The 46,911-nt window shown below is 54.9% G+C and carries 46 protein-coding genes and 5 pseudogenes; 17 read left to right on the top strand and 34 right to left on the bottom strand.

Annotated elements, in window-relative coordinates; all coding sequences use genetic code 11:
* Positions 1-351: 351 nt before the first annotated feature.
* From AC3WJN_RS19125 to AC3WJN_RS19140, 4 genes and pseudogenes are all read right to left on the bottom strand, one after another.
* Positions 352-1,791 carry an MDR family MFS transporter gene (locus tag AC3WJN_RS19125; RefSeq protein ID WP_007783806.1) on the bottom strand — a complete coding sequence of 480 codons (1,440 nt, stop codon included), beginning with the start codon at positions 1,789-1,791 and terminating at the stop codon, positions 352-354.
* Positions 1,792-1,988: 197 nt separating this feature from the next.
* A complete protein-coding gene (locus AC3WJN_RS19130; RefSeq protein ID WP_007783803.1) occupies positions 1,989-2,612 on the bottom strand; it encodes an NUDIX hydrolase in 624 nt (207 codons plus the stop codon).
* Positions 2,613-2,959: 347 nt separating this feature from the next.
* A pseudogene (locus AC3WJN_RS19135) lies at positions 2,960-3,493 on the bottom strand (ABC transporter substrate-binding protein); the annotation flags it as partial.
* Positions 3,494-3,557: 64 nt separating this feature from the next.
* Positions 3,558-4,414, bottom strand: a pseudogene (locus AC3WJN_RS19140) (ABC transporter substrate-binding protein); the annotation flags it as partial.
* Between the two features lie 158 nt (positions 4,415-4,572).
* Here AC3WJN_RS19140 and AC3WJN_RS19145 point away from each other — a divergent pair.
* Positions 4,573-4,818: a hypothetical protein gene (locus AC3WJN_RS19145; protein ID WP_007783788.1), complete on the top strand. Its 246-nt coding sequence runs from the start codon at positions 4,573-4,575 to the stop codon at positions 4,816-4,818.
* Between the two features lie 69 nt (positions 4,819-4,887).
* Here the strand turns inward: AC3WJN_RS19145 and AC3WJN_RS19150 are convergent, their stop codons facing one another.
* Positions 4,888-6,489 carry a glutathione ABC transporter substrate-binding protein gene (locus AC3WJN_RS19150; protein ID WP_007783785.1) on the bottom strand — a complete coding sequence of 534 codons (1,602 nt, stop codon included), beginning with the start codon at positions 6,487-6,489 and terminating at the stop codon, positions 4,888-4,890.
* 288 nt (positions 6,490-6,777) lie between these two features.
* Between AC3WJN_RS19150 and AC3WJN_RS19155 the strand changes: the two genes are divergently transcribed.
* Complete coding sequence (locus AC3WJN_RS19155; protein WP_007783780.1) at positions 6,778-7,296, top strand: DUF3231 family protein; 519 nt, start codon at positions 6,778-6,780, stop codon at positions 7,294-7,296.
* Between the two features lie 244 nt (positions 7,297-7,540).
* Here AC3WJN_RS19155 and AC3WJN_RS19160 read toward each other — a convergent pair whose 3' ends face one another.
* A complete protein-coding gene (locus AC3WJN_RS19160; protein WP_007783777.1) occupies positions 7,541-8,293 on the bottom strand; it encodes a hypothetical protein in 753 nt (250 codons plus the stop codon).
* Positions 8,294-8,552: 259 nt separating this feature from the next.
* On the opposite strand from AC3WJN_RS19160, the gene AC3WJN_RS19165 reads away from it, so the two are divergent.
* A complete protein-coding gene (locus AC3WJN_RS19165; protein ID WP_007783774.1) occupies positions 8,553-8,699 on the top strand; it encodes a hypothetical protein in 147 nt (48 codons plus the stop codon).
* A 185-nt stretch (positions 8,700-8,884) separates the two neighbouring features.
* Here the strand turns inward: AC3WJN_RS19165 and AC3WJN_RS19170 are convergent, their stop codons facing one another.
* The 3 genes from AC3WJN_RS19170 to AC3WJN_RS19180 all read right to left on the bottom strand — a co-directional run bounded on the left by AC3WJN_RS19170 (position 8,885) and on the right by AC3WJN_RS19180 (position 10,741).
* Entirely contained in the window at positions 8,885-9,343 is a 459-nt protein-coding gene (locus AC3WJN_RS19170) for a B3/B4 domain-containing protein (protein ID WP_026557742.1), read from the bottom strand.
* Between the two features lie 70 nt (positions 9,344-9,413).
* Positions 9,414-10,043 carry a LysE family translocator gene (locus tag AC3WJN_RS19175; protein WP_007783767.1) on the bottom strand — a complete coding sequence of 210 codons (630 nt, stop codon included), beginning with the start codon at positions 10,041-10,043 and terminating at the stop codon, positions 9,414-9,416.
* A gap of 68 nt (positions 10,044-10,111) precedes the next feature.
* Positions 10,112-10,741, bottom strand: coding sequence for an FMN-binding negative transcriptional regulator (locus tag AC3WJN_RS19180; protein ID WP_007783764.1), 630 nt, complete (start codon positions 10,739-10,741; stop codon positions 10,112-10,114).
* A 106-nt stretch (positions 10,742-10,847) separates the two neighbouring features.
* On the opposite strand from AC3WJN_RS19180, the pseudogene pdxR reads away from it, so the two are divergent.
* Positions 10,848-11,786: pseudogene (gene pdxR / locus AC3WJN_RS19185) on the top strand (MocR-like pyridoxine biosynthesis transcription factor PdxR); the annotation flags it as partial.
* Positions 11,787-12,072: 286 nt separating this feature from the next.
* Here the strand turns inward: pdxR and AC3WJN_RS19190 are convergent.
* Positions 12,073-13,146, bottom strand: coding sequence for a branched-chain amino acid aminotransferase (locus AC3WJN_RS19190; RefSeq protein ID WP_005828278.1), 1,074 nt, complete (start codon positions 13,144-13,146; stop codon positions 12,073-12,075).
* 136 nt (positions 13,147-13,282) lie between these two features.
* Positions 13,283-13,987, bottom strand: a complete 705-nt coding sequence (locus AC3WJN_RS19195; protein ID WP_007783751.1) for a pyridoxal phosphate-dependent aminotransferase — start codon at positions 13,985-13,987, stop codon at positions 13,283-13,285.
* 214 nt (positions 13,988-14,201) lie between these two features.
* Here AC3WJN_RS19195 and AC3WJN_RS19200 point away from each other — a divergent pair, with 214 nt between their 5' ends.
* From AC3WJN_RS19200 to AC3WJN_RS19210, 3 genes are all read left to right on the top strand, one after another.
* On the top strand, positions 14,202-15,149 hold the full coding sequence (locus AC3WJN_RS19200; protein ID WP_005828273.1) for an aminotransferase-like domain-containing protein: 948 nt from the start codon (positions 14,202-14,204) through the stop codon (positions 15,147-15,149).
* Positions 15,150-15,275: 126 nt separating this feature from the next.
* Positions 15,276-15,479 (top strand): hypothetical protein, encoded by a 204-nt coding sequence (locus AC3WJN_RS19205; protein WP_005828271.1) that lies wholly within the window; start codon positions 15,276-15,278, stop codon positions 15,477-15,479.
* A gap of 51 nt (positions 15,480-15,530) precedes the next feature.
* The gene (locus AC3WJN_RS19210) at positions 15,531-16,319 is read left to right on the top strand and encodes an SDR family oxidoreductase (RefSeq protein ID WP_005828269.1); all 789 of its coding nucleotides are present in this window, start codon (positions 15,531-15,533) and stop codon (positions 16,317-16,319) included.
* Positions 16,320-16,418: 99 nt separating this feature from the next.
* On the opposite strand, the gene AC3WJN_RS19215 is transcribed toward AC3WJN_RS19210, so the two are convergent.
* The gene (locus tag AC3WJN_RS19215) at positions 16,419-17,210 is read right to left on the bottom strand and encodes an amidohydrolase family protein (RefSeq protein ID WP_007783744.1); all 792 of its coding nucleotides are present in this window, start codon (positions 17,208-17,210) and stop codon (positions 16,419-16,421) included.
* 104 nt (positions 17,211-17,314) lie between these two features.
* Between AC3WJN_RS19215 and AC3WJN_RS19220 the strand changes: the two genes are divergently transcribed.
* Positions 17,315-17,740 (top strand): EamA family transporter, encoded by a 426-nt coding sequence (locus AC3WJN_RS19220; RefSeq protein ID WP_005832330.1) that lies wholly within the window; start codon positions 17,315-17,317, stop codon positions 17,738-17,740.
* Between the two features lie 133 nt (positions 17,741-17,873).
* Positions 17,874-18,320 carry a hypothetical protein gene (locus AC3WJN_RS19225; RefSeq protein ID WP_005832329.1) on the top strand — a complete coding sequence of 149 codons (447 nt, stop codon included), beginning with the start codon at positions 17,874-17,876 and terminating at the stop codon, positions 18,318-18,320.
* A gap of 139 nt (positions 18,321-18,459) precedes the next feature.
* Here the strand turns inward: AC3WJN_RS19225 and AC3WJN_RS19230 are convergent, their stop codons facing one another.
* From AC3WJN_RS19230 to AC3WJN_RS19240, 3 genes are read right to left on the bottom strand one after another with little or no spacing between them, the layout of a single operon-like run.
* Positions 18,460-19,776 (bottom strand): serine hydrolase domain-containing protein, encoded by a 1,317-nt coding sequence (locus AC3WJN_RS19230; RefSeq protein ID WP_007783740.1) that lies wholly within the window; start codon positions 19,774-19,776, stop codon positions 18,460-18,462.
* Between the two features lie 60 nt (positions 19,777-19,836).
* The gene (locus AC3WJN_RS19235) at positions 19,837-20,910 is read right to left on the bottom strand and encodes a DmpA family aminopeptidase (protein WP_007783736.1); all 1,074 of its coding nucleotides are present in this window, start codon (positions 20,908-20,910) and stop codon (positions 19,837-19,839) included.
* 30 nt (positions 20,911-20,940) lie between these two features.
* Positions 20,941-21,876, bottom strand: coding sequence for a dipeptidase (locus AC3WJN_RS19240; protein ID WP_007783733.1), 936 nt, complete (start codon positions 21,874-21,876; stop codon positions 20,941-20,943).
* A gap of 142 nt (positions 21,877-22,018) precedes the next feature.
* On the opposite strand from AC3WJN_RS19240, the gene AC3WJN_RS19245 reads away from it, so the two are divergent.
* Positions 22,019-22,909, top strand: coding sequence for a LysR family transcriptional regulator (locus AC3WJN_RS19245; RefSeq protein WP_005832321.1), 891 nt, complete (start codon positions 22,019-22,021; stop codon positions 22,907-22,909).
* A gap of 24 nt (positions 22,910-22,933) precedes the next feature.
* Here AC3WJN_RS19245 and AC3WJN_RS19250 read toward each other — a convergent pair whose 3' ends face one another.
* Entirely contained in the window at positions 22,934-24,121 is a 1,188-nt protein-coding gene (locus AC3WJN_RS19250) for an MFS transporter (protein WP_007783728.1), read from the bottom strand.
* 116 nt (positions 24,122-24,237) lie between these two features.
* Here AC3WJN_RS19250 and AC3WJN_RS19255 point away from each other — a divergent pair, with 116 nt between their 5' ends.
* Both AC3WJN_RS19255 and AC3WJN_RS19260 read left to right on the top strand, forming a co-directional pair.
* Positions 24,238-24,741 (top strand): LysR family transcriptional regulator, encoded by a 504-nt coding sequence (locus tag AC3WJN_RS19255; RefSeq protein ID WP_007783725.1) that lies wholly within the window; start codon positions 24,238-24,240, stop codon positions 24,739-24,741.
* The gene (locus AC3WJN_RS19260) at positions 24,690-25,478 is read left to right on the top strand and encodes a DHHA1 domain-containing protein (RefSeq protein WP_007783722.1); all 789 of its coding nucleotides are present in this window, start codon (positions 24,690-24,692) and stop codon (positions 25,476-25,478) included. Before AC3WJN_RS19255 ends, AC3WJN_RS19260 begins: the two co-directional genes overlap by 52 nt.
* A gap of 114 nt (positions 25,479-25,592) precedes the next feature.
* Here AC3WJN_RS19260 and AC3WJN_RS19265 read toward each other — a convergent pair whose 3' ends face one another.
* On the bottom strand, positions 25,593-26,549 hold the full coding sequence (locus AC3WJN_RS19265) for a Gfo/Idh/MocA family protein (protein ID WP_007783718.1): 957 nt from the start codon (positions 26,547-26,549) through the stop codon (positions 25,593-25,595).
* A 458-nt stretch (positions 26,550-27,007) separates the two neighbouring features.
* Between AC3WJN_RS19265 and AC3WJN_RS19270 the strand changes: the two genes are divergently transcribed.
* From AC3WJN_RS19270 to AC3WJN_RS19280, 3 genes are all read left to right on the top strand, one after another.
* Positions 27,008-27,421 carry an SRPBCC family protein gene (locus AC3WJN_RS19270; RefSeq protein ID WP_007783715.1) on the top strand — a complete coding sequence of 138 codons (414 nt, stop codon included), beginning with the start codon at positions 27,008-27,010 and terminating at the stop codon, positions 27,419-27,421.
* Complete coding sequence (locus AC3WJN_RS19275) at positions 27,422-27,802, top strand: ArsR/SmtB family transcription factor (protein ID WP_005832308.1); 381 nt, start codon at positions 27,422-27,424, stop codon at positions 27,800-27,802.
* A 181-nt stretch (positions 27,803-27,983) separates the two neighbouring features.
* Positions 27,984-28,115: a hypothetical protein gene (locus AC3WJN_RS19280; RefSeq protein ID WP_255320481.1), complete on the top strand. Its 132-nt coding sequence runs from the start codon at positions 27,984-27,986 to the stop codon at positions 28,113-28,115.
* On the opposite strand, the gene AC3WJN_RS19285 is transcribed toward AC3WJN_RS19280, so the two are convergent.
* From AC3WJN_RS19285 to AC3WJN_RS19340, 12 genes and pseudogenes are all read right to left on the bottom strand, one after another.
* Positions 28,112-28,678: an SLOG family protein gene (locus tag AC3WJN_RS19285; protein WP_007783711.1), complete on the bottom strand. Its 567-nt coding sequence runs from the start codon at positions 28,676-28,678 to the stop codon at positions 28,112-28,114. The two genes, AC3WJN_RS19280 and AC3WJN_RS19285, sit on opposite strands and share 4 nt — an antisense overlap.
* A 221-nt stretch (positions 28,679-28,899) precedes the next feature.
* On the bottom strand, positions 28,900-30,105 hold the full coding sequence (locus AC3WJN_RS19290; protein WP_007783707.1) for an MFS transporter: 1,206 nt from the start codon (positions 30,103-30,105) through the stop codon (positions 28,900-28,902).
* 34 nt (positions 30,106-30,139) lie between these two features.
* Positions 30,140-30,703, bottom strand: a complete 564-nt coding sequence (locus tag AC3WJN_RS19295) for a thioredoxin family protein (RefSeq protein WP_005832303.1) — start codon at positions 30,701-30,703, stop codon at positions 30,140-30,142.
* Between the two features lie 31 nt (positions 30,704-30,734).
* Positions 30,735-31,127, bottom strand: a complete 393-nt coding sequence (locus tag AC3WJN_RS19300; protein ID WP_007783704.1) for an IDEAL domain-containing protein — start codon at positions 31,125-31,127, stop codon at positions 30,735-30,737.
* A gap of 64 nt (positions 31,128-31,191) precedes the next feature.
* Positions 31,192-31,638, bottom strand: a complete 447-nt coding sequence (locus tag AC3WJN_RS19305) for an Rrf2 family transcriptional regulator (RefSeq protein ID WP_025844006.1) — start codon at positions 31,636-31,638, stop codon at positions 31,192-31,194.
* A 299-nt stretch (positions 31,639-31,937) separates the two neighbouring features.
* Complete coding sequence (locus AC3WJN_RS19310) at positions 31,938-32,414, bottom strand: GNAT family N-acetyltransferase (protein WP_025844005.1); 477 nt, start codon at positions 32,412-32,414, stop codon at positions 31,938-31,940.
* 87 nt (positions 32,415-32,501) lie between these two features.
* On the bottom strand, positions 32,502-33,482 hold the full coding sequence (locus AC3WJN_RS19315) for a quinone oxidoreductase family protein (protein ID WP_431809288.1): 981 nt from the start codon (positions 33,480-33,482) through the stop codon (positions 32,502-32,504).
* Between the two features lie 330 nt (positions 33,483-33,812).
* The gene (locus tag AC3WJN_RS19320; protein WP_025844003.1) at positions 33,813-34,400 is read right to left on the bottom strand and encodes a DUF1802 family protein; all 588 of its coding nucleotides are present in this window, start codon (positions 34,398-34,400) and stop codon (positions 33,813-33,815) included.
* Between the two features lie 76 nt (positions 34,401-34,476).
* Positions 34,477-35,280 carry an AAA family ATPase gene (locus AC3WJN_RS19325; protein WP_307723512.1) on the bottom strand — a complete coding sequence of 268 codons (804 nt, stop codon included), beginning with the start codon at positions 35,278-35,280 and terminating at the stop codon, positions 34,477-34,479.
* Positions 35,275-35,970 (bottom strand): annotated as a pseudogene (locus AC3WJN_RS19330) (TIGR02452 family protein); the annotation flags it as partial. The pseudogene AC3WJN_RS19330 and the gene AC3WJN_RS19325, both read right to left, overlap by 6 nt.
* Before the next feature lie 22 nt (positions 35,971-35,992).
* Positions 35,993-36,901, bottom strand: coding sequence for an NUDIX hydrolase (locus AC3WJN_RS19335; protein ID WP_007783691.1), 909 nt, complete (start codon positions 36,899-36,901; stop codon positions 35,993-35,995).
* A 249-nt stretch (positions 36,902-37,150) separates the two neighbouring features.
* Entirely contained in the window at positions 37,151-38,425 is a 1,275-nt protein-coding gene (locus AC3WJN_RS19340) for a cation:dicarboxylate symporter family transporter (RefSeq protein WP_007783688.1), read from the bottom strand.
* 262 nt (positions 38,426-38,687) lie between these two features.
* On the opposite strand from AC3WJN_RS19340, the gene ytvI reads away from it, so the two are divergent.
* Together ytvI and AC3WJN_RS19350 are read left to right on the top strand one after the other, a co-directional pair.
* On the top strand, positions 38,688-39,719 hold the full coding sequence (gene ytvI, locus AC3WJN_RS19345; RefSeq protein ID WP_005835207.1) for a sporulation integral membrane protein YtvI: 1,032 nt from the start codon (positions 38,688-38,690) through the stop codon (positions 39,717-39,719).
* A gap of 210 nt (positions 39,720-39,929) precedes the next feature.
* Positions 39,930-40,154, top strand: a pseudogene (locus AC3WJN_RS19350) (purine catabolism protein); the annotation flags it as partial.
* 78 nt (positions 40,155-40,232) lie between these two features.
* Here AC3WJN_RS19350 and AC3WJN_RS19355 read toward each other — a convergent pair.
* From AC3WJN_RS19355 to AC3WJN_RS19375, 5 genes are all read right to left on the bottom strand, one after another.
* Entirely contained in the window at positions 40,233-41,552 is a 1,320-nt protein-coding gene (locus AC3WJN_RS19355) for an MFS transporter (RefSeq protein WP_005835204.1), read from the bottom strand.
* 326 nt (positions 41,553-41,878) lie between these two features.
* The gene (locus AC3WJN_RS19360) at positions 41,879-42,883 is read right to left on the bottom strand and encodes a TAXI family TRAP transporter solute-binding subunit (RefSeq protein ID WP_007783677.1); all 1,005 of its coding nucleotides are present in this window, start codon (positions 42,881-42,883) and stop codon (positions 41,879-41,881) included.
* Positions 42,880-44,247, bottom strand: a complete 1,368-nt coding sequence (locus tag AC3WJN_RS19365) for a sigma-54-dependent transcriptional regulator (RefSeq protein ID WP_007783674.1) — start codon at positions 44,245-44,247, stop codon at positions 42,880-42,882. Before AC3WJN_RS19365 ends, AC3WJN_RS19360 begins: the two co-directional genes overlap by 4 nt.
* Positions 44,228-46,168 (bottom strand): transporter substrate-binding domain-containing protein, encoded by a 1,941-nt coding sequence (locus AC3WJN_RS19370; RefSeq protein WP_237716641.1) that lies wholly within the window; start codon positions 46,166-46,168, stop codon positions 44,228-44,230. The genes AC3WJN_RS19365 and AC3WJN_RS19370 overlap by 20 nt, the downstream gene beginning before the upstream one ends.
* Before the next feature lie 191 nt (positions 46,169-46,359).
* On the bottom strand, positions 46,360-46,737 hold the full coding sequence (locus tag AC3WJN_RS19375; RefSeq protein ID WP_007783671.1) for a VOC family protein: 378 nt from the start codon (positions 46,735-46,737) through the stop codon (positions 46,360-46,362).
* Positions 46,738-46,911 lie beyond the last annotated feature (174 nt).

The raw sequence follows: 46,911 nt of genomic DNA on the forward strand, positions 1-46,911 counted from the left end.
TCCAGGTCGGGGTGAAGTCCTTTTTTTATGCTCAGAAAACCTTGTTGCTCAAGGGTTTAGATTTATGCAAAAGGCTCAATTATATTCGTACTTCTTAGCATAACGGAGTAAAGACCATATCTATTCGAAGAACATGGAGAAATGGGAAAACCTCCGCGCAGGATTAATCCAGCGTGCGATTGTTTGCCCCTCTATTCAATCCCGTAGTGAGTATCACTTTGATCGGAAAAGTCTTGCCCCATTAAAATCACTCCTGCCGTTAAACATAAAGCCGGTTACACCATAAGGTTTGGTGAAAACCGGCTTTATTTGATGCCAGGAGCTCATTAGCTGCTGGTATCCCTTATACGGCTATTGGCTCTGTGCTTGCTGCTTTTGGCTTCTGGCGATCAAAAGCGACAGCAGGAAGCAGCCTACGGCAATCACAAGGGCGCCTGTGAAGACGACGTGAACGCCGGAGGCAAGCACGTCGCGGATCGCTGCCAGCTCTCCGGCAGGGAGGGAGCCTGTTTCAAAGGAAGCTCCCAGGTTCGCATGCCCCCCTGCTACCGTCATCAGGTTGAACAGCATGCCGAAAACGGCCGCCCCGAACGTTTGGCTGAAGGTCCCTGTGAACGTGTTGAGCGCGACGGCTGTGCCGCGTTTGTCCACGGGGACCGACGCCTGGATTTTGACCATCACGATCGGGCTAATCAGCCCCATGCCGAGGCCGATCAAGCCTACGGCCACGTAAATCAAATAGCCGGCCGAGTGCGAGGACAGGATGGTCAGCAGCGTGGCGGCAACGGTCAAAATGGCGGTCCCGCCCGTAATCAACTGCTCGGCGCGCAGCTTGCCCAGCAAGTTGCCGGAAAGCACCGAGCCAATCGTCCAGCAGACCGGCATCGGCGTCAGGACGAAGCCCGCCATCGTCGCGCTTTCGCCCAGCACGCCCTGGCTCCAGATCGGCAAGTAGACGACCATGCTGATGACGATGCCGTTGGTGAGGAAGGTGAGCATGTTAATCATCGTGACATTGCGGTTCGTCAACAGCGAGAGCGGAATCAGCGGCTCCGGCGATTTCTTTTCCACCGAAACGAACACCAGATAGGTCACTGCCGCAAAGACGATCAAGGAAATCGTCACCGGACTGGTCCAGGACTGATGCTGGCTGCCCGTCAACAGCGCGTACAAAAGCGCGATCGTGCCCACGGTGAAGATCAGCGCCCCCGGGTAGTCGATATGGCGCTTCGCTTTGGCCAGCAGCTTCTCGCGGTAAAACCAGACCAGCATGAAAAAGGACACGAGTCCGAATGGCAAATTCAGAAAAAAGATATAACGCCAGGAAAGCGTATCAACCAAAAAGCCACCGACCAGCGGCCCTGCGACGCCTGACAGCCCCCAGACAGCGCTGATCCAGCCCTGAGCCTTCGCTCTCGCCGTCTGTTCCGTGTACAAGTCGCCGATGATCGTCATCGTAATCGGCATTACGGCGCCAGCACCCAAGCCCTGGATCGCCCGGAAGACGATCAGTTGGCCCATCGTCATCGCCACGCCGCATAGCGTGGAGCCGAGCAAAAAGATGCCGATCCCGATCAACAGCACATTTTTGCGCCCAAACAAGTCAGCGAGCTTTCCGTAAATAGGCGCAGACACGGCTGTCGCCAGCATGTAGATGGCGTACACCCAGCTCACTAGCTCGAATCCTGACAAATCGCTGGTAATGCGCGGCACGGCTGTACTCACAATCGTCCCTTCCATGGCGGCCAGGAAGGTCGAGAGCATCAGCGCGACCATAATCTTTACTCTCATCTCGATCTCCTCTCTCTATCTACACACGAGCTCGATTCGCCGAAAAGCGTTGTCATAGTATAACACAAAACATTGCTTACCTACGAAACAAAAAAGGCGTTCAAACACTTTGCAAAAAGCGGCCAGCAACCGTCTCCATCGCCAGACAGGAAGCCGGAAAAGGGCGCGGCGCTTTGCGGGCGGCGCCGTTCCTTTTGCTACTCGTTCCAACTTTTGATGGCGCGAAACACCGCTTCGTAATAATGCGTTTCATGGGGAACAAAAGCGCTCTCGTCCACTTGTACATTTGCTTTGCAGCGGCGCCCTGCCTCGTCGGTCAAAAACCCTTGCGCCTCGACATGCGGCAGTTGGCCCGCAAACAGTTGCTCCAACTCGTGAAGCTTCACCCAGAAAAGCCCGGTGACCTCATCGGCCTGCAAGCGATACTCGTGCAGCGGCTGGTCGCAGGCGATGGCGAACACGTGGCACAGCTCCTTGTCGATAATCCCTGGCGAAGTCATCACATCGGAAATCACGCCGATCTCGCGCAACTGCTCAAATGGCACGGCCAGCCCAAGCTCCTCCTGCAATTCGCGCACCCCGTCACAGGACTGCTCTGCGGCGAGCAAATGACCTGCCGAAGTAATGTCGAGCAGATCGGGACACGTATCTTTTTGCGGATGTCTTTTCTGGAACAGAAGTTCTACCTGTCCAGCATGAATCCGGTAAATCCAGCAGTGAAACGTTTGATGCCAGTAGCCGAGACGGTGTACGTCGCTGCGCGCCTCCACCCCGATGTGGTTGCCCGCACCGTCCAAAATATCCAGAAGCTCTTCCTTCACTCTCTCCACCTCATTCGTGCGTCGGTTTCGTTGTCTCTACCACCTTACCAGTTGGAAGGGACGCTGGCTACTGGGTTGTTGGCGAATCTCTCCATTCGACAGGGGACTTGCGCGAGGCGAACGGGGCTCCCGGACTGTGCAGCCCATACTTTCCTCCCGGTGACGAAGAAAGGGACAGCGCTGTTGCGCCATCCCTTTTGCTCTGTCGTAATTTGCCATTCGTTATTGAATCGTCACTTCGTCCAGCATCGGGTACCCGACCGGGCTCAGCCAGAAGCTTTGACGTCCTTGGCCGTGACCGACACGTGGTCGATGGTGCGGATCGGAATGACCGGAACTTCCTTCAGCTCGATCTCGGTAACGGGCAGCGGCTCCGCGACATGGGCTTCGCCCGTCTCGACCATGGCGATCCGCGTCGTGTCTTCCGGGACTACCTTGAAGATGGCCTTTGCGTATTTTACCTTTTCGCCCTAGTAGTTGTCATTGCGCACGAGTACGATTTCCTGTCCGGGCGTCCACGATTCGAACACGAACGGCCCCGTGCCGACCGGATGCTTGCTCAACTCTTTTCCGTACTGCTCGATCGCTTTCGGGCTGATGATGCTGCCTTCGTGGTTGGCGAGGATGGACAGCAGTGGCGAGTACGGATAAGCGAGCTTGATTTGCACCGTATGCTCGTCGACTGCCTTCACTTCCTGAATCATTTGAAACTGGGTGGCGCGCGGCGAGCCTACCTGCGGGTCGAGGACGCGGGCAAACGTCGCTTTCACGGCTTCTGCGTCAAACGGTGTCCCGTCGTGAAAAACGACTCCCTGGCGCAGCTTGAACTCCCACGTCACATCGTCGAGCTGCTTCCATTCGGTGGCGAGCATCGGTTTGAAGGGCTTGGCTATGCTGCGACTCGTCTCTTTTTTCGCTTGCGGTAAATCGGTGTGGTGTGTGTGGTTACGGCAGCGTGATGTCGTCAACTTCAATGTGGCCGGCCGGGCTGATCCAGACGCCCTCCACGCCTTTTTCGATTGCTGCCAGGTTTTCGGCGAAACGGTAAGGGATCACCGCGACCTCATCCATTTCGAGCTGCTGTGCTTTTTCGTAAATTTGTTTGCGTTTTTCTTCGTCTTTCTCTTTGCGGCCGTCTTCGATCAGCTTGTCGACTTCCGGATTGCTGTAGAAGGAGTGGTTGCCCGGAGCCCGTGAGAGTTTGTGTGGAACAGGTTGTACTGGTTGTAGTCAGCGTCGCCTGTTGCGTTGCCCCAGCCGCTGATAAACAAGTCTGTCTCGCCTTTGCTCGCCGCGTCGATGTAGGCGCCGAACTCCAGCACTTTGACATCCAGGTCGATGTTGATTTGCTTGAGCTGTTGCTGCAGCACTTCGGCCACGTTGATTCGCGCCTTGTTGTCATTGAGATACACCGTTGCCTTGAAGCCGTTGGCATAGCCTGCGTCCGCGAGAAGCTGCTTCGCTTTTTCCAGATCGTAGCCGAGGTCTTTCACGTTCGGGCTGTAGCCGACCATGGCAGGCGAGATGGAGGAATGGGCGACGGTTCCGACGTCGTTGTACACACCTTGGATGATCGTTGGCTTGTCGACGGCGAGTGCGATTGCCTGGCGGACGCGCACATCATCAAACGGCTTTTTCTTCGTGTTGATGCCGATGTGCTCGCTGGAAAACGCGGCGTAGCGACCGAGCGTCATGTTTTGCGAGTTTTGCACGCGGTCTACTTCGGTGACAGGCAACTGTTCCGCGACCTGCGCTTCGCCTGTCTCGACCATCGCGAGGCGCGTGGTGTCTTCCGGGACGGTCGTTGAATTTTTAGATCATTCGCGCATGTTTCATTTTACCTACTATTCAGGCTTTATTTTTTCACTCTGTTTACTTGTATTTTCACTATCTTTACTCTTTTTCAGTTTTTCCATATAGTAGAACTGGAAAATAGATACAGAAACGAGGGGTGAAGCTCATGCAAGACCTCCCTACCTGGATGAAAGTCTTAGAGTGGGCGATTACTATCTTCCTTATCTTGTCGCTGATTAGCTCTACGGCATTTTTCCCTATTCTGGCGCTGACAAGCATGCTCGTTTACAGCGGGTCTGTAAGCTTTTTAGCCTGGAACCAAAATCGGAGAAAAGCCTATGCGCTTTTCGGATTAACTGCCATAATCGCGATCGTGTTTGTCCGCTCGATTTTGCTGCTCGTCTCTCCCTGACAAAAATTCGCCTGAGCCTGACATAGAAAAAGCTCTCTCCTGTCTCGCGGGAGAGAGCTTGCGCTACATCTATTGGATCGTCACATCGTTTACCTCGATATAGCCGGACGGGCTGATGTAGACGCCCTGCACGTTTTTCGCGATGGCGGCGAGGTTTTCGCTGCTGCGGTATGGCAGAAGCGGCACCTCGTCCATCTCGATCTGTTGCGCCTCGGCGTATATTTGCTTGCGTTTTTCCGGATCTTTTTCCTTGCGCGCCGCTTCGATCAGCGCATCGACTTTCGGATTGCTGTAAAAGGAATGGTTGCCCGGAACGCCTGCGGACGTGCTGTGGAACAGGTTGTACTGGTTGTAGTCGCCGTCGCCTGTCGCGTTGCCCCAGCCGCTGATGAACATTTGCGCTTCGCCTTTTGCCGCCAGCTCCAGGTACGCGCCGAACTCCATCACCTGAATTTGCAGGTCGATCCCGATGCCTTTCAACTGGGATTGCAGCACCTCCGCGACATTGATCCGCGCCTTGTTGTCATTGAGATAGATCGTCGCCTTGAAGCCGTTGCCGTACCCTGCTTCGGTGAGTAGTTGCTTGGCCTTGTTCAGGTCGTATTCCGGCGCCTTGATGTCCGGGCTGTATCCGATCACTTTCGGGCCGAGCGAAGAATTGGCGGCTTTGCCTACGTTGTTGTACACGCCTTGAATGATCGCTTCCTTGTCGATCGCATGGGCAATCGCCTGACGCACGCGGACGTCGTCAAACGGCTTTTTCTTGACGTTCATCCCGATGTGATCCACGGCGAACGACTCGAAGCGGCCGAGCGACATGTTCGGCGAGTTTTGGACCCGCTCCAGCTCGGTGACCGGAAGCTGCTCGGCGACATGGGCTTCGCCTGTCTCGACCATGGCGACGCGGGTAGTATCCTCTGGTATGGTTTTGAACACGACTTTGTCGACTTTCGGCTTCGTTCCCCAGTAGTTTTCGTTTTTGACAATCACGATTTCCTGGCCGGGCGTCCACGATTCGAACACGAACGGCCCTGTGCCAACCGGGTGCTTGGACAAGTCTTTGCCGTACTGCTCGATCGCTTTCGGGCTGATGATGCCGCCCTCGGCGCTGGCGAGTACGGAGAGCAGACCCGCGAACGGATAATGCAAAATGATTTCCACTTTTTTCGGGTCGACGACTTTGACTTCCTTAATCATGCCGAACATGTTCGCCTTCGGGGTCGGCTCGTTTTTGTCCAAAATGCGCTCGATCGTCTTTTTCACCGCTTCCGCATCAAACGGCGTACCGTCGTGGAAGGTCACGCCATCCCGCAGGGTAAACTCCCATGTGACGTCGTCTTTCTGGTTCCATTCGGTGGCCAAAAGCGGCTTGTACTCGCTGTTGCGATCCATCATCACGAGTCCCTCGTACATTTTGTGCTGAACCACTGCCATGGAGTTGATCTGTGTGCTGAAATGCGGATCGAGGTTGTTCGCATCAGACAAGCGTGCGATGACCAGCGTGCCGCCACCTGCTGCCGATGTGGCTGGTGCGGTGCTGCTGGCAGCTTGGCCGGAATTGGCGTTACCCGTAGCTGTTTGCGACTGCGGACTGCCCGAACACCCTGCCAAAGCGGTTGCAAGCAAAACGGACAGAACAAAAATGGAACCTAGCATACGCTTTTTCTTCACAGAAAATGCCCCCTTTGTCTCGATGGTAAAAGGAAAGATGGTGACGCAACAAAATATTACTAATTTTCGAACTATTAATCTTTGCACGATCTTTACTATCTTTTTCACTATCTTTACCAGTTCTTTTTTGACTGTTCAAAATATCTCTACTAAAAAATGTGGCGGAGGCCGCTGTGTCTAAAATTGCCATGAAGAATTTTTGGTCCGTGGAGCATCTTATCAGGAGGCGGGAAAAAGCAGGCGGCCACGCCAGATGACCGCGATCATAGGATCATAAGGAGGACGCGCATGGGAATTTTTGGTGGGAATCCAAAGAATGAGCCGATGCATTATGGCGAAGTATTTGGCGTCTGGGTTTATTTAGCGACAACTAAAGCGCTGCTGGCTGGTTATCAAACCGCAATGAACCATGCTGGCGATACGGATTTGAAAGACTTCCTCGAAGACCTCATGCAAACGATGAAAAAAGAAATAGAGCGCCTGGAGGATTTGCTCAAATTGGCTGGCGTCGGCTTGCCGCCCACTCCTCCCGATCGGCCTGTCGCCGATGCGAACAGCATTCCCGTTGGCGCACGGCTGAACGATTCAGAGATTGCGCTTGGCATCTCCCGGGATATCGCAGGCGGCTTGCTGACGTGCAGCCAGATCATGAGCCAGTCCATCCGCGAAGATATCGGCATGATGTTCGGGGAGTTCCACATGACGAAAGCGCAGTCTGGCTATCGACTGTTGCGCATTCTCAAGGAAAAAGGGTGGCTGATCTCTCCGCCCCTTCATGCACAAGCTCCTGAGCTTGCTCATGTTTAGATTTTAGCCAGTCTGCTAACGCGATGCTTTCGCCCCCAGTCCCGCCGCCATACACTGGGGGCGATATGTTTGAGGCGGCGCCATTTGACCGACCAGCATCGTTCGCTTTGCAACAGTTATTCGTGCAAAAAAAAGAGGCAAGGCCACGTCGCCGCCGCGAGTGAGCCGTGCCTCTTTCTGTTTGATTGTGCAGCGCCCAACCATTGATAGCCCTGCCCTTCACTCCGTACCTGATCAGTCTGTCTTATAAATCGGTTAATATTAATTCAATAGTTCCCGTGTTGAGCTTTGCCTGAGAATTAAGATTTCTGTAATAATTAATATAGTGATTATGTTTAAAAACGATTGCTGCATCGTTATTGGTAACACGAACACCTGGTTCATATACAAAATTATTTTTTGCTGTCCTCGTTCCTAACGCAAAGTCGACAACCCACTTCGTGTAATTATCAGACAGGCTAGATTCATCAGTTATGCTTGATGATTTCGTGTTAAATGTCCAACTTACCGATGGAACTAAACCTGATAACCCAACAGAAGCAGTAGAATCAGTATCTGTTGTAAATGGACCGTATGAGCGAATTGTCTGTTCGTTAGCATCACTGCCAGTATGTCTATATCTCATTGCTAGTTCGCGGGTTTGGTAATTATTTCTGGGATCGGTTTGATTGAAAAACTTTACATCCCAAACAGAGACTTTCTTGCCTTTTAACGTTGAGATTCCACGCCTTGTATAATCAACGTTGCTAGTATACACACCCGCAAGTTCATTTCTATTTTCATCTCTTACTCTATATGTGTAAGAATCAGAATAAGTATCATCCTCATAACTTGCTGAAGCTTTTAAAGATATAGCATTACTGAACCTCTTACGTTCGGCCAGTTCCACTTTTTCTTGGATTTCTTCTCGAATCTCATCTAGAGGAACTTCGTCTAGTTGGTCAAATATATAATCAACATGTCTGGCACCACCTTGTTCATAGACTCCTACCCCCATCAGTTTTGGCGCAGTTCCTTCATCTTCTGATGAGCGATTTATCTTGAGTTCAGCCTTAGTATAGTCCTTGATCTCTTTGGGATTTATTTCCTCACCTCGCTATTGCATTCTCACTCCCCACTTGAGTTAATATTAATGTAGTTGCTAGTCCGACACAAAGAGCGGATGCTAAAAACTTCATAACATTACCTCCATTTACATTTGTTGTTACAGTGTTATTATATATAAAAGATAACAAAAAAAGGAAGAGAATTGAAATATGTCCAAATTATTAGAAACATTCATCGTAATCGGCTTGGGCTTTTTCACCGGATTATTTTTTGGCGGAGGCAGCAATATACTACTAGCCGGTATATTTTGGGCTTTAGTGTTTATCTTGCTAAAACTGCCTGACAAAGAAAAATAAATGAATGCTCGCTCGCCTTGCCAACCGTTTTCGCGGTAAAAAGAAGCACGCCCCATCGTCGCCGCGAGTGAGTCGTGCTTCTGTTCGGTTCTGTTTGTTCTGTGACCACAAGGCCGCGACTATTTTTTCGCATCGCGCTGTGCTATCGGTAGCAGTGTTTGTTGCTATCGTGAGGCTATTTGTCCTTACCCCAAAATCGTCATCACTTTATGCTGACTGTCCAGTACTTCCACCTTCACCGCGCCGCCCAGGTTGCGCGACACGGATTCAGCCAGTTCGTTCAGCGCCAGATGAAACGCGTCACTTCTTGTTTCATAAATGGAATTGTAAATGTCAACAAGCGGGTTGATCGTTCCGATGGAATGACCGTTTTTCACTCGTTTCAATAAAGCTTCAATGGAACAGCGCGCCCCTTTTTTCGTCTTGAATTTCTGAAAAGCTTCGCGCCAGACGAGGATGACCGGATTGCTGCTGAACTCTTCCCAATCGAGAAATGTATGGGCTTCTTGCTCCGCCTCCCGCAACAGCTTCTCGTAAAATGCAACGTCCCTTACGGCATTGTCGATTCCCTGGCAAATCACCGTGCCAATTTTGGCCTGCGGGAATAACGACCAAAAATCATCTTCCACGATAAATTTCGGCATCATTGATCTCTCCGTTTCCTTGCACTGATTGTTTCAAACCGAATCACTTTTTGTCGTGTCACAAACGATCCTACGTTTTCGCCGGGCTAGCAAAGGCGGAAAATACGCCGAGTACAATATAGACATAGCCCGTCACCCGATTCTGCAGCTTCGCACTCGCGTTCATCCGCTTGCGAATGCTCGCCGCAAGCAAGGCGTACAGGCCGTCGCTAACAAAGGCAAGCGTAATAAAGATCGCGCCCAAAAGCAAAAACTGTCCGCTGACCGATCCGGCAGAAGGCGCGATGAACTGCGGAAAAAATGCCAAAAAGAACAGGGCTGTCTTCGGATTCATAACTTCTACGAGCGCGGATTCGCATAATATCTTGAGCCATTTTTTCTGCGGGGCTTGCGCTATTTCCGAAGCCTTGTTGTCTGATGCGGAAAACAAAGTCTTGCACCCAAGGTAGATCAAATAAGCCGCACCCAAATACTTCACGACCGTAAATGCTGTCGCGGATGTCATCAAAATCGCAGAAATGCCAACCGCGCCTGCCAAGACGTGAACAGCGCCGCCAAGCGATACGCCAAGCACGGATACCAGCCCCGCCTGCCTCCCTTGCTCGATGCTTCTGGCCATAATGTACAACACGGCAGGTCCAGGTATTATAAGCAAGGCAGCAGCAGCAACGACAAACAGCCAAATTGTTGAAAATTCCATAAACGGCAACTCCTTCTTAGTTACATCGGTTTTGCCCTGGCCGCAAGCGGTCATCATGCTGCAGATGCTTAAAACAGCTCTTTCCGCTGCTCACGCAACCACTTGGCGACCTGAATATCTCTTTGTTCCTCTGATTTTTCAAGCTCAGTCACAATGGATTGATAGTCGACGTTATCGCGATTTTGGCTCATTTTCGCCGCCCCTTCGAGCGAGGTGATTTCCACCTCAAAACCGACGATTCCTTTCATTTCTCGCTCCAACAGCTCTGGAGCAAACGTCTCCCAAAGCCGGCCGTTTTCCCGGTGCGCTTCATAATGTCTGAGCATACCAGCCAAAGCCGTTTTCAGCTCATCCCCCGCGAGAATACGGGCGGTTCCGTACGCGTGTACAGCGAGATAGTCCCAGGTGGGAACCGATTCGCTTTTATACCAGCTCGACGAAATGTAAGCGTGCGGCCCTTGAAAAACAAGCAGCACATCGCGATTGTCCGCCAGCGTTTTCTTTTGCATGTTTCCGTAGGCGATATGCCCAGTCGCAAAAATTTTCCCGTCCTCTTCGCGAATTTCCACCGGAATGTGCGTTGCCAACGGGCGTTGTCCATCGACGGTAACCAACAAGGCAAACGGGTTCGACTTCATCATTTGCACCGCCTCCGCACGCTCCATGCGGTATAGCTTCGGAATGTACACACTTATCATCCTTTCTCCTGGAAAAATACTTGTCCGTTACAGAAAACAATAGGATACAAACTGACATGAAAAAAGATACAATAATGAACAAATGTACATGTCAGAGGGAATGCAAATGAAAAACACGATTTTTACCTTCAAAGGCAACTCTCCGAAATACAAACAAATCTACGAGAAATTCAAATCGTTCATTGAGCAGGGCGACATAAAGGCCGATGAGCAGTTGCCTTCCATTCGCCAGCTTGCTGACTCCTTGCATGTAAGCCGCAATACGACATTGATGGCCTATGAACAGCTTGTGGCGGAAGGTTATATTCGCGGAGAGGGGCGAAAAGGCTATTTTGTCAATGAAGTAGAGCCTGTTTTGTTTCAAGCGGCTCCCCCTTCCGCTTATCGCGGGCAATCCGAGCAGGTACCGCCTGTTCGCATTGATTTTCGCTCAGACGTCGTCGATCAAACTCACTTCCCTTTAAAAACATGGAGGAGGATCGCCAATCAAGTATTGACGGCGAAGGAAAGCTTTCGGTACGGAGAGCCGTTTGGCGAACGTTGCCTGCGCGAGCAAATCGCCGCCTACATCCTCCAGTCTCGCGGGGTGAGAACAGATCCGGACGCGATCATTGTCGGGAGCAGCACCCAGCAAATGCTGGTGTATCTCGGTCACGTCCTGAAGCGCGACTTTTCCGGCATAATCGTGGAGGACCCTGGCTACGACGGCGCCAGGGAAGCATTCCAATTAAACGGCTTTACGCTTGAAACGTTGCCCGTTTACGAGACAGGCGCTGATTTTTCGCACCTGGAACAGTTGCAATCCCGCCTGATTTACGTCGCGCCGTCCCATCACAGTCCGTACGGGGTAAGCATGCCCATTCAACAGCGGCATGCCCTGATCCATTGGGCAAACACCGTTCAAGGCTATATTATCGAAGACGATTACGACAGCGAGTTTCGCTATACGCAGCAGCCATTTCCCGCGCTCGCCTCGATTGATTCCGCGCGGGTGATTTACCTTGGAAATTTCTCCAAGTGCTTTCTCCCCGGCATCCGGATCAGCTAACTTTGTTAAGGCTACCTCTAAAGGAGGAATAACTAAATGCAAAGGTTCCCGGATTTTATAAAATTCAACTTGCTGCTACTCTTTTTTATTATCTTCTCAACCCTCTTCCCCTATTTGAAAGGACCTGCTCCCACACCAGTTGAGAGCGGGGCCAGTGAATCTAGTTATTCATTCACAATTTTTTAATCGCTGAATTGAGAAGTACTTTCAACACAAAGCAAAAGAGGCATCGCCCCTCTTCGCCCAAGCGAGAGAGCCGTGCCTCTTCGTGTGTTGCCTGTTGTTATTCCGTTACTTCTACAGACCAGCCAAACTTGTCTTCCCGCTCTCCGTACTGGATGCCAGTCATCGTTTCGTACAGTCTGGTCGTCAACGGACCTGTTTTCTCCCCGTTGATAATCATTTGATGGCCGTTCCAGTTCAGATCGCCAACCGGAGAGATGACCGCCGCCGTCCCTGTGCCGAACGCTTCTTCCAGTTGTCCGTTCTTGTGCGCCTCATACAAGTCTTCGACGGAAATGCGCTTTTCTACAACCGGAATGCCCCAGTCTTGGAGCAACTGGATGGTCGAATCGCGGGTGATCCCCTCCAAAATGCTGCCGTTCAACGCCGGGGTCCACACTTCGTCCCCTACTTTGAAAAACACGTTCATGCTGCCGACTTCTTCGATGTATTTATTTTCAACGCCATCCAGCCAAAGCACTTGCTCGTAGCCTTTTTCCTTGGCTTCTGCCTGTGCTTTCAAGGCGCCTGCGTAGTTCCCTGCTACTTTTGCGTTGCCCGTACCGCCTCTGACTGCGCGGACGTATTTGTTTTCCACGTAAATTTTGACCGGCTCCATGCCATTGGCATAGTAAGCACCGACGGGAGACAGGACGATAATCAGCTTGTACGTGTGCGAGGCACGCACGCCGAAACATGGCTCTGTCGCAATCACGAACGGACGAATATAGAGCGACATGCCGCTTTCTGCCGGAATCCACTCTTTTTCCAGCGCCACCAACTGCTTCAGGGCGGCGACCATGAACTCCTCATCGACTTGTGGCATGCTCATCCGCTCCAGGGAGCGATTCATCCGTTTGAAGTTTTGATCCGGGCGGAACAGAAGCACTTTGCCTTCTTTGTTGCGGTATGCCTTCAGTCCTTCAAAAATCGCTTGTCCATAGTGGAAGACCATTGCCGCCGGATCGAGTGACAAGGGAGCATACGGAACGATTTGTGGATCGTGCCATCCTTTGCCTTCCGTGTAATCCATAGTGAACATGTGATCGGTAAAATGTACGCCGAACCCCAGCTTATCGAGCGCTGGCTTCTCTTTTTTGTGTGCTGTCCGGGTAATGGTTAACTGACACTCCATCCTCTACATCTCCCTTAGTTTATGAAATTCTACCTTTTTGAAACTGAGCTTATATATTTAAAATAGCAACTATTTCGAACGATTGCCAGCGTAACTTTCTGTTTACCAGGAAGCGGCTACCCGATTGCTTGCCCTGTCAACTGGCAAAGCGCGCGATGGCGTCGACATTGTACACGTCCTTGCCTTTTTCCAAAGCCGCAATCAGCCGTTCATGGCCAAAGCTATACCTTACCCGAACGCCGCACAGCCCGTACGATTTGGAAAACGTGCGCAAAACGAGCAAATTCGGATAGCGGTCTATAAGCGAGATGACACTCTCATCCGAGTCGGCAAAATCCATGTAGGCTTCGTCGACGACAACCAACCCGTCCATGCCTTCCACCAAGTGGATCACCTCGGCTTGCGAAAGCAGCAGTCCCGTCGGCGCGTTCGGGTTGACTAGCACTACGGCTTGCGCCCCGCTTTTACGCAGCGCCTCCCCATCAAAGGAAAAATCGTCCCTGGTCGCAACTTTGATGCATGTGGCCTGGTAGCCAGCCGCCACCGAATGATAGAGCGGAAAGGAAGGGTCGGGGATCGCGACTTTTCCTTCGGGACCGACGAACACCTTCATCAGCAGCGAAATCAGCTCGCTGGAACCGTCGGAGCAAAACGTTTGCTCTACCTTGACGCCATACTGGGCGGCCAGCTCGGCACGCAATTCCTCGCACCTGGAATCCGGGTAGCGGCGCAGTTGCTCTTCTGTGATCTCGCGCAAAGCTTTTAGCACCTGTGGCGAAGGGGGATGCGGGCTTTCGTTCAGATTCAGGCGAATCGCTCCCGCTTCGGGAAGCGGCTGCACCCCCTTCTGCGTAGCCCGGCATCTGCTCGATATGCGGCAAAACGATGGTCATTTTCCTGTCTCCTCCTCGTACATACTTTCTCATCCCTGCTTCCGGTTCTCTCTGCAAAGATGGTATGATGTACCTACCATATCCTTAATTTTACAAAGAAGAAAGATCCAGTTTCCCGCTTTTTCAAGTGCCAGGTACGAAAGGAATGGAGATGGACCCGGCTTGCGCTCCCGGATCGCCAGCTATTTGCATCAAATCCGCGGCGTCCGCTGCTCACCCGATCAGATCGTCGTCGGCGCGGGTACGTATCACTCGCTCGACCTGCTGTTTCAATTGCTAAAAGAAGACGTGAAGACCCTCGCCTTGGAGGAAGCCGTCAACGATGGGGTGAAAGCGCTACTGGGCCAATACCCGTTTTCCTGTCGGCCGCTGTGCCTGGAAGAAGACGGTATTTGTCTCGAAGATGTTGCGGCCAGTCGTGCCCAGGCGATCTATTTGACGCCTTCCCACCAGTTTCCGTACGGGACGACGGTCTCTGACCGCAAACGAGCATGGCTGTTGGATTGGGCCAAAAAGACGGGCGGCTACCTGATCGAAAACGACTACGACGGAGAATTTCGCTACGGGGCAAGGCCGATTCCCTCGCTGCAAAGCCAGGACGACAGCGAACGCGTCATCTATGTGGGCACGCTTTCCCGAGTGCTGTGTCCCTCTTTTCGGCTCAGCTATTTACTCTTGCCCCGCTCGCTGCTCGCCCGCTTCCGGACAAAGCGCAACAGCTACGACCAGTACGCCTCGCCGATTTTCCAGCACACATTGGAGTTGTTCATGCAATCCGGAGACTTTCATCGGCACGTGCGAAACATGCGCGCGCTCTACAAGCGCAAGCACGATGTGCTGCTTCATTCGCTCGAGGAGCATTTTCCTGCGGGCAACATCATCGGGACAGGGGCCGGCCTGCACATGCTGCTGCAGCTTTCCGCGGAGAGAAGCGAAGCGGAAATCGTGGAGCAGGCGCTCGGCAACGGCGTGAAAGTATATCCTACCTTCGCCTACTCGCTTGTGCCCGCGCGCTCGTGGCCGCCCACGATCCTGTTCGGCTTCGGCGGATTGTCCGAGGCGGAAATCCAGGAGGGGGTCAGACGCTTTGCCCAAGCGGTTTACGGGTGAGCAGGCGGCAAAAGGCAAAAGGAGCGCCCCCTCTTTTGCAAAAACAGCTACTATGCCCGGATCACTTCGATTAGTCCTGATCTGCGCGGGAAGCGTATATGATGAAACAGAGCGGAGTGAATTGTCATGAGTGAGTTTTTGGTCATCGCGATTCCACTGTTGTTAGGAATTGTCGGTTTTGTTTGTCTGCTCCTTGGCTTGTTTGGATACCACCCGAAACGGATTCGCATCAATCTCACCATTTCCGGCATCTGCTTTTTCCTGTTGTTCGCGTATCTTATCATCGGTTATTTTTACACGAATCAGGCTGCTTCCGCGTTTTTGCTTTGAAGTTGCCTGCCGATGCACGTTCCAGCATTGTCACAAGGAGGTTTTACGCCCATGAACATTCGCGCTGAAAAAGCGTTGCCAAAAAAAATCGCCATCGTAACGGGGGCAAGTCGATTGCGCGGCATCGGCGCTGCCATTTGCCGAAAATTGGCTTCCCAGGGGGTCGATCTGTTTTTCACCTACTGGACGGCGTACGACAAAACGATGGACTGGGGTGTGGAAGACCATGAGCCGCACCAGTTGCGCGAGGAGCTTTTACGCTCCGGCGTGAGATGTGCGAGCATGGAGATTGACCTGTCCCAGCCGGATTCCTGGCTGCGTGTCCTCGACGAAGCGAACGCACAGCTCGGTGCGCCCTGTATTCTCGTCAACAACGCCTGTCATTCGACTACAGATGGTTACCAGGCGCTCGATGCGGCCAGCCTGGATGCCCATTACGCGCTCAATGTCCGGGCGCCGATCATGCTCAGTGTGGAATTTGCCCGCCGATTCTCGCGAGGCGCTCACGGCCGGATTATTCATATGACCTCGGGACAGTCCAAAGGCCCGATGCCGGGCGAAATTGCTTACACCGCCACAAAAGGAGCCTTGGATGCGTTCACGGTGACGTTTGCTGCGGAAGTGGCCCCGCTTGGGATTACCGTCAATGCCGTCAATCCGGGGCCGACTGACACCGGCTGGATGTCGGCGGAGCTTGCGCAACACATTCTTGCGCGCAGTCCGCTGGGCAGAATCGGCCAACCGGAGGATGCCGCCCGTTTGGTTGCGTTTTTGGCGAGCGAGGAAGCGGGCTGGATCACGGGGCAAGTCATCCATTCGGAGGGAGGCTTTCTGCGTTGAACCGCCAAAGGTTGCCAGCCTGGCCGAGTACAGAAACCTATAGAAAAAGCACAATCCGCTCAAGTCTGGCAGATTGTGCTTTTTCATTTGGCAGCGAGGCTATTGCGACTTGATCGGCGACTTGCCGTGACGGCGGTGGATTTCCATGTACTCGTAGCTGCCCTGTGCCGCGTGCAGGCGAACGGGACAGCCCAGTTCGTCGCTGTAGCGCTTCGTGACGACCAAATTCTCGACCGTCTGCGTCTCGATCCGCTCAGGCGCGAGCATCCCGCGAATCAGCCCGTTGTGCGCGCCGTCAAAATCTTTGACAAACTGGACGGCCCGCTCAAGCCCTGCCCGCCCTTCCGCTTCGTTCCACACGACTTCGATCTCGCCGTTTGCCTTGACCACGCGCATGCCGGACTGGTAGCTCGGCCCCATGTACATGCGCAGTCCAAGACGTCTTGCATGCTCGGCCGCTGCTGCCAACTCCTCGTACGTCTCCGCCCAGCGCTTGTAAAACACAGAGGTGATCGGCATCGCGGTCGTCACCCCGTTCAGGATCAGTTGGCTGTAGGCGTAGAGCGACTTGAACGACTCTTCTTCCGGCGTCATGACTTCGCGGTAGCCTTTGCGGTAGTACGCTTCCGACCAGAGCAAGTTTTTGTTTTTTTCCGCCGATACTTCCAGATGCACGATGTCGTGGTCGATATCGCCCAGCGCGTTCAAGTCGATAAAGCCAGGGCTTATGACAGCGTTTCCGGCGTCGATCACTTCGTCGACTTCCCCGGCATAATCATGGCCCACAAACAAAATCGTGTCGTTTTCGTAGACAACCTCCCCGTCCCTGATGATGACGTGGTCTTCCCCGTCAAAGCCGATCACGTATTTGGCTGTTATTTTCTTTTTCATACTGCTTCTCCCTCGCCTTCGCATCCATACTCTTTCTCTCCACTGTCTATCTGCGTGTCCTTTGTCAGTATAAGAAATATTCTGTCAAGTTTGTTGCAATTGCTTTGCATCTATTTGCACAATCTTTACTCCTTTGCCGGCTGCCCCCGCTCGTCACGACGCTTTTCTCCAACCTGATCGGCTTCGGGGCGCTCCTGCCGTTCCTCGTTGCCAGCCTGCCGCAAGTCGCGTACAGCCCTCGTCTTGCTTCGTGGCTGCTGCTGTTCGTCACGGCTGTGGTCATGCACGGCATCGTCACGCTGATCTGGAACAGCCAACTGCAAAAGGTCGGGGCGGCCAAGGCGGCGATGTTTTCCAACCTGGAGCCGTTTATCGCCATGCTGTTCGGCTTCTTTTTGCTGGCGAAGCCCATCACCGCCGTCCAGTTGTTCGGAGCGGTCCTGATTATCGCGGGAGTCACCTTGACCACGACCTCCAAGGAGCCGCGCGATCAGCACGAGCTGTCTTCGTTTCCTACGGGGGTCAAATAGTCGGGGTTTATTTCATACAAAAAAAGTCGGAATTGTGGTTGAGATTTACAGCCGCAATGATTATACTAGACGGTAACGTGCCATCACGACTTTTTGCGTGAAACCACCCGAAAAAGACCAAGGAGGGCTGTTCATGTCTACGGTTAAGCTGTCCCAATGGGAAACGATGCTGCTTGAGGCGGCACGCGCCCACGGGCTCGTCGATGAAGAAATCATCCATAAGCTGAGAACGGGCGACCGCGGGCCTTTTGCCGATGTGGAAGGCGGGAAGTACGATTACACTCCCCTCTTTGAGCTGTACCAGAGCGATTCCGCCGCGCTTGAGCAGGCGATTCGCGACGGCTACCAAATCAAGTTCACGACGATGAACGGGATCAAATTTTTATTGAACAAACGCTACCGCCTTCTCGCCGAGCAGGACTACCAGGTAGAGGAGACGGCGCTGGACCAGGTTCGGCTGTCAGACGAGGCGCTGCAATGGATGCGCCAGACGGTCTCGAAAAACTGGCGGATCGTGGAGCAGGCAAAGCTCGCCGACAGCAAGGAAACGGTCGTCCGCTTCGAACTGGCTGCCTCTTGAATGCAAAAAGAGCACTTTTCCGCACGGGAGAGTGCTCTTTCTTTATACGTGATTTCGCGATTTCGTGAAAAAAGCATGCCTGGCATGCGGGACCTGGGCAAAACGTGAGCAAAAGCGTGCGGCTCTGCCGCTACCGAGCCTATTCGCTCCGGCAAAGCATCCTCATCCCGAGCAAAACCGCCCAGGCGCGGCTGTCCGCCTTGAAGAAAAAGCGCAGCGGCATGTCGCTGTCCACAAAGATCAGCGTGTCGCTTGCGGCAGCGCGGAGCGAAAATTCGCTGCCGGCGACTTCCGCTACAGGCGCTCCGTCGCGGATGAACAGGCGCACGTTGCCTCCTTCTGCGGAAGTATATGTCCCGACGAGCTTTTCCAGCTCCTCGCGGTCGAGCTGATACGTCGGGGCTGCGCTCTCCTTGTACGCAAGCGGCAGTCCCAGCGCGGCGTTGACCGCTGCCAGCCAGACGTTGCGGATCGGCACGTTTTCGAGATTGGACAGGACGACGCAGACGAGTTCTTTTTCCGGGACAAAGCCGAAGTTGGACGATACGCCCGGCTGCCCGCCCCCGTGCTCGACCAGCGTGACTCCCGCGTAGTCCCTCGTCGTCTTGAGCGCGTAGCCGTACCAGGCGTCCTTCGTCAGCCGATGGACGGGCTGCCACATCGTTTCCAGCCAGGCGGCAGGCACGATCTCCTGTCCCTGGTAGCGGCCTTTTGCCACATACAGGCTACCGTACACAAGCAAATCGTCCACGCTTGAACGAATCCCTCCGCCCACCTCGTAGTTGCCAAGCGTCGGCCAAGGGACCGCGGTGACTTGCTGCTGTTCCCCCCGCTTCGCATACGGGGTGGAGACATTGTCCAGGCGGGCAAGCTCCTCCAGGCTGAACGTAGAGCGATGCATCCGCAGCGGCGCAAGCAGCCGCTCCGTCATATAGCGGCGGTACAGCCGTCCGCTGACCTGCTCGATGATCGCGCCAAGCAGCAGGAACATGTCGTTGGCATAGCTGAAATACTGCCCCGGCTCCCCGAGGGCCGCGAACTCGACTTCAGCCAGGTAGTCCAGATGCTCGGAAAACCGGACCAGCTCTTCCCTGCGCAAAAGCGGCGGCACGCCCGACGTATGCGACAGGAGATGGCGAATTTGCACCTTGCTGGCATCGCAGCCTCTCAGCCGAAACGCCGGGATGTATTTGCCGACCGGATCGTCCAGCGACAGCTTTCCTTCGTGCGCCAGTTGCATGATCGCCGCTGCCGTAAACGATTTTGTGACGGAAGCGATGCCAAACACCGTAGATGGCGTGGCTGGCTCTTTCGTCACCAGGTTGCGCACGCCGAACCCTTTTGCGTAAATCGTTTCCCCGCGGTGGGACAGGGCGACCGCAAGCCCTGGCACGCCCTGTTCCTCCATGAAGCGTTGAATGTACGTCTCCAGCTCTGTCATTTGCAGCCGATCCATAGTCGCCTCCGTCCTTTTTTTCGCCTAGCGAATGGATGAAAAACCAGACTTGCTGCCCGCTTATCGCAGCGGAAGCGGCATGGCGTGAACCGTCCGCCCTTTTCGGCCTGTCGTCGTCACCGCCTGGGAGAGAGAGTTGTAGATCGCTTCCTCGGTCGCCTCTGCGGCTGCGGCAAACAGCTCGTTCATCACCGGATGGTCCTCGCGAAGCTGCACGCGCGTCTCCGTAACCGACTCCGTCCGGTGAGGGATCTTGTGCGCGGTGGAAAAGGCGATCGCGATGTCGCCGCTGCCGTGCCCGAAGTGGCTCCCGGTGCGGCCGAGGCCGATTCCTGCGCGCTTGGCGACACGCAGAAGCTGGCGGTCGGAAAGCGGCGCGTCTGTCGCAAGCACGATCATAATCGAGCCGTCCTCTTCCTTCTCGACTGCCTCTGCGGCCGCCGGCTCGCGAGTGGCACAGGCAAACAACCTGTCGCCCAAAAAGTCGTCCTTGCTGCCAAAGTTGGACAAAACCAATGCGCCGAGCGTGTACGTATGCCCGGAGGCGGACACGACGCGCGAGGACGAGCCGATTCCGCCCTTGTAGCCGAATGCGACCATCCCTGTCCCCGCTCCGACCGCGCCTTCTTCTACGCCGTGCTCCGTTGCGTTTTCAATCGCCGCCACCGCGTCTTCCGGCCGCACGACGCAGCGGCGGATCGAATTGAGGTGGCCGTCGTTACACTCCCCGACCACGATGTTGACCGTCCCTGTCGTATCGCCAATCTCTTCATTCGTCGCCAGCATGTATTGCAGCGCGCCCTGTGTCACCGCCGGGACGGAAAACGTATTCGTCAGCATGATCGGCGACTCCAGCACGCCCAGCTCGTTTACCTGGACGAGTCCTGTCGTCTTGCCGAAGCCGTTGATGACGTAGCTGGCTGCCGTCACCTTTTCGCGAAACAGGCTGCCTCCGTGCGGCAAAATAGCGGTCACGCCCGTACACGCACACTCCCCGCCTTCCAGCTCATGCTGAATCGTCACATGGCCGACGCGCACCCCAGGCACATCGGTCAGATCGTTTTTCGCTCCTGTGGGCAGCTTGCCGACCACTACTCCCAGCTCGCGGATTTTCCCTTTTCCGGCACGCTTCATGACAGCTTCCTCCTTTCCCGTTCGGCTCGCCTACACCGGGCGATTTCGCAAAAAGTTTTCGTAGGCAAATCCGCGCACCTCGTCTTCCGTGTAGCGCTTGAGCAGCTCGTTTATCAGGTTTTGGCTCATCCCTGCATGCTCAAGCCCCACGACTTTTTTCGTGATCCCGTCAAAATCCGAGCCAAGCCCGATATGGCGTACGCCGCCGAGCGAGCAGAAGTGATCGATATGCCGGATCAGGTCGTCAATCGTCGTCGGCGCCGAGTCGTTAATAAACATCGTGCAGTACACGACGTGGACATTGGCCCCTTTGGCGAACATCGCCTTCGCCTGCTCGTCCGTCAGGTTGCGGGGATTGTCGCAAACAGCGCGGGCGTTGGAATGGCTCGCGATCGGGTACTTCGCCAGCTCCAGCGTCTCCCAGAAGCTGCGCTCGCACAGGTGGGAGACATCTGTCAAAATTTTTCGTTCATTATGGAACTGAATAATCTCTTTGCCAAACGCGGTCAGCCCGCCGTTTCTTTCTTCCAGCGCCCCGTCTGCCGCCAGATTCGCCAAATTCCAGGTCAGGCCGACAGAGCGCACGCCGAGCTGATAGAGAATGTGCAGCTTTTTCAGGTCGTTGCCGATCGGCTCTACCCCTTCGAGCGTCAAAAGCGCCCCGATCTCGCCGTCCTGCAGCCTGTCCAGGTCGCTCCAGTCGCGAATCTGCTTCATCTCCGGATGCTTGCCGAGCACCTCTGTATAAAAGTAGTGAATCTGATCCAGCGCGCATTGAAACCGGCTTTCCGAAGGCAGGTCGACCGGCGTGTAAATCGCGTAGCATTGCACCTTCACCCCGCCCTCGTGCAGCCGATTCCGGTTCACGTCCAGCTTTTCCGAATCGGCAAAGGAGAGATTCCCCTTTTGCTCCCATATTTTCAAAAGCGCATCGCAATGCAAATCAATAATCGGCATTCCCGCCATTTGCTTCATCAGTCCTCGCTCTTTTTTCTCTTGACGAACTCTACCTAATTCCCTCACTTTACGGTAATGTATTTTTAAAAGCGATTCCAATTAATTTTTGCAATAGGCATCTTCAAAAATTTGCATAATGGAGCCCACCCCTATGAATATGGAACAACTGGAAGCGTTTATTTTTGTAGCTTTGACAGGGAGCTTTAGCAAGACAGCCGATCTCTTGTACCTCTCCCAGCCAACCGTCAGCATGCGGATCAAGGCGCTGGAAACCTCGATGGGCTGCAAGCTGTTTCAGCGCACAGGCCATACGATTTCGCTGACCAAGGAGGGCGACCTGTTTTTGCCCTACGCGAAAAACATCATGAACATGCTACAGGAGGGCCAGCAGGCGATCCAGCGCTCACAGGGCGACGTGGAAGGCGAGCTGACCATTTCGACCGTATTCGTTTCGGCCTTTTACATCTTGCCGGATCTCGTGGAGCAGTTTCAGCAGCTTTATCCGAAAATCAAGCTGACGATCCTCACCGGACATTCGCATCAGGTGCTCGATATGGTGCTCAACCACGAGGTGTCGTTCGGTATCGCGAGGGCGGTCAACCATCCGCAGATCAACCGGATTCAGCTCATGTCCGACGATATGGTGCTGGCGATTTATCCCGAGCATCCGTTTGCCTATCGCCATCAGGTGTCGATCGAGGAAGTCGCCCGCGAACGGCTCATCTTGTTCAACCGCGGCTCGCTGGACTGGAAGCTGATTAACAACGCGTTCAGTCATTTTCAACTGCAAAACAACGTCGTCATGGAGGCGGACAACATCGAGGTCGTCAAACGGATGGTCAAGCAGAAGCTCGGCATCGCCTTTTTGCCCCGCTTTGCGATCAGCAAAGATTTGAGCGACGGCGAGCTGAAAGAGGTAGACGTCCTCAACCTGCCGCAAATCAACCGCAACTTCGAGCTGATTTACTTGAAGGATACACCCGTGAACGGGATTATGCGCACGTTTATCGACTTTTTGATGCAAAACAAGGCGTTGCAGTGAGCGGCCGCAAGAAAAAGACCGCCTCTAGCGGACGGCCTCTTCTCTTCCGGCGGCGTGTGGCGCTGCCTGGTGCTTTTCCTTTTGGCGCGGACCCAGCTTGCTGATTGCAAGCAGCAGACAGCCGATGATAACGAGCATCGCGACCAGGGCAAACGTAAAGTCGCCGAACAGATCGACAGCCAGCCCGATCAGCACAGGCCCGAGCGAGCCGAGCATGTACCCGCCAAACTGCATGACGGCCGACCACGACGTAGCTTCCTGCGCGCTGTCCGCCTCTTCAATCGGGATCAACAGCGCCAAAGGGAACAAGCCGCCTGCCCCGATCCCGAGAAACACGGTCGCAAGCCACGGCGAAGCGTGAACGAGCAACAGGGCGATGCCGACCAGCTCAGCCAGGGCACAGGTGAACAGCCAGCGATTGCGGTTGCCAGTGCGGCTGACAATCACCGGGATGAGAAAGCTGACCGGGATTTGAATGATCGTAAACAGCGTCAGCACCAATCCCGACTGCGCATGGCTCATCCCTGCCGCTTGCACGAGCGGAGCCAGCCAGGCGGTTATCATGTAAAACATCGAGGACATGCACCCGAAAAACAGCATGCTTGCGATCATCCGCCCGCTTTTGATGCGAAGCTTGGGCACGGGGGCGGCGGACTTACCCGCTTTTTGTTTTGCCAACGGGAGCAGCGCGGCTGCGGCGAGCACGGCCAAGAGCGCCCAGACGCACAGCGAGTACTGCCACGATTGGCCCAGCGCCGTAAACAGCGGGATCGACAAGCTGGACGCAATCGCAGCCCCGATGACGAGCGACACGGAATAAATGCTGGCGGCACCCGGCTTGCCAGGAAAGTACTTTTTGATAAAGCCGGACAAAAGCGGCCCGGCGATGCCAATGCCAATCCCGGAAATCAGGGCGGTCACAAGCAGGCTCACGCTGTCCAAGACGAGCACCCGGTACGCTGTCGCCGCAAAAATCATCACGATCGCCACAAGCAGCGAGCGCTCCAGGCCAAAGCGCTGGCTGAGCGTGATGGAGAAAAGCGCAAACAGCCCCATGCAAAATACCGGGAGCGTCGTAATCAGGCTTGCCGTTACTCCGCTCATCCCCAAATCGGTTTGGATGATATCGAGCAGCGGCCCGACAGACGTAATGGACGGCCGCAAGTTCAATGAGAGCAAAAAAATAACGGCAATCAAATAAAATAACCGCACGCAAACACTTCCTTCCTCTATCCTTGAATGAAGTGTAAAGCCGTGCGTACAATAGATCAATTCTATTTTTTCTATACAAATAATAGTTACAGACTATGGTAAAGAAGGGAGGCGCCATGGAATTTCGTCAGTTGCAATATTTTCTCATGCTGTGCAACGAGCTGCATTTTTCCGAGGCCGCCTATAAGCTGGGCATTAGCCAACCGACGTTGAGCCAGCAAATCCGCGTGCTGGAGGATGAAGTCGGCGTGCCGCTGTTCGACCGGATCGGGAAAAAAACGGTGAAGACCGAGGCTGGCGCGATCCTGGAGCACCACGCCTTGCAAATCGTTCAGCATCTGGAAAGTGCCCGGACAGCGATTGCCGACCTGACCCATATGCACGCGGGGCATTTGCGCGTAGCGGTGCTGCCGTCCGACCTCGACTACCGCCTCACTTCGCTTTTGATCGACTTCCACAAGCAGTTTCCGCAAACAAAGGTGCAAGTGTTTCCTTCCATTGACATCATGAACCCTATACCGTCAACCAGGAAGTCCAGACGTTTCTTGCCGAAGAGTTTTCGCCGGAGATGTCCGTCGTCATTACAGATGTGGGCGTCAACGAAGAAGTGGCGTCCTTGATTCAGAAAAAAGTCGAGCAAGGGCATTCGTTTGTCCTAATCGACCATCACCCGACGTCGCTACCCCTGTCCGCGAAGTACGACTGGGCGAACGTCATCGTCGAAGCAGCGGGACAGAAGACTGCGGCGACCAGCCTTTATTACGATTACTTGCGAAGCAAAGGGCTTTTGGCGCCCACAGACGTGCTTACCGACTACGTGGAGCTGGTGCGGGCGTTTGATACGTGGGACTGGGAAGCGACCGGAAATGTGCAGGCGAACCAGTTGAACCTCTTGTTTTATTTGGCGGAGCGCGGCACTTTTGCCGACCAGGTGATCGGGCGGCTGCGCAGCGAGGACGTGGAGCAGTTCGCGTTCGAGGACTGGGAAGCTCTCCTGATCTACACAGAGGAGAGAAGAATCGCGGAGTTTGAGCAGAAAAAGGCAAAGCAGATGAAGCGCCTGAACGTCGAAATTGATCTGGACGAGCCGAGAACGTACAACGTCGGCGTCGTCTTTTTGGAGCAGTACCAATCGACGACGGGAAACTTTTTGTGCAAAAGCGATGAGACGCTCGATTTTGTCGCGATGCTCGATCCCGGAAAAGGCAGAATCAGCTTTCGCACGATTCGCGACGACGTGGACCTGTCGGTGATCGCGGCCCACTACGGAGGTGGCGGGCATCCCAAGGCGGCGGGCTGCTCGTTTACAGGCGTGACCCTAAAAACTTTTGTGTACCCTGCCCTGCGTGTGCATTGAAAAATCCCCTCCGGCCGCAAGCAGGCGTCCCCATCGGCTCATCCGATGATGAGATGAGCCGATGGGCGCTGCTTTTTTCGCGAGGGGATTCTCATGTGTATCCGTTACGCGTGGTTACGCGTGACCGAGCAAACCTTCCAACACTTTCTGGACTTTTACCCCTGTCTCAAACGTCACCAGTCTGGCTTCCTGCCCGTCGATGGCAAGCGCCAGCTCGTCGAGCAACAGCGAGAGGCGGTCCAGTTCTGGCACGTCTGCGGCCACAGGCGCTTCTCCCTCTCCCCCGACAAACAGCTTGCTCCAGTTGACTACGCTCAAGGTGCCTTTGGTGCCGTAAATACGGTAGTCCAGATGCTCCTGGTGCGCGATGCCCGCCAGTCCGTTGATCGTGACCGGAGTGCCGCAAGCAAGGCGCAGGAAGGCCGAGACGCCCGTTTCACACGCTTCCGGGTCTTGCGGATAGTCTACGTCCGAGCGGATGACCTGCAAATCTCCGAACAAGGCGTAGGTCAAATGGGTAAAATGCGGCAAAACCTCGCGGATGAAGCCGCCCTGCTCCCGGCCGGACAGCCACGGCGTCTGCTGCCACGGGCGCGGCCACGTATGGAAATGGGTCAAAATATCAATCCGGCGAATCTCGCCGATCTCCTCCAGCCTGCTGCGCAGCGCGGGGAAAATGCCCTGATAGTAGAGCGGAAAGTTCATCGCGTGCACGACGCCTGCGTCTTTGGCTGCCGCCAGCATGTCCTCGGCTTCTGCGAGCGAATTAGCGAGCGGCTTTTCGCACAGCAAATGCTTTTTGTGCGCCAATACGTCCAGAGCGATCGCATGATGGAACTTCGGCGGGACGGCCAGGTAGACGGCGTCCAGCTCTTCTTTTGCCAACAGCTCCTTGTAATCGGTGTACCACGGCACATTGCCGGATTTTTGCGCGGCCTCCTGCGCCCGTTCGGCAGACACGTCGCTCACTGCCGCGACGCTGAATTTTTCGTGGGTGCGAAGGGCGTTCATCATCCGCTCGCCCATGACGCCTGCGCCGATGACGCCCACCTTCCGTTTGCTCTCGTTCATCTGTCTTTCCTCGCTTCCTGATGAATGCTCGTCTTTTTTGCACCTCCCCCTTTTCTCTATTAATCTGAAAATTCCTTGTAAAAAAACTAGATTGCGAAAAAATGTTTGCGAAAATCGCTACGCGGAAGCGATACCCGAGTGGAACCGTCTCGTTTTCTTTGAATCGCGTTCATGGCTTGTTGTGCCCAGGAAATGCCGCAATGCTGGAACTTTTGCGCCTGTACGCTGATTTCTGCTGTAATTTGAAACGACTGGATGAAAGTGCGACTCTTGTCATCGTTGAAAATCGGCTGCTCCGCCTCTTCCGGTAGGTCGGCTGCAGGCTGTCAAATCTTTCTTTTCCTAATTATCCATAGACATGCAACCATTCGGTTTCCTATACTACAAAAAGCGAAACGTATTGGTTTCATTTCCATGCGCAAACTAGGAAACTACTTTACTGATACGGAGGCGTATTCATGTCCAACACTATTCCTGATATCGTTCAGACACAAGTTTTCAACGCTCCCTTGCAAAAAGTTTGGGACGCGGTCGCTACAGCAGACGGGATTGCCGCTTGGTTCATGCCCAACGATTTTCAGCCTGTAGCCGGACATGCCTTTACCATCCATTCCCCTTATGGCGATTCGCCTTGCGTCGTGCAGGAGATTGATCCGCCAAACCGCCTGGTGTTCAAGTGGGGAAAAGACTGGGTCATCACTTTCGCCTTGAAAGATTTGGGCGAAACGACTGAATTTACGCTGATCCATTCCGGTTGGTCGCCAGATACTGTGACCGAGTTCGGCGAAAGCCATGCAGTCGTGCGCGACCGAATGAACCAGGGCTGGGATTCTTCCGTGCTGCCTAAACTGAAAGAGTATGTGGAAGCGTAAATGAGCAGCTCTACTGCCAAGCACGACGTTTTTCAAGCCATCGCCGATCCGACGCGCCGCAAGCTGCTGCAATTGCTGACCGATCAGGAGATGCCCGTGACGGCCATCAGCCGGCACTTTCCGATCAGCCGCACAGCCGTTTCCAAGCATTTGCGCATATTGTCCGAGGCCGGACTGGTCAAGGAACAGCGCGTAGGTCGCGAGACGAGGTATCGGATGCAGCCCGAGCCGCTGGAAGAGCTGAAAAGCTGGCTGTCCTACTACGAGCGCTTCTGGGACAACAAGCTGAACGCCTTGAAGCGGTTGGTAGAAGCGGAGCATTCAGAGGAGCTTCAGCCTTCCGGGCCGCGGCTGGTTGAACGAAAGCAGGACGAGCAGTAGAAAACCTGCCCTTCTGGAAGCGAAAAAAAGGATAGGGAGCGTAGCATTCGTGCCGCGCCTCCCTATCCTTTTTGCTGATTCGAGCTTGCAAGCCGAACGCTTTTTCTCCAAACGAAACGATCGCAAGCGTCGGCCCTGACGTGTACAGCACAACCGACAGCAGCACGCTCTCTCGCAACAAATGCGCCAAACGGCTTGGCGCCGCCCGCAGTTCGCCGCCAAGATCGAGCGTGACGACAACCCGTTTGTCAATCGGCAGCTCCAGCCGCTTGCGGCAGTCGTGGATGCCCCGCCCCAGCACGCGGCCGCTTAGAAATAGTCATTGTATAATTGTCGCTGCTGTTCCTCTGCGATGCTCTGCAAGTCGTAGGCGTTAATGCGAAAAAACTGATAGTCGCCTTGATCCGCTTTATTCGCGGCGAGCTTGCTTAAAAACTTCGGGGAGCCTTCGTTTTCTTCATCGTAAACTAACAAAAGACCGTCTGAATGGGAGAGCAAAAATTTGTCTTTCTCCTGAAGTTGCCAAACACCCTGGTAAGGCGTTTGATAGACGCTGTTGATATAGTCGGCTTGCCTTACAATATTTCGGTAGTAATCCTGTGTTTCTTCTTTCCACTTTTCCTCTTGGTTCAAAAACGGAGTAATGACCGCCAGCTTTAGCTGGGGATACTCCTTTTTTAATTCGAGAACCGTTTCGGCTGCCCACATTTCTACCCCGAGTTGGCCGGATATGATGACCCATTCCAGCTCTTCCTCCAGGAGTCTTGCGAGTTCCCGCCTCAGTGCTGTCTTGATAATCGCCAGCCCCGGATTTTTTTCATTGAATATGCCAAGCTCGTGAGCCTTGTATCCGGAAACCAATAAACGTTTTAACATCATGCCACCTCTGGTTTCAAAGAAGCTCTAGCAGAAAATAGTTTTTTTCACTCGACGATAGTTAGATTATAGCTGATGCATTTGCGTTTCTGCTCGTCTTTTATCGGGAGATCCCCCGTCTGAAAAACGCAAAAATCCCGCCCCCGCAGGGACGAGATTTCATCTCGCGTTGCCATCCTTGTGCGGAAAACCATCGCCACGAGAAGACGGAACAACCTTTTTTACGCCGCCACCCGCTTCATGCTGCGTCGGCTCTCCATGCGCGACAGGAACAGGCTGAGCACGAGAACGATTGCCCCGAACAAATACGGCGCGTTCACATGCATGCCGTACAGCGTACCCGCCACTGCCGGGCCGAAAATGTTGCCCAGGCTCATGTAGGCGTTGTTCATCCCTGCCACAAACCCTTGTTCATCCCCGGCCCGCTTGGAGATCAGCGTATTGATCGCCGGGCGCATGATCGACGTCAGCGTGAAGAACAGCACCGTCAGGACGAGCATATACCAGAAATTTCCTGATAACAACATCAGCACCATCGTCACGGCCGAGCTGAAAAACGTCCAGTTGATAAGCTTCTTTTCCCCGAAGCGGGTAATCAGCTTCCCGATCAGCATCGCCTGCACAATCGTTCCAGCCAGGGCGCCCACGGTGATGATGATGGAGATGTCGCGCGGCGTGTAGCCGAACTTCGCGTCTACGAAGAGCGGGAAGATCACTTCAAAGTTCGCCAGTCCAAAGGTCATCGTAAAAATCAGCACCAGCATGATGAAATACGACGACTGAAACGACTTGCCGAGCTGCAGGAAAATGTTTTCTTTCTTCGCCTCCGACTGGCGAGCTGCCAGTTGCTTTTCTTTTGGCAACGACTCAGACAGAAACAGCAAGGAGCCGATCGTCGCCACGGCACCGACCGCCGCCGAAATATAAAACGGCATCCGCAGTCCAAGCTCGGCGAGAAAACCGCCGATGCCCGGCCCGATCACGAATCCGAGCGACATCGCGGCGCCGAGCAGGCCCAGCCCTTTTCCCCGCTTGTCTTCCGTCGTGATGTCCGCCACGTAGGCGAGCATGGAAGGAATCATCGAAGCTGCCCCGATTCCCCCGATCAGGCGGGAGAGGTAGAGCACCCACGTATGCTCGGCGAGGGCAAACACAAGGTTGGAGATCGTAAACAGCACCAGGCCGGATACGATCATGATTTTGCGGCCGTATTTATCCGACCATTCTCCCGCGATCGGCGAGAACAGAAACTGCGTCAAACCAAATGCCGCCACCAGGTAACCGGCGGTCTTCCCGCCTGCCCCAAATTCCTTCAAAAACTCGGGCAAGATCGGAATAATCAAGCCAATTCCCAGCATGGCAATAAACATGTTTATCATGAGAAAGAGAATCGGTCGCCCGTTACTCTCCGCGTTACTCGTATTCATTTATCCAGTCCTATCCATTTGTATTTTTGTTTTTTCAGGCTGTAAGCTTCGCCTTCACGCTTTCGATCACAGTGCGCCACACGGCCGGGTCAGTCGTAATCTGCTCCTTGAACGTGCGGTACAACTGCTTTTGCTTTTCTTCAAAATCAGGCGCATCGGCCGCAGGGAGCGTTGCGCGAGCCGTCGTAATCATCTCCTGCACCTCCGGCGAGCGAGGTCCCCATACACAGGCTTCGTTTCCGTCCTGGTCGAGAAAAATGAACATCGGGATCGCCCGCGCCGTGCCGTTGGTGAGATATTGGTCCATCAGCTCCAGGTTTTCGTCGCGGATGAGGAAGCGCAGCTCGATATTGCTTTCCTCGGCGATGCGCTGGATGACCGGAACGCACAGAGCAGCATCCCCGCACCAGTCGGCAGTCAGCACGACGCCTTTCCAGTTGCGAGCGGACAGCTCCTTCCAAAACGCCAGGTCTTCCTCGGTAAACGCAAGCTGCTCGTAGACGCGTCCCAGCTCCTGCTGGTTGACGTTCATGCTCGCGCGATACTCGGCAAAGCTCATTCCTTTTTCAAACCAGATGCTCTGATTCACGGTAGACATCGTCGGTACTCCTCCCCTGTATGAAAAAAAGTTATTGCTCCCAGATTGCAGAAGTTCCCAGGCGGTTTCGCGCGGAAAAGCTTCTCGTCTTGCGGCTTTGTCTTTCTGACGCCGTTTGTTGTTTTTCCTGCAGCTTCGCGGTCAGCTCCATGAACCACGCTTTGTCTTTTGTCACGAGCGCCAGCTCGATCAGGTCATGCAGTTGTTCCAGGTCGTCAAAGGTGCCTGTCGACATGCGCTCCAGCCGTTGCAGCGGAATGGCCGCGAGCCTGCCGATCGCCTCTTCGTTGTCACTCTTGACTACAAAAACGTGCGCAATGCCCCGCGATGAATCGACGGTTTCCACGAAGCCTTGCACCAACTCGCCATGCTTGGACTTGCCCATTACCCACTCGCTACTTGCCAGCATCTTTTCCCGATTCATTCGAACGCACCACCTTAAATTGTAGTTAAAAAAGTTACAGTTTCCAGTTGAAAATGTTGCCTGCCTACTGGCGATTCTGCCCTTGACACTGGCCCTGTCCCTGACGAACTTTATCCAGAACCGTCTGGATCGTAAGCTGCTCCAAATATTTGGTGTAGTACAACTCCGCTTCCGTAAAAATCTGATCCATGACGCCATGCATGTTGGCGGACACGAGGCACGCTTCCTTCGGGTCGCCCGAGCACCAGTGCGGCTTCAGCGTCCCTGTCGACATCGAACGGTAAATCGCGGCCAAGGTCACGTCGCCGGGGTCGCACGCCAGCATATAGCCGCCCCCTACGCCCTCTTTTGTCTTCACGAATCCGTTTTTACGCAGAATCCCCATGATTTTGCGAATCCTCGCGGGATTGGTGCATACATTTTGTGCAATAAGCTCACTGCTTGCCATATGTCCCGGTAGATGAGCCAACAAAGCCAAGCTGTGAACAGCAATCGTAAACTCACTATTCACGTCTGAGACGGCCCCTTTCGCAAGAGTACTGTAATCTTAATTCTTACAGTTCTGAATGTCAATAACTGTTGGAGGCGTAACTGTTTTCGCAAATGTATGGATAACTGCTCCCGCGGCTGTAGGCGCAACTGCACTCTCGGCTGTCTTTTGCTGCTGTTATCCCTGGCCATGCCTTTGCCTGGGGTGCGCAGCGCCAAAAAGAAAAGGAGGCGGAAAAATCGCCTCCTGTCTATCGCGTCTCCCCGCGCATACGAGCGCTGCTTGCTTTTCGTGCCAGCTTCGCGGTATCTTCCTTTGTTCTATAGCGGCTTCACCAGCAAAATCTCGTCGCGAATCGGAATCCCGTTGTCTGCGACGAGCGGGATTTCCGGCTTGATCGCCCGCGCTTTTTCCACGGCATTCGCGTACAGCGCGGACAACTGATAGCCCCGGCGCTGGTAAAAGCCCATCGCGTGCAGGTTGTCGTTGGTCGTCACCAGCTTCATGCGCAGGCAGCCGTGTTCCCGCGCTGTCTGCTCCGCTTTTGCCAGCAGCTTGGAGCCGATCCCTTTGTTCTCCGCCAGGCTGTCCAAAGAAATAATCTCGCACTCCTTGGCCTCCAGCACGTAGCTGACGTACCCCTGGATCGCGCCGTCTTCGCCGAGGACGGCATACCCGTCCAGCTCGTCACAGCGAAAGACGCCGCTCGATATAACCATTTGCGGGCTGCCCCAGTTCACGGTAAAAAAATCCGCAATAACGCTTTTCGGCAGCTCGCTTGCTGCTACGATTTTCATCGCTGTCACCTCGTGGGCTGAACTGTAGTTTGGAAAAAAGCCCCCCGCTGGCTGAACCGCAGGGAGAGCTTCCATCCGCTTTGCCGCTTACGGGCGCACCTTCAGCAGCACTTTTCCCGTGCTCTGCCTGCTCTCCACCCAGGCGTGGGCGCTCGCTGCCTCTTCCAGTGAAAACAGTTTGCCGATCTTGATGTCGAGCTTGCCTTCCGCCAAATAGCCAATGACCTGTCGGGCCGTATCTTGCAAAAGCTGCGGGCGCAGCTTGCGCGTCGTGCCGAAGCTGAAGCCGAGCACCGAGCGGCAACTCGCGTGCAAATCGAGCGTGCGAATCTGTCCGATTTCCCCGCTCGCATTGCCGAAATGCACGAGCCGGCCGTACCAGGCGAGGCACTCCATGCTGCGTTCGCTCACCTGTCCGGAGATCGAGTCCAAAATGACGTCGGCGCCCGCTCCATCCGTCAGCTCCCGCACTTTTTCCACGAAATCTTCCTTGTCGTGGCAGATGACGTAATCCGCCCCCGCCTGCAAAGCGACCTCTGCCTTGGCCGAACTGCCGACCGTCCCGATGACGCGCCCCGCTCCCAAAAGCTTCGCCAGTTGAATCGCAGTTGTCCCGATCCCTCCTGCCGCAGCGTGAATCAGGACCGTTTCGCCTTTGGCGAGACGGCCGACTTTTGCCAGCAGTTGATAGGACGTAAACGACACAACCGGGCAGGCAGCCGCTGTTTCCGTGCTGATCTGCTCGGGAATCGCGAATGTCAGCGCCTCTTCCGCAGCCACGTATTCGGCGTACGAGCCGTTCGCCGGAAAAGCGATGACGCGCTGTCCTACTTGCAAGCCTTTTACTTCGGAACCGATCGCTTCAATCACCCCTGTCGCATCCAGTCCGGGAATAAACGGCAGCTTGGCTGCCCCTTTTTTGCCGTAGCGCGATTTGATGTCGGCAAAATTGACGCTCGCCATGTCTACGCGAATGAGCACCTGCGTAGACGAAATGGCTGGCAGCTCGACATCCGTATATATCATCTTTTCTGGACCACCCAACTCTGTTACCAAAACCGCTTTCATGAAAAATCCCTCCCAGCATGGTTTGTGACCGGAGGCAGTCGGCTTCTGTTGCCCGGGCGTCCTTGCTGCTCGCAGGCCGTTTTCGAGCCATTCCTCCCACTTGAGAAACGTGGGGCCACCCCAATTATTTCCCTATCTTTTGCGGATTCCCTTCCCATCGGCTATTTCATCGCCGCTGTGACAGCGGACCAGGCACTAGCAAACTTGGCGGCGCCAGGCCAGTGGTGAAAACTTCATTAGAAAACTTGACGCAGCCTTAGTTGCACGGATACTGATATCCTCTCCGTACAAAAAAACCGCTCATCCAATGAACGGTTTTTTCTTGAACGCTTATGCTTGCAAAATCGCCATGACGGCCGCTTTTTTCTGCGCGTATTCCTCGTCGGTCAGCACAGGCGCAAACTCGCTTCTCGGCAGCTCCACGAGCAGGTCGTGCCACGATTTGCAGCCTTGGTACGCGGCTTCAATCGGAATGACCGCCGGCTGCGCCAGCCGATACGTGCGCACGAACAAAATGTGCAGCGGCTGCTTTTTTTTCCAGTGCAAGCGCACGTCGGCAAAATTGTCCGTCCAGATGTGATGCGGCGACAGCGCGCGCAGCTTGGCTTCGTCCATCAGCTCCACATCGTCTGTCACTTCCGCAAAATACTCGATGGCGACCGTCGTTTGCTCGCTCGACCAGCCTGCAAGCGTCGCGTCCAGCAGGTGATGATACGCTGGCTTTACCATGTCGCGTTTTTGGTGCTCGTAAGTCGGATACAGGTAAAATAAATTATTTTCCAATCGGAATTCTCTTGTTTCTTCGTATAGCCCGCCCTTGCGGATCGTAATGATCTGCTCGCCTTCCCCGAGCGCTTTGACGGCGACCGCCCATTCCTTCAGGCTCAAGGGGGACAGCGGCTGTGCGATCGTCTGCATGCAGTATGCTCCCTTCTTTTGTCAGAATCGTTTAGTGACTTTAGTCTAGCTTAATTCCGACCTGTTGAGAAGACATTTACAACAGTTGATTCACATGCTGCATGGCAGCCGTCAGCCGCTGCGCGTAATCTCCCGTGATCGTCACGTAGGAGATGCCCCGTTCGTCCAGCATCCGGCACAGCTTTTCGTGATTGTCCCAGCGCACCTGCTCTGCTCCGTGCACCCGCAGACCGTCATCGACCCAGGCAACATCCGGTTCCAGGAGCAGCCACAGATCGTACTGTTGCTCGCGGGCGATCTCGTCGAGCACCGGGAAGCTGTGCCCGGTGTACAACTCGGAGTAAAACTGGGTGACAACCGCCTCCGTGTCAATGAACAGCAGCTTGTTGGCTTGCTTGCCCGCCTCGTACTCCTTCATTTTGTGGGCGTAGGCGATGTGCGGGAAATACTCCTTCGTCAAGATCGTGTCGCAGCCGCCTACTTCCTCGCAGATCGTGCGGCCGTACTCCTCGACAAACACCGTGTTGTACATTTTCGCCAGGTAGCGGGGCAAGGTCGACTTGCCGCAGCTTTCCGTCCCGACTACGACGACTTTTTTCACAAAAGACGGCCGGACTACCGCCGGGATGTGCTGCCAATGGGCAAAAACGCCTTCGCTTCTGATCTGCGTCGCCGAGATCGGCACCTGGCTGCGCGCCCCGTCGAGCACGACATGTTTGGCTCCGGGATACAGGCGGCGAAAAATCGGGTCGTACGACGGCTCCGAGCTGAAGACGAGATCAATCGGCCTGCCGATCTTGCGCTTGATGTCGGCGGCCCCCGCCTCCCAATCGTACGTCTCGTCGCTGTCGGCCCGATCCTCGACCGCTACCACCCGCACGTTTTCCTGCCGCGCCGAATGGTCGTAGATGGCAAACACGATGTCGTCAAACAGCTTCGCGTACTCTTCGTCGAGCAGCACTTGCGCAAAGTAGTCGGCCACGTCTTTTGCCTGGTTGCGGAAAACGCCACAGCCGTACGCGCCCAGGATGACCGTCCGGTTCCCGTGGATCGCGGAGGCGCGCAGCACCTTGCGAATGCGCTCCTTCATGACAGGTCCGATCTGCCCTGCGTTTTCCGGCTCGCGCTCGCGGACGACTCCCGCATTCACGGCCGGAGCGGTGACGAACGACAGCAGGTACGGCTGATCCAACAGCCCGGAAGCGCGCGCCAGGCTCTCTTCCTGTGCCTGGCTTCCGCCCGGAAACCCGCCGCCGGGATTTTTGGCCGAAGCGAAGTTCAAGCATACAGTGTTCTCGCGCTGTTCGCGCACGATGAGCCGTTCGGCTGCGCCCAGGCTCGATTCGGCTGTCACCTGGATCTTGGCACGCCCTGCACGCGCCGGCATCGGCAGCGACTCGGCGCCGAGATCGTCCGGCCGGTACAGACGCGAATGGCGGATGGCGGCAGATTGCTCCGCGGCGAAGCTGACTTTTTCCCCTCTGCGATTCACGTAGAAGCCTTGATCCAATAGGCCAAGCGTCTCATGCGCCGTTTTGGAGCGACGGTCGCGATTGTTTCCTGGATTCATGATTTTTTCCCCCTTGCAGGGACTATGTCTGATCCATCCACGCCGGGTTGAAGCGGTAGTATTTGGATGGCCGATGCCCTGCATGCTTTCTGTATTGATTCGTTTCCAGCACCTTGTCTGCCACCTTCCGGCGAAACGCCGCGGCGAGCAGCTCCTTGCCCAAAATGACTTCGTACACCTGCTGCAGCTCGCCGAGCGTAAACAGCTCCGGCATGAGCGCAAAGGCGATATCCGTGTATTCGATCTTGCCGCGCAGCCGCTCCAGCGCGTACTGAATCATCTTGGCATGATCGAACGCGATCTTGTTCGTCTCCACGATCTCCCGCGTCTCTCGCACGATCCGGCCCGAGACGGTTTTCGTCACCTTGATCGTGGCCGACAGCTCCTCCCGCTCGTTTGCGAGGCGCAGCTCGACCCATTTTTCGGTCACGGTACCGTCCGGTGTCGCTGTTTTCGTCTCCTTGAGCCATTTGTCTTCGAGGCGAAACCACTCGGCCTCGTCCGCATCGTCCCCCGCCTGCAAACGCAGCGCCGAGCTGTCCACCAGCGCCATGTACGAGGTGCTGATGACGCGCGTCCGCGGGTCCCGGCCGACATCTCCCCATGTGTACAACTGTTCAAGGTAAATATTGTCGAGATTCGTTTCCGTAAACAGCTCGCGCGTGGCCGCTTCCTCCAGGCTCACGTGCGGCGAGACAAACCCGCCCGGCAGCGCCCACTGACCCAAATACGGATGCTCGCCGCGCTTCACGAGCAATATTTTCAAAGACTTGGGCGAGAGCTTGCGGTAATTTTCCTCCTGTTCGTCCATCACGGTAAAAACGAGCATGTCGACAGTCACGGAAGGCCGCTCAAACTGGCTCGCGTCATACGTCCGCAAAAACTCCTCTTCGGTTTGCCCCTGTTTATTGACAAGCGATTTTTGTGTCATGGAACCACCTCTTTTGCGTCTGCGCAATGTTACAGATGTTTTGTTATTAACAAATTGTTATTATCATTTTGTTTACATCATAGTACTGCTTCTTTGTTTTTGGTGTCAAGCAACAAAATGCCGGAGCTTGTCTTTTACGCGCGGACAAAAGCCACCTATCGCTTTTGGGCACGCCAACGCAAAAAAAGCCTCTTGCCGGATGAACACCTGGCAAGAGGCTCTTCTGTTTATTGATCGTGACAGGAAAAGTTAAGCTGCGCTCGCTTGCGCTTTCACTTCACGAACGTACTGATCGGCTTTCTTTTGGTCAAACTGTCCTTCCCAGCGGGAGATGACAATTGCTGCCAACGCGTTGCCGACTACGTTGACTACCGTGCGGGCCATATCGAGCAGACGGTCTACACCAGCGATAAAGGCGAGTCCTTCCAACGGGATATTTACGGAGCCGAGTGTCGCGAGCAATACGACAAACGATACGCCCGGCACGCCAGCGATCCCTTTGGACGTTACCATGAGCACGAGCATCAAGGTAATCTGGGCGCTGATCGGCATGTCGATCCCGTACATTTGCGCGATGAACATGGCCGCCAGAGCCTGGTACAGCGTTGAACCATCCAGGTTGAACGAATACCCTGTCGGGATGACAAAGGAAGTAATCGCCTTTGGACAGCCCATTTTCTCCATTTTTTCCATGATCTTCGGCAGTACCGTCTCAGAGCTGGAAGTGGAGTAGGCCAGGAGCAGCTCGTCCTTCAAAATGCGCAGAATGGCCGTAATTTTGACGCCGCTGATGCGCGCGATCGTTCCCAGCACGACGAGAATGAAGAACAGCATCGCCACGTGCACCAAAATGACCAGCTTGCCCAGCGGAACGAGGGAGGACAGGCCAAACTTGGAGACGGTCACCCCGATCAGGGCGAAAACGCCGAACGGCGCAAAGCGCATGATCGTGTTCACGACCCAGAACATCGCGTCTGCCACACCCTGGAAGAAGGCAAGGACGGGCTTTCCTTTTTCTCCGGCGGCTGCGACACCGAGGCCGAACAGGACGGAGAAGAAAATAATCGCCAGCATGTCCCCGCGGACGATGGCATCAAACACGTTTTTCGGAACAATATTCACGAATGTGTCAATCATACTGTGACTTTGCGTCGTTTCCGCAGTCTCTACATACGTATGAATATCCGTTTTCGTCAGATGGGACATGTCGACGCCCACACCTGGCTTGAACAGGTTCGCGGCCAAAAGACCGACGACGATGGCAATCGTGGTAACGATTTCAAAATAGAGGATGGTTTTTCCGCCGATTTTTCCGAGCTTTTTCATGTCGCCTACGCCCGCTACCCCGACAATCAGGGTGGCAACTACGATCGGAACGACAATCATCTTAATCAAGCGGAGAAATACATCGCCAATAGGCTGTAAATAGGTAGCCACTGCTGGATTGCCATAAAAAATAGCACCCACCAGGATACCCAGAATGAGTCCGATGACAATTTGAATCGCTAACCCAAACCGCTTCATTCTGACACCTCGCTAGTAAAGTATGGAATCTGGTTTTGACACACTATATACACACTCACCAAAATGAAGTGCTATATAGATGAAAATCATATCATGATTTTTTGGCTACTCCCCTTTTTTCTATTCTTTTTAGTTCTCTTTATTTTTTGACAATCACCGCTTTTTACCCGAAATTAGCGGGCGCATTGTGTTGCATTCTGGAAAAATGATAAAATAAGCCTAACGTTATTTGCGGACTCATTAATCAGAATGGAGTACTTTCATGACAATTCGGAAAATGCTGCTCCTGGGCTTGCTGGCCGCCATTGCCCTGTTTCTCTTGCCTTACTCCGTCCCGTTTTTGCTCGCGCTTTTGACCGCGATTTTGCTGGAGCCGCTCGTCCAGTTCCTGATCGGCAAGGTCAAAATGAACCGGATGAGCGCCGTCATCGCTTCGTTTTTGCTCTTTCTCGTCACGTTCGGCATCCTGCTGTACTGGATCGCTACGCAGATCGTCATCCAGGGCATCGACCTGGCCCAGCGGCTGCCCGCCTTTTCCCAGCATCTGTTTGAACTGGTGGAGTCGTACTTGCTGAGCTGGGAAAGCTACTACGCCACTTTGCCCGCCGAGACTGTCGTCCAGATCCAGAGCGTTTTTGCCGGATTGAAAAACTGGGCGATCACGAGCGCCTCCAGTGTCGCACGAGCCATCCTGGGCGTAGCGGCCATCATCCCGGGCTTTCTCATCAGCACGATCATTTACCTCGTTGCCCTGTTTCTCATCAGCCTCGACTTGCCGCGGCTGCGCGCAGGCTTCATGCGGATGTTCACAGTATCTGCCAGGGAAAAGGTCAACGTGGTGCTCTCCCAGTTGAACCGCGCGACCGTCGGCTTTTTGCGGGCCCAGATCATCCTCAGCCTGATGACGTTTTTGCTCTCCTTTATGGGGCTGCTGATTTTGCAGGTCAAGTATGCGGCAGTCGTCGCCCTGCTGATCGTGCTCGTAGATATTTTGCCGATTTTGGGCACAGGCTCGTTTCTCGTGCCGTGGGCGGTTTACAACTTTTTGACTGGCAATACACGCCTCGCGATCGGGCTGATTATTTTGTTCCTCGTGATTACGGTCGTGCGGCGGATCGTGGAGCCGAAAGTGCTCGCCTCCAATCTGGGGATCAGCGCCCTTGCTGCGCTGGTCAGCCTGTTTCTCGGCTTTCAGGTGATGGGCTTTTTCGGACTGATTCTCGGCCCTGCCCTCGTCATCATCTACGAAGCGCTGCGCAAGGCAGGCTTCTTGAACTTCAAGATCGACTTTTGACAAAGACGCTTGGACAGCCAAGAACGCAAGCAACCGTTTCTTCCGGAACGTTTCGGGGGGAACGGTTTTTCTCTATAGAAAAGAAAACCGGGAGAGAGGGATTTGGGCACGAACAAACCATTGGCGGTTTCCCAGCGGACGATTATGACACCTGACCCCGTCGAAGCCGAGCCGAGCGTTTTGCGGGCGATGAGCTTGCAGCTTTACAGCGAGTCGGTCCGGGCGATGCTGCTGCAAGAATTTCAGATCGAGATCGCCAGCTCCTTTGGCCTGCTGAAAGGGAAAATCTGGCGCATCGAAACGATAGGCTACAGTTGCCGCAAGCAAAACATCCTGCACCTGCTCGGAGCGCTGGAGGCGGTGCTCATTCGCCACGGAGCGAGAGTGCACGCGGGACGCGTCGTTCAGGCGGCACTGGACGTCTACCTGTCGTAGCGACAAAGCAGAAAAACAGCAAAAAGCCGCCGGGATCGTCCGGGCGGCTTTGCTGTTTCAAAAGCTCCTGCTTCGTGTTTAGCTTGCGTTCTTGTTCGTGTCCAGCTCGGCTTCGATGCGAGACTCTTTGGACGTCTCGCCCATGCGCCAGTACGTAATCAGGCTGATCGCAATACAGCCGGCGACGTAGTAGTAGAACAGCGATTCGGAGCCGATGTTTTTCAGTCCGAGCGCGATGAACTCTGCGGTTCCCCCGAACACGGCAACGGTGATCGCATACGGGAAGCCTACGCCGAGCGCGCGAATTTCCGTCGGGAACAGCTCCGCTTTGACAATCGCGTTGATCGAGGTGTAGCCGGTGACGATGATAAGACCTGTCAGCATCAACAGGAAGGCTACCATCGGGCTTTTCGTCTGCTCCATCATCAGGAACATCGGTACGGTAAACAGCGTCCCTACAATCCCGAAGGTCATCAAGAGCGGACGGCGGCCGATCCGGTCAGACAGCATGCCCGCAATCGGTTGCAGCACTACGAAGACCAACAGGGCCGTAAAGTTGATCCAGCTCACGGTCTCTTTCGGGAGTCCCACTGTGTTGACCATGAATTTTTGCAAATACGTCGTGTACGTGTTAAAAGCAATCGTTCCACCGAGCGTAAGACCGACAACCGTCAGCACCGCTTTTGGATGCTTCATCAAGGCGCGCAAGGTTCCTGCGCTCTCGCGGCTCTTTTTCTCCATTTTCGAAAATTGCTCGGATTCGTCCATCGAACGGCGCAGCCACAGTACAGCCAAAGCGCCCAATGCTCCGATGACGAACGGAATGCGCCAGCCCCATGCGTGCATGTCGGCTTCGCTGAGAATTTGCTGGAGCACGATCTGTACCCCAAGAGCCAAAAGCTGTCCGGCAATCAAAGTGACGTACTGGAAGCTGGAGTAGAAGCCGCGGCGGCCGCTGCTTGCCATCTCGGACAAATACGTCGCGGAGGTGCCGTATTCTCCCCCCAGGGACAAACCTTGCAGCAGGCGAGCGAGAACGAGAATAATAGGCGCATAAATGCCAATAGTGCTATAGCCTGGCGTCAAGGCGATAATCAGGGAACCGCTGGCCATGACCGTAATCGAAAGCGTCAGCGCTGCCCGTCTGCCGTGACGGTCGGCGTAGCGACCCATCAGCAAGCTTCCGATCGGGCGCATCAAAAAGCCGATGGCGAAGATGGCCGCTGTGTTGAGCAACTGGCTGGTCGGGTCTCCTTTTGGAAAAAACTCGGATGAAAAGTACACGGCAAACGCAGAGTAGACATACCAGTCATACCATTCGATCAGATTGCCGATCGAACCTTTGAAGATGTTTCCCGTGATGCGTCGCGAATTGGCGCGATCGTTTGCTTGATTCACTGTTCTTCCTCCTTGTTGTTGATTCTAGCCAGAAACCGTCCTGCTTCCCCGAAAGCGGAATGTAATCGGTTTCAAAACGCAATCGCAATCATAGTAAAGCAAGTTTCGTGCCAAGCTTCTTCCGCGCGGCCCACTCGTAACGGCGCAGATGCGGATGAAGCCCAGGTTTCTGTAGAATTTTTCGACGTGCCAGAATGTTTTGCGAAGACAGTCTCTCAAGCAAGCGCACGCTCGCCCAGCCTTCCCCACGCAAAAACCCGGCAAAAAACTCCGTTCGATGCGGAATTTATTGCCGGGTCGATCGTTTGTCGCGTACTTTTTTTCCTCTATGGCGTTTGTCCCTGAGGCCGCGCCAGCTCGGCGTAGTATTTGGCAGCGCCCGGATGGAGCGGCACGACCAGCTCCTTGCCCGCCGTTTGCCTGTCAATTTGCTTGGCGGCTTCGTGCGCGGCTTGCAGGGCGTCGAGGTTTTCAAAAAACGTTTTCGTCAGCCGGTACACCTGTTCGTCGCTCATGCCCGAGCGGACGAGCAAGATGTTGCGAATCGCGACCGTCGGGATGGCTTCGTCGTTTTGGTAGATGCCCGGGGGAAGCTGTGCTTTTTCAAAAAAGGCAAAGCGCTTCGTCAGCTTCTCGATGTCTTCGGGCAAAATCGGCACGATCGCCACGTCATGGGTGGCTTGCAGGTCCAAAACCGCCGAATTGGGCAGGCCGGAGGTGACAAAGGCGGCGTCGATCGCGTTGTTTTTCAATTGCTCAATCGCCTCTGCGTACGAAAGGTACTCGGGCCGGATATCTTTGTACGTGATGCCGTGCTCGTTCAAGATCATCCGGGCGTTGACCTCTACCCCGCTGTTCGGCGCGCCGACGCCTACCCGCTTCCCTTTTAGGTCGTAGACCGAACGAATGTCCCGGTCCTTGAGCGTGACGATTTGCACATAGTTCAAGTACAGCCCGGCAATCGACTTCACATGCACAGCAGGCCCGCTCGCCTGAAAGCTTTCCAGGCCGCCCAGCGCAAACGAAGCGACGTCCGACATCGCAAAAGCCACATCCGCCTTGTCGCTCTCCAGCAGGTGGACGTTTTCCACGGAGCCGTCCGAGGAGCGCACCGCCGTCTTGTAGCCGAGCTGGTTATGATACACCTTCGCCAATGCTCCCCCGATGAGGTCGTAGGGGCCGGAAGCTCCCCCTGTCGCAATCGTCAAAAACGGCTGCTCGTCGCCCGAATCGGGTTGGGCTGACTCCGGCTTTGGCGTGCAGCCTGCTGCCAAAAGGGCCAGGCCGATTGCAGCGACAGCGACAGTGAGCCATGCGTTGACTGCTCTCATTCTGCACCCCGCAAATATTGCTTCAGTTTGTCGCGCAATCCCCGCTCGCTGATCGCGAGCTGTCTGGCCGTATTCAGCCGATGCCCGCCGTTTTTCTCCAGCGTATAGAGGATGTACATGCGCTCCGCTTCGGCGAGCGTCAAGCCTTCCGGAAGCAACAGGCCGCGCTCTGCCGCCTCTCTGACTGTGCCCCCGCTGCGGTTTTCGCGCACCGCTTCCGGCAGGTCGCGCGGTTCAATGACCTCATTTTCCGAGAGGGCTACTGCGTATTCGAGCATGTTGGACAGCTCCCGCACATTGCCAGGGTAGGCGTAGTGATACAGCATCCGCTTGGCATCCGGGCTGAACGTTTTCTTGCGCACGCCCATGTTGGCCGAATACAGCGCCAGAAAATGCTCCACGAGCAACGGCACATCCTCCCTGCGCTCACGCAAAGGCGGCAGATGGATCGGGATGACGTTCAGGCGGTAGTACAAATCCTCGCGAAAATTCCCTTTGGCGACTTCCTCCTGCAAATTGCGGTTCGTGGCGGAAATGATTCGCACATCCACTTCCTTCGGCTGCTGCGAGCCGATCGGGGTCACCACCTTCTCCTGGATGACCCGCAATATTTTCGCTTGCAAGGCGAGCGGCATTTCGCCGATTTCATCGAGAAAAATCGTGCCCCCGTCCGACCGCTCAAACAGCCCTTGCTGCTTGGCGTAGGCCCCGGTAAACGCCCCTTTTTCATGCCCGAACAATTCGCTCTCCAAGAGCGGCTCCGGGATCGCCGCACAATTGATGACGGAAAACGCGCCCTTTTGCCGCTCGCCCTGGTAGTGGATCGCGCGGGCGACCAGCTCTTTTCCGGTGCCGCTCTCGCCTGTTATCAGCACATTCGAGTTGATGTCCTTGACCTTCTGGATCAATTGGAAAACTTTTTGCATGGCACTGCTCTTGCCGATGATGCCCGCATACGTTTCCTGCTGGCGCACCGCCTGGCTCAGCACCTGAACCTGCTGATGAAGCTGCTGGAAGGCCAGCGCCTTGCCGAGCAAAAGCTTCACTTCCTCCAGATTGAGCGGCTTCGTCAAGTAATGGTAAGCTCCTGCCTTCATGGCCTCGACGGACGATTCGATGGAGCCGTAGGCCGTCATCATGATGATGACCACATCCGGCTTTTTTTCCTTGATCTGACGCAACAGCTCCATGCCGCTCGCTCCGCGCAAATTCAGATCGAGCAAAATGCCGTCGATCGGCTCCTGATCCAGCACTTGCAAGCTTTCCTCCGGCCCGGAAGCGGTAAACACGCGGTATTCGTCTTCCAGGGCAAAGGAAAGCGACGAACAGATCGCCCGTTCATCGTCAATGATTAAAATGTTCATCGCATATCCCTCCTTTGGCAAATGTCAGGAAAAACGTGGTGCCCGTCCCAGGCGCGCTGCGCACGTCAATCTCTCCCCCGTGCTCGCGCATGATTTTTTGGCTGAGGTACAGGCCAAGCCCGATCCCTTGGCTTTTCGTTGTGTAAAAAGGCTGGAACAGATGAAGCTGCTCCTGCTCGCCGATGCCCGGCCCGGAATCGGCAATCGCCAGGCATACCGTGTGCGCTTCTGTCGGCAGCACGGAAAAAGTCAGGCGCTTGTCCTCCGAATAGGCCATCGCCTCAATGGCGTTGAGCAGCAAGTTTATCAGCACCTGCTTGATGCGGTCGCGGTCGACGAACACGTCCACAGCGAGGCCAGGCTCGACTGTGACCCGTATCCGTTCGCTTTCGATTCGTTTGGCAAAAAGCCCCAGCACGGACTGCACCAGCTCCTGCAAGTTTTCCCGTTTTCGCTGCATCGGCTTTTCCCGCGAGTAGTCGAGCAAATCTTCAATGATCCGGTTCATCCTCGCCACTTCTTCCGGCACGTGCTCCACAAGCTCTCTGCGAAAGCGCTCGTCGTTCAGCTTCTTCGGCAAAAGCTCGGCAAACGTCTTGATCGCCGTGAGCGGATTGCGGATTTCGTGGGCGATGCCTGCGACCAGCTCGCCCAGCGCCCGCATTTTTTCCTGCGCGATCAGCCGCGCCTGCAAATGCTTTTGCTCGGTCCTGTCCTGCAAGCAAAGAATCCCGCCCACCTGCTGGCCCGCTCCGTTGGTCAAGGCGGCGAGGTAGTAATGCACAATCCGGCCCGAGCCATCGCCCAGGTGCAACTCACCTTCGAGCATGTGCCCGTCCCCCATGTGCAGCGCCTGGCGGATCGGCAGTTGAGGCAGACAATCCCATACGGATGGCTGGGCAGCCTTTTCCATTTGTCCAAGCAATTTTTGTGCCGCGTGATTGATGAGCGTAATCCTGCCTTCCCGATCAAACGACAAGATCCCGTTGTCGACGCTGTTTAACACGGTCGTCTGAAAAGCGAAGCTGTCCGCCAACGCGGCTGTTTGCCTCCGGACCGCTTTTTGCAGACGGTTGTTCCAGAAAAAGCTTCCGGCCAAGACGATGACGACAATCCCCATCACGATCAAGAGCCCGTACACGAGCTTGCGCCACCAGTCGATCGCAAGCGCGCTGTACGGCTCCAGATGCCGCGAGTAAAGCTGCTCGTACATCCCGTTGTGGTGCAGTTGGGCCAAGCCCTCGTTGAGCTTGTTGACCAGTTCGTAGTTGCCTTCGCGGACGGCAAACGCATAGTCGGACGGCGGAATCAGCCCGGTGCGAATCCGGTAGTCTTGCTGCCTGCCCGTTCCCGCAAGCACGTATTCGGCCGTCCAGCGGTTGCCCAAAAACACGTCCGCCCGGCCCAAAAAGAGCATCTCCAAAGCGTCCGGCTGGCTGAAGGCGACCAGCCGTTTGCCGCCGCGAATGTTCTCCAACTGCGCTATGCCCGCGTCATCCCGCTGAATCGCCACGACTTTTCCGCGCAAATCGTTAATCGCGGAAATGTCCCGGATGGCTGCTGGCACGACCAGCGCGTCCGCCGCCGTCAAATACGAATCGCTGAAGTCAAACAACGTGTCGCGCGTGCTCGTATATTTCATCCCGACCACCAGGTCCAGCTTGCCTTCTGTAAGCCAGGTGACCGTCTCCTCCCACTCCAGCGGAACATACTCGATCTGATAGCCGCGTAGAGAGTCCATGCTGCGGATCAGCTCGATGTCAAAGCCTGCCGCTTCCCCGTTTTTGTCCACGTAAGACAAGGGCGGCAGCCTTTTGTCGAAGCCGACGCGCAGGATGCGCTCCTCCTGGGCCTGCGCTTCTGCGGGCGCAGCCTGTGGCCAACAAAGAATCAGTGTGAATAAAGCCAAAAGTACAGCCATCTTTTGCAAAAAACGCCCGCCTCCTTCCTCGCGCTATCGCTGTTGCCTGTCCTGTTTTGCCGATCGGTTAACAAGCTTATTATGGACGAACCAACCAGGCTTGAAAAGAATCATGCCCGCGAAAACGAAAACAAGCCGATCCTCTTGTCCGAAGAGAGTCGGCTTGCATTCGTTTTTTTGCCACCGTGCCTTTAGGCAAACAGGCTAATCAGGTTTCCATCCGGGTCTTTGACAATCGCATAGCGCTGGCCCCAGACGGCATCCCACGGCTCGCGGTGGCTTTCGTAGCCATGCTCGACGATTTTGGCATACAACGCATCCAGGGCTGCGGCATCGTCGCATAAAAAGGCCAGCTCGATTCTGTGTCCGCTCGCCGGCTCCCATCCGCCGTACACGCTTTTGGCGATCTCCACCGTGTCAAAAGCCAGGCGCACGCCATCCTGTGCGACTTCCACGTGCTGCTCTTCGTTCGCCTGCTCCGGGATCGCAAACCCGAGCACGCGGTAAAAGTCTAGCGCCTTTTTCATGTCCTGCACGACCAGTCCTACCATATCCAGCTTGATTCCCATTTGCTTTCCTCCTGCGTTTTCCAAGTAGTTCCCGCCATGCCGCTGCATGCGCGAGCGAGGTTCTTTCCCAACAATAGCAGACAAGCCTATTCACTTGCTTTTGAGACTCCCACGGCTAAAGCCGCAAGCCTTCCACCTTGCGGTGTACGGGTGGGATTCTTGAATGACTAAGCG

The sequence above is a fragment of the Brevibacillus sp. FW306-2-1A-C05A genome (assembly GCF_058781555.1).

Coding starts and splice junctions, on each gene's coding strand:
- AC3WJN_RS19125 (WP_007783806.1), bottom strand. CDS start 1,791: ATGAGAGTAAAGATTATGGTCGCGCTGATGCTCTCGACCTTCCTGGCC.
- AC3WJN_RS19145 (WP_007783788.1), top strand. CDS start 4,573: ATGCAAGACCTCCCTACCTGGATGAAAGTCTTAGAGTGGGCGATTACT.
- AC3WJN_RS19155 (WP_007783780.1), top strand. CDS start 6,778: ATGGGAATTTTTGGTGGGAATCCAAAGAATGAGCCGATGCATTATGGC.
- AC3WJN_RS19160 (WP_007783777.1), bottom strand. CDS start 8,293: ATGGGGGTAGGAGTCTATGAACAAGGTGGTGCCAGACATGTTGATTAT.
- AC3WJN_RS19165 (WP_007783774.1), top strand. CDS start 8,553: ATGTCCAAATTATTAGAAACATTCATCGTAATCGGCTTGGGCTTTTTC.
- AC3WJN_RS19170 (WP_026557742.1), bottom strand. CDS start 9,343: ATGCCGAAATTTATCGTGGAAGATGATTTTTGGTCGTTATTCCCGCAG.
- AC3WJN_RS19175 (WP_007783767.1), bottom strand. CDS start 10,043: ATGGAATTTTCAACAATTTGGCTGTTTGTCGTTGCTGCTGCTGCCTTG.
- AC3WJN_RS19180 (WP_007783764.1), bottom strand. CDS start 10,741: ATGATAAGTGTGTACATTCCGAAGCTATACCGCATGGAGCGTGCGGAG.
- AC3WJN_RS19190 (WP_005828278.1), bottom strand. CDS start 13,146: ATGGAGTGTCAGTTAACCATTACCCGGACAGCACACAAAAAAGAGAAG.
- AC3WJN_RS19205 (WP_005828271.1), top strand. CDS start 15,276: ATGAGTGAGTTTTTGGTCATCGCGATTCCACTGTTGTTAGGAATTGTC.
- AC3WJN_RS19210 (WP_005828269.1), top strand. CDS start 15,531: ATGAACATTCGCGCTGAAAAAGCGTTGCCAAAAAAAATCGCCATCGTA.
- AC3WJN_RS19215 (WP_007783744.1), bottom strand. CDS start 17,210: ATGAAAAAGAAAATAACAGCCAAATACGTGATCGGCTTTGACGGGGAA.
- AC3WJN_RS19225 (WP_005832329.1), top strand. CDS start 17,874: ATGTCTACGGTTAAGCTGTCCCAATGGGAAACGATGCTGCTTGAGGCG.
- AC3WJN_RS19230 (WP_007783740.1), bottom strand. CDS start 19,776: ATGGATCGGCTGCAAATGACAGAGCTGGAGACGTACATTCAACGCTTC.
- AC3WJN_RS19235 (WP_007783736.1), bottom strand. CDS start 20,910: ATGAAGCGTGCCGGAAAAGGGAAAATCCGCGAGCTGGGAGTAGTGGTC.
- AC3WJN_RS19240 (WP_007783733.1), bottom strand. CDS start 21,876: ATGGCGGGAATGCCGATTATTGATTTGCATTGCGATGCGCTTTTGAAA.
- AC3WJN_RS19245 (WP_005832321.1), top strand. CDS start 22,019: ATGAATATGGAACAACTGGAAGCGTTTATTTTTGTAGCTTTGACAGGG.
- AC3WJN_RS19255 (WP_007783725.1), top strand. CDS start 24,238: ATGGAATTTCGTCAGTTGCAATATTTTCTCATGCTGTGCAACGAGCTG.
- AC3WJN_RS19260 (WP_007783722.1), top strand. CDS start 24,690: ATGTCCGTCGTCATTACAGATGTGGGCGTCAACGAAGAAGTGGCGTCC.
- AC3WJN_RS19265 (WP_007783718.1), bottom strand. CDS start 26,549: ATGAACGAGAGCAAACGGAAGGTGGGCGTCATCGGCGCAGGCGTCATG.
- AC3WJN_RS19270 (WP_007783715.1), top strand. CDS start 27,008: ATGTCCAACACTATTCCTGATATCGTTCAGACACAAGTTTTCAACGCT.
- AC3WJN_RS19275 (WP_005832308.1), top strand. CDS start 27,422: ATGAGCAGCTCTACTGCCAAGCACGACGTTTTTCAAGCCATCGCCGAT.
- AC3WJN_RS19280 (WP_255320481.1), top strand. CDS start 27,984: ATGCGCCAAACGGCTTGGCGCCGCCCGCAGTTCGCCGCCAAGATCGAG.
- AC3WJN_RS19285 (WP_007783711.1), bottom strand. CDS start 28,678: ATGTTAAAACGTTTATTGGTTTCCGGATACAAGGCTCACGAGCTTGGC.
- AC3WJN_RS19290 (WP_007783707.1), bottom strand. CDS start 30,105: ATGAATACGAGTAACGCGGAGAGTAACGGGCGACCGATTCTCTTTCTC.
- AC3WJN_RS19295 (WP_005832303.1), bottom strand. CDS start 30,703: ATGTCTACCGTGAATCAGAGCATCTGGTTTGAAAAAGGAATGAGCTTT.
- AC3WJN_RS19300 (WP_007783704.1), bottom strand. CDS start 31,127: ATGAATCGGGAAAAGATGCTGGCAAGTAGCGAGTGGGTAATGGGCAAG.
- AC3WJN_RS19310 (WP_025844005.1), bottom strand. CDS start 32,414: ATGAAAATCGTAGCAGCAAGCGAGCTGCCGAAAAGCGTTATTGCGGAT.
- AC3WJN_RS19315 (WP_431809288.1), bottom strand. CDS start 33,482: ATGAAAGCGGTTTTGGTAACAGAGTTGGGTGGTCCAGAAAAGATGATA.
- AC3WJN_RS19320 (WP_025844003.1), bottom strand. CDS start 34,400: ATGCAGACGATCGCACAGCCGCTGTCCCCCTTGAGCCTGAAGGAATGG.
- AC3WJN_RS19335 (WP_007783691.1), bottom strand. CDS start 36,901: ATGACACAAAAATCGCTTGTCAATAAACAGGGGCAAACCGAAGAGGAG.
- AC3WJN_RS19340 (WP_007783688.1), bottom strand. CDS start 38,425: ATGAAGCGGTTTGGGTTAGCGATTCAAATTGTCATCGGACTCATTCTG.
- ytvI (WP_005835207.1), top strand. CDS start 38,688: ATGACAATTCGGAAAATGCTGCTCCTGGGCTTGCTGGCCGCCATTGCC.
- AC3WJN_RS19360 (WP_007783677.1), bottom strand. CDS start 42,883: ATGAGAGCAGTCAACGCATGGCTCACTGTCGCTGTCGCTGCAATCGGC.
- AC3WJN_RS19365 (WP_007783674.1), bottom strand. CDS start 44,247: ATGAACATTTTAATCATTGACGATGAACGGGCGATCTGTTCGTCGCTT.
- AC3WJN_RS19370 (WP_237716641.1), bottom strand. CDS start 46,168: ATGGCTGTACTTTTGGCTTTATTCACACTGATTCTTTGTTGGCCACAG.
- AC3WJN_RS19375 (WP_007783671.1), bottom strand. CDS start 46,737: ATGGGAATCAAGCTGGATATGGTAGGACTGGTCGTGCAGGACATGAAA.